Source organism: Neobacillus sp. S1227 (assembly GCF_055385255.1).
Genome location: NZ_AP038276.1, coordinates 3677056 through 3734191, shown reverse-complemented (window position 1 = coordinate 3734191; position 57136 = coordinate 3677056). Strand labels below are relative to the sequence as shown.

59 protein-coding genes and 1 riboswitch (1 of these 60 cut by a window edge) are annotated in these 57136 nt (G+C 41.9%); of the genes, 45 read left to right on the top strand and 14 right to left on the bottom strand.

From position 1 onward, the window contains the following. Positions 1-507 precede the first annotated feature (507 nt). The gene (locus ACZ5AE_RS18615) at positions 508-1254 is read right to left on the bottom strand and encodes a YoaK family protein (protein WP_464566092.1); all 747 of its coding nucleotides are present in this window, start codon (positions 1252-1254) and stop codon (positions 508-510) included. Positions 1255-1417: 163 nt separating this feature from the next. Here ACZ5AE_RS18615 and ACZ5AE_RS18610 point away from each other — a divergent pair, with 163 nt between their 5' ends. Beyond that, positions 1418-2479: an LLM class flavin-dependent oxidoreductase gene (locus ACZ5AE_RS18610; RefSeq protein ID WP_464566091.1), complete on the top strand. Its 1062-nt coding sequence runs from the start codon at positions 1418-1420 to the stop codon at positions 2477-2479. 46 nt (positions 2480-2525) lie between these two features. Here the strand turns inward: ACZ5AE_RS18610 and ACZ5AE_RS18605 are convergent, their stop codons facing one another. Beyond that, entirely contained in the window at positions 2526-2672 is a 147-nt protein-coding gene (locus ACZ5AE_RS18605; protein ID WP_464566090.1) for a hypothetical protein, read from the bottom strand. Positions 2673-2851: 179 nt separating this feature from the next. Here ACZ5AE_RS18605 and ACZ5AE_RS18600 point away from each other — a divergent pair, with 179 nt between their 5' ends. Beyond that, on the top strand, positions 2852-3079 hold the full coding sequence (locus ACZ5AE_RS18600; protein ID WP_464566089.1) for a hypothetical protein: 228 nt from the start codon (positions 2852-2854) through the stop codon (positions 3077-3079). Here the strand turns inward: ACZ5AE_RS18600 and ACZ5AE_RS18595 are convergent. After that, a complete protein-coding gene (locus tag ACZ5AE_RS18595; RefSeq protein ID WP_464566088.1) occupies positions 3076-3912 on the bottom strand; it encodes an RMD1 family protein in 837 nt (278 codons plus the stop codon). The two genes, ACZ5AE_RS18600 and ACZ5AE_RS18595, sit on opposite strands and share 4 nt — an antisense overlap. A 96-nt stretch (positions 3913-4008) precedes the next feature. Next, a complete protein-coding gene (locus ACZ5AE_RS18590) occupies positions 4009-5085 on the bottom strand; it encodes an ArsR/SmtB family transcription factor (RefSeq protein ID WP_464566087.1) in 1077 nt (358 codons plus the stop codon). A gap of 106 nt (positions 5086-5191) precedes the next feature. Here ACZ5AE_RS18590 and ACZ5AE_RS18585 point away from each other — a divergent pair, with 106 nt between their 5' ends. From ACZ5AE_RS18585 to ACZ5AE_RS18570, 4 genes are all read left to right on the top strand, one after another. Beyond that, positions 5192-6004: an MBL fold metallo-hydrolase gene (locus tag ACZ5AE_RS18585; RefSeq protein ID WP_464566086.1), complete on the top strand. Its 813-nt coding sequence runs from the start codon at positions 5192-5194 to the stop codon at positions 6002-6004. 149 nt (positions 6005-6153) lie between these two features. Further along, on the top strand, positions 6154-6951 hold the full coding sequence (locus ACZ5AE_RS18580) for a DUF2935 domain-containing protein (protein ID WP_464566085.1): 798 nt from the start codon (positions 6154-6156) through the stop codon (positions 6949-6951). A gap of 217 nt (positions 6952-7168) precedes the next feature. Next, the gene (locus tag ACZ5AE_RS18575; RefSeq protein ID WP_464566084.1) at positions 7169-8392 is read left to right on the top strand and encodes an MFS transporter; all 1224 of its coding nucleotides are present in this window, start codon (positions 7169-7171) and stop codon (positions 8390-8392) included. Between the two features lie 134 nt (positions 8393-8526). Continuing rightward, positions 8527-9555 (top strand): threonine aldolase family protein, encoded by a 1029-nt coding sequence (locus tag ACZ5AE_RS18570; RefSeq protein ID WP_464566083.1) that lies wholly within the window; start codon positions 8527-8529, stop codon positions 9553-9555. A 59-nt stretch (positions 9556-9614) separates the two neighbouring features. On the opposite strand, the gene ACZ5AE_RS18565 is transcribed toward ACZ5AE_RS18570, so the two are convergent. Then, positions 9615-10265, bottom strand: a complete 651-nt coding sequence (locus tag ACZ5AE_RS18565) for a cell wall hydrolase (RefSeq protein ID WP_464566082.1) — start codon at positions 10263-10265, stop codon at positions 9615-9617. Between the two features lie 143 nt (positions 10266-10408). Here ACZ5AE_RS18565 and ACZ5AE_RS18560 point away from each other — a divergent pair, with 143 nt between their 5' ends. Beyond that, the gene (locus ACZ5AE_RS18560; RefSeq protein ID WP_464573663.1) at positions 10409-10675 is read left to right on the top strand and encodes an AEC family transporter; all 267 of its coding nucleotides are present in this window, start codon (positions 10409-10411) and stop codon (positions 10673-10675) included. Positions 10676-10759: 84 nt separating this feature from the next. Beyond that, complete coding sequence (locus tag ACZ5AE_RS18555) at positions 10760-11869, top strand: FtsZ/tubulin family protein (RefSeq protein WP_464566081.1); 1110 nt, start codon at positions 10760-10762, stop codon at positions 11867-11869. A 125-nt stretch (positions 11870-11994) separates the two neighbouring features. Here ACZ5AE_RS18555 and ACZ5AE_RS18550 read toward each other — a convergent pair whose 3' ends face one another. After that, the gene (locus tag ACZ5AE_RS18550) at positions 11995-12450 is read right to left on the bottom strand and encodes a hypothetical protein (protein WP_464566080.1); all 456 of its coding nucleotides are present in this window, start codon (positions 12448-12450) and stop codon (positions 11995-11997) included. A 187-nt stretch (positions 12451-12637) separates the two neighbouring features. Here ACZ5AE_RS18550 and ACZ5AE_RS18545 point away from each other — a divergent pair, with 187 nt between their 5' ends. The 5 genes from ACZ5AE_RS18545 (at position 12638) to ACZ5AE_RS18525 (ending at position 16908) form a co-directional block, all read left to right on the top strand. Continuing rightward, a complete protein-coding gene (locus ACZ5AE_RS18545; protein WP_464566079.1) occupies positions 12638-13405 on the top strand; it encodes a spermidine synthase in 768 nt (255 codons plus the stop codon). 138 nt (positions 13406-13543) lie between these two features. Continuing rightward, entirely contained in the window at positions 13544-13699 is a 156-nt protein-coding gene (locus ACZ5AE_RS18540) for a hypothetical protein (protein WP_464566078.1), read from the top strand. Between the two features lie 289 nt (positions 13700-13988). Beyond that, a complete protein-coding gene (locus tag ACZ5AE_RS18535; RefSeq protein WP_464566077.1) occupies positions 13989-14423 on the top strand; it encodes a MarR family winged helix-turn-helix transcriptional regulator in 435 nt (144 codons plus the stop codon). 17 nt (positions 14424-14440) lie between these two features. Then, positions 14441-15088 carry a biotin/lipoyl-containing protein gene (locus tag ACZ5AE_RS18530; RefSeq protein WP_464566076.1) on the top strand — a complete coding sequence of 216 codons (648 nt, stop codon included), beginning with the start codon at positions 14441-14443 and terminating at the stop codon, positions 15086-15088. A gap of 8 nt (positions 15089-15096) precedes the next feature. After that, the gene (locus tag ACZ5AE_RS18525; RefSeq protein WP_464566075.1) at positions 15097-16908 is read left to right on the top strand and encodes a DHA2 family efflux MFS transporter permease subunit; all 1812 of its coding nucleotides are present in this window, start codon (positions 15097-15099) and stop codon (positions 16906-16908) included. A gap of 460 nt (positions 16909-17368) precedes the next feature. On the opposite strand, the gene guaC is transcribed toward ACZ5AE_RS18525, so the two are convergent. Continuing rightward, a complete protein-coding gene (gene guaC / locus ACZ5AE_RS18520; protein ID WP_464566074.1) occupies positions 17369-18352 on the bottom strand; it encodes a GMP reductase in 984 nt (327 codons plus the stop codon). Positions 18353-18884: 532 nt separating this feature from the next. Here guaC and ACZ5AE_RS18515 point away from each other — a divergent pair. Continuing rightward, positions 18885-19667 (top strand): DUF169 domain-containing protein, encoded by a 783-nt coding sequence (locus ACZ5AE_RS18515; protein WP_464566073.1) that lies wholly within the window; start codon positions 18885-18887, stop codon positions 19665-19667. Positions 19668-19965: 298 nt separating this feature from the next. Here the strand turns inward: ACZ5AE_RS18515 and ACZ5AE_RS18510 are convergent, their stop codons facing one another. From ACZ5AE_RS18510 to ACZ5AE_RS18500, 3 genes are all read right to left on the bottom strand, one after another. Then, positions 19966-20904 carry a DNA-3-methyladenine glycosylase family protein gene (locus tag ACZ5AE_RS18510; protein ID WP_464566072.1) on the bottom strand — a complete coding sequence of 313 codons (939 nt, stop codon included), beginning with the start codon at positions 20902-20904 and terminating at the stop codon, positions 19966-19968. Positions 20905-21106: 202 nt separating this feature from the next. After that, on the bottom strand, positions 21107-21301 hold the full coding sequence (locus tag ACZ5AE_RS18505; protein ID WP_464566071.1) for a YwbE family protein: 195 nt from the start codon (positions 21299-21301) through the stop codon (positions 21107-21109). After that, a complete protein-coding gene (locus ACZ5AE_RS18500) occupies positions 21301-21492 on the bottom strand; it encodes a hypothetical protein (protein WP_464566070.1) in 192 nt (63 codons plus the stop codon). Before ACZ5AE_RS18500 ends, ACZ5AE_RS18505 begins: the two co-directional genes overlap by 1 nt. Before the next feature lie 198 nt (positions 21493-21690). On the opposite strand from ACZ5AE_RS18500, the gene ACZ5AE_RS18495 reads away from it, so the two are divergent. The 3 genes from ACZ5AE_RS18495 to ACZ5AE_RS18485 all read left to right on the top strand — a co-directional run bounded on the left by ACZ5AE_RS18495 (position 21691) and on the right by ACZ5AE_RS18485 (position 25206). Continuing rightward, complete coding sequence (locus tag ACZ5AE_RS18495; protein WP_464566069.1) at positions 21691-22965, top strand: L-cysteine desulfidase family protein; 1275 nt, start codon at positions 21691-21693, stop codon at positions 22963-22965. Between the two features lie 266 nt (positions 22966-23231). Further along, positions 23232-23795, top strand: a complete 564-nt coding sequence (locus ACZ5AE_RS18490; protein WP_464566068.1) for a DUF2062 domain-containing protein — start codon at positions 23232-23234, stop codon at positions 23793-23795. A gap of 223 nt (positions 23796-24018) precedes the next feature. After that, a complete protein-coding gene (locus tag ACZ5AE_RS18485) occupies positions 24019-25206 on the top strand; it encodes a CaiB/BaiF CoA transferase family protein (RefSeq protein ID WP_464566067.1) in 1188 nt (395 codons plus the stop codon). A gap of 349 nt (positions 25207-25555) precedes the next feature. Here ACZ5AE_RS18485 and ACZ5AE_RS18480 read toward each other — a convergent pair whose 3' ends face one another. Further along, the gene (locus ACZ5AE_RS18480; RefSeq protein WP_464566066.1) at positions 25556-25864 is read right to left on the bottom strand and encodes a DUF3870 domain-containing protein; all 309 of its coding nucleotides are present in this window, start codon (positions 25862-25864) and stop codon (positions 25556-25558) included. A gap of 277 nt (positions 25865-26141) precedes the next feature. Between ACZ5AE_RS18480 and ACZ5AE_RS18475 the strand changes: the two genes are divergently transcribed. The 13 genes from ACZ5AE_RS18475 to ACZ5AE_RS18415 all read left to right on the top strand — a co-directional run bounded on the left by ACZ5AE_RS18475 (position 26142) and on the right by ACZ5AE_RS18415 (position 38571). Then, the gene (locus ACZ5AE_RS18475) at positions 26142-27788 is read left to right on the top strand and encodes a long-chain-fatty-acid--CoA ligase (RefSeq protein ID WP_464566065.1); all 1647 of its coding nucleotides are present in this window, start codon (positions 26142-26144) and stop codon (positions 27786-27788) included. 11 nt (positions 27789-27799) lie between these two features. Continuing rightward, positions 27800-29023 carry an ABC transporter substrate-binding protein gene (locus ACZ5AE_RS18470; protein WP_464566064.1) on the top strand — a complete coding sequence of 408 codons (1224 nt, stop codon included), beginning with the start codon at positions 27800-27802 and terminating at the stop codon, positions 29021-29023. A gap of 237 nt (positions 29024-29260) precedes the next feature. Beyond that, entirely contained in the window at positions 29261-30031 is a 771-nt protein-coding gene (locus ACZ5AE_RS18465) for an IclR family transcriptional regulator (RefSeq protein ID WP_464566063.1), read from the top strand. A 99-nt stretch (positions 30032-30130) separates the two neighbouring features. Continuing rightward, the gene (locus ACZ5AE_RS18460) at positions 30131-30433 is read left to right on the top strand and encodes an MTH1187 family thiamine-binding protein (RefSeq protein ID WP_464566062.1); all 303 of its coding nucleotides are present in this window, start codon (positions 30131-30133) and stop codon (positions 30431-30433) included. A gap of 214 nt (positions 30434-30647) precedes the next feature. After that, the gene (locus ACZ5AE_RS18455; RefSeq protein WP_464566061.1) at positions 30648-31340 is read left to right on the top strand and encodes a helix-turn-helix transcriptional regulator; all 693 of its coding nucleotides are present in this window, start codon (positions 30648-30650) and stop codon (positions 31338-31340) included. A gap of 20 nt (positions 31341-31360) precedes the next feature. Next, on the top strand, positions 31361-31999 hold the full coding sequence (gene folE, locus ACZ5AE_RS18450; protein ID WP_464566060.1) for a GTP cyclohydrolase I FolE: 639 nt from the start codon (positions 31361-31363) through the stop codon (positions 31997-31999). 13 nt (positions 32000-32012) lie between these two features. Next, the gene (locus ACZ5AE_RS18445; protein ID WP_464566059.1) at positions 32013-32219 is read left to right on the top strand and encodes a CDGSH iron-sulfur domain-containing protein; all 207 of its coding nucleotides are present in this window, start codon (positions 32013-32015) and stop codon (positions 32217-32219) included. A 166-nt stretch (positions 32220-32385) separates the two neighbouring features. After that, positions 32386-32428: riboswitch (PreQ1 riboswitch) on the top strand. Positions 32429-32478: 50 nt separating this feature from the next. Next, the gene (gene queC, locus ACZ5AE_RS18440) at positions 32479-33138 is read left to right on the top strand and encodes a 7-cyano-7-deazaguanine synthase QueC (protein ID WP_464573662.1); all 660 of its coding nucleotides are present in this window, start codon (positions 32479-32481) and stop codon (positions 33136-33138) included. A 4-nt stretch (positions 33139-33142) separates the two neighbouring features. Further along, the gene (queD, locus tag ACZ5AE_RS18435; protein ID WP_464566058.1) at positions 33143-33625 is read left to right on the top strand and encodes a 6-carboxytetrahydropterin synthase QueD; all 483 of its coding nucleotides are present in this window, start codon (positions 33143-33145) and stop codon (positions 33623-33625) included. Further along, positions 33618-34346, top strand: coding sequence for a 7-carboxy-7-deazaguanine synthase QueE (gene queE / locus ACZ5AE_RS18430; RefSeq protein WP_464566057.1), 729 nt, complete (start codon positions 33618-33620; stop codon positions 34344-34346). The genes queD and queE overlap by 8 nt, the downstream gene beginning before the upstream one ends. 344 nt (positions 34347-34690) lie before the next feature. Continuing rightward, on the top strand, positions 34691-36250 hold the full coding sequence (locus tag ACZ5AE_RS18425) for an AMP-binding protein (RefSeq protein ID WP_464566056.1): 1560 nt from the start codon (positions 34691-34693) through the stop codon (positions 36248-36250). 14 nt (positions 36251-36264) lie between these two features. Then, a complete protein-coding gene (locus ACZ5AE_RS18420; RefSeq protein WP_464566055.1) occupies positions 36265-37815 on the top strand; it encodes a class I adenylate-forming enzyme family protein in 1551 nt (516 codons plus the stop codon). 267 nt (positions 37816-38082) lie between these two features. Further along, a complete protein-coding gene (locus ACZ5AE_RS18415) occupies positions 38083-38571 on the top strand; it encodes a hypothetical protein (RefSeq protein WP_464566054.1) in 489 nt (162 codons plus the stop codon). Between the two features lie 275 nt (positions 38572-38846). Here ACZ5AE_RS18415 and ACZ5AE_RS18410 read toward each other — a convergent pair whose 3' ends face one another. Further along, complete coding sequence (locus tag ACZ5AE_RS18410; RefSeq protein ID WP_464566053.1) at positions 38847-40985, bottom strand: sigma 54-interacting transcriptional regulator; 2139 nt, start codon at positions 40983-40985, stop codon at positions 38847-38849. A gap of 235 nt (positions 40986-41220) precedes the next feature. Here ACZ5AE_RS18410 and ACZ5AE_RS18405 point away from each other — a divergent pair, with 235 nt between their 5' ends. From ACZ5AE_RS18405 to ACZ5AE_RS18350, 12 genes are all read left to right on the top strand, one after another. Further along, positions 41221-42006 (top strand): enoyl-CoA hydratase/isomerase family protein, encoded by a 786-nt coding sequence (locus ACZ5AE_RS18405; RefSeq protein WP_464566052.1) that lies wholly within the window; start codon positions 41221-41223, stop codon positions 42004-42006. A gap of 330 nt (positions 42007-42336) precedes the next feature. Then, complete coding sequence (locus ACZ5AE_RS18400) at positions 42337-43701, top strand: acyclic terpene utilization AtuA family protein (protein WP_464566051.1); 1365 nt, start codon at positions 42337-42339, stop codon at positions 43699-43701. Positions 43702-43704: 3 nt separating this feature from the next. Next, positions 43705-44049, top strand: a complete 345-nt coding sequence (locus ACZ5AE_RS18395) for an AtuA-related protein (RefSeq protein WP_464566050.1) — start codon at positions 43705-43707, stop codon at positions 44047-44049. Between the two features lie 12 nt (positions 44050-44061). Next, the gene (locus tag ACZ5AE_RS18390; RefSeq protein ID WP_464566049.1) at positions 44062-45210 is read left to right on the top strand and encodes an acyl-CoA dehydrogenase family protein; all 1149 of its coding nucleotides are present in this window, start codon (positions 44062-44064) and stop codon (positions 45208-45210) included. A gap of 238 nt (positions 45211-45448) precedes the next feature. Next, positions 45449-46636: an acyl-CoA dehydrogenase family protein gene (locus ACZ5AE_RS18385; RefSeq protein ID WP_464566048.1), complete on the top strand. Its 1188-nt coding sequence runs from the start codon at positions 45449-45451 to the stop codon at positions 46634-46636. Positions 46637-46732: 96 nt separating this feature from the next. Continuing rightward, positions 46733-48271 carry an acyl-CoA carboxylase subunit beta gene (locus ACZ5AE_RS18380; protein WP_464573661.1) on the top strand — a complete coding sequence of 513 codons (1539 nt, stop codon included), beginning with the start codon at positions 46733-46735 and terminating at the stop codon, positions 48269-48271. Positions 48272-48294: 23 nt separating this feature from the next. Beyond that, complete coding sequence (locus ACZ5AE_RS18375; protein WP_464566047.1) at positions 48295-49821, top strand: acyl-CoA synthetase; 1527 nt, start codon at positions 48295-48297, stop codon at positions 49819-49821. Positions 49822-49826: 5 nt separating this feature from the next. After that, on the top strand, positions 49827-50267 hold the full coding sequence (locus tag ACZ5AE_RS18370) for a MaoC/PaaZ C-terminal domain-containing protein (protein WP_423798553.1): 441 nt from the start codon (positions 49827-49829) through the stop codon (positions 50265-50267). A 177-nt stretch (positions 50268-50444) separates the two neighbouring features. Further along, on the top strand, positions 50445-51317 hold the full coding sequence (locus ACZ5AE_RS18365; RefSeq protein ID WP_464566046.1) for an ABC transporter permease subunit: 873 nt from the start codon (positions 50445-50447) through the stop codon (positions 51315-51317). Next, a complete protein-coding gene (locus ACZ5AE_RS18360) occupies positions 51314-52327 on the top strand; it encodes a hypothetical protein (RefSeq protein WP_464566045.1) in 1014 nt (337 codons plus the stop codon). Before ACZ5AE_RS18365 ends, ACZ5AE_RS18360 begins: the two co-directional genes overlap by 4 nt. 50 nt (positions 52328-52377) lie before the next feature. Next, on the top strand, positions 52378-53466 hold the full coding sequence (locus tag ACZ5AE_RS18355) for a threonine aldolase family protein (protein WP_464566044.1): 1089 nt from the start codon (positions 52378-52380) through the stop codon (positions 53464-53466). A gap of 79 nt (positions 53467-53545) precedes the next feature. Next, complete coding sequence (locus ACZ5AE_RS18350) at positions 53546-53767, top strand: hypothetical protein (RefSeq protein ID WP_464566043.1); 222 nt, start codon at positions 53546-53548, stop codon at positions 53765-53767. Positions 53768-53867: 100 nt separating this feature from the next. Here ACZ5AE_RS18350 and ACZ5AE_RS18345 read toward each other — a convergent pair whose 3' ends face one another. Further along, positions 53868-54527 carry a DsbA family oxidoreductase gene (locus tag ACZ5AE_RS18345; RefSeq protein WP_464573660.1) on the bottom strand — a complete coding sequence of 220 codons (660 nt, stop codon included), beginning with the start codon at positions 54525-54527 and terminating at the stop codon, positions 53868-53870. A gap of 242 nt (positions 54528-54769) precedes the next feature. Between ACZ5AE_RS18345 and ACZ5AE_RS18340 the strand changes: the two genes are divergently transcribed. From ACZ5AE_RS18340 to ACZ5AE_RS18330, 3 genes are all read left to right on the top strand, one after another. After that, positions 54770-54892 (top strand): hypothetical protein, encoded by a 123-nt coding sequence (locus ACZ5AE_RS18340; protein ID WP_464566042.1) that lies wholly within the window; start codon positions 54770-54772, stop codon positions 54890-54892. A 113-nt stretch (positions 54893-55005) separates the two neighbouring features. Continuing rightward, positions 55006-55266, top strand: a complete 261-nt coding sequence (locus ACZ5AE_RS18335; RefSeq protein ID WP_464566041.1) for a CGCGG family putative rSAM-modified RiPP protein — start codon at positions 55006-55008, stop codon at positions 55264-55266. A gap of 99 nt (positions 55267-55365) precedes the next feature. Further along, positions 55366-56460, top strand: coding sequence for a PrsW family glutamic-type intramembrane protease (locus ACZ5AE_RS18330; RefSeq protein ID WP_464566040.1), 1095 nt, complete (start codon positions 55366-55368; stop codon positions 56458-56460). Positions 56461-56712: 252 nt separating this feature from the next. Here the strand turns inward: ACZ5AE_RS18330 and speD are convergent, their stop codons facing one another. Then, a protein-coding gene (speD, locus tag ACZ5AE_RS18325; RefSeq protein WP_464566039.1) for an adenosylmethionine decarboxylase crosses the window boundary here: on the bottom strand, positions 56713-57136 show its 3' portion. Its footprint extends 887 nt past the window's final position; only the last 424 of its 1311 coding nucleotides appear in the window; its start codon lies off the right edge, out of view; its stop codon occupies positions 56713-56715.

Here is a 57136-nt window from a genome sequence, read left to right as displayed (position 1 = left end):
GAAGGAGCTATGAGGACAAAACCGCTTAAAATAAATGGAGAAGTGTCCTCATGAAAGGGTATATGATGACAAAATCGGTTAACATGTGTGGAGAAGTGTCCTCATGAAAGGGTATATGATGACAAAATCGGTTAACATGTGTGGAGAAGGTCCTCATGAAGGGTCTATGAGGACAAAACCGGTTAAAAGGTTTAGAGAAGTGTCCTCATGAAGGGTCTATGAGGACAAAACCGGTTAAAAGGTTTAGAGAAGTGTCCTCATGAAGGGTCTATGAGGACAAAACCGGTTAAAAGGTTTAGAGAAGTGTCTTCATGAAGGGTCTATGAGGACAAAACCGGTTAAAAGGTTTAGAGAAGTGTCCTCATGAAGGAGCTATGAGGACAAAACCGCTTAAAATAAATGGAGAAGTGCCCTCATGAAAGGGTTATGAGGACAAAACCAGTTAAAATGTTTGGAAAAGATTCTTCATTACGTACTTAAAATGTTTATGAAAGCCTTCATAATAAATTACCCCTTATTCAACAGCGTCCTCGGATTCGCATTTAACACCATCAACGCACAAATCAATATCCCCGACACAAACCAAATCGCTTTCGTGCCGAAAAGCTGGGTGAACAGGGTTCCAAGTAATGCTCCCACTAAAAATGAAACAATCACAACGCTGAAATCGAAAAATTGCTGGATGCCTTGTCGGTTGCGAAGCACAAATGCGGTATAGGCAGCTTCTGCCGCCGTACGCAAATTACCAGTCACCATCGCAGAATTATAGGGCCACTTAACCAAAGTCCGGAACGACGAAATTTGAACGGAGGAAACGAAAGCAATCGTTATAACCACGAACGTATTCGGCACGGCTGCTGGCAGGGCTCCGACAAACAAAAGGACGAGACTTTCTAAGAAAAGAACCGACCGCGCGGGATAAGGGAACTTCCTCGTAATAAACGGTTGTTTTAAGCTTTGAGCAACCACCACCCCAATTACAAACGCCAAAATAGGCGGTATGTGCCTCCAGCCTTGATCCCAATTTCCTTTCGAGACCTCAACACCCAATAACACGAGATTTCCGGTTTGGGAAGTCGCAAAAACACCATCCCTGCTCACAAACGTATAAGCATCCAAGAATCCGCCGATTAACGCCAGTAAGATACCCAATCCGACTGATTCAGGCGTTAAATGCGGCACTTTTGTTACACCTCGATGTATTTGCTCCCGTACAGCATAAAGCGATAGCCTCTTATTATAAGTTTTATCCATGAAGGCTCTCCCCACGAACGCTTTTCTTTATAGATTAACCATTTTTTAAGGTATTACTTATTAAAATAAGGCTTTCAGGCTATTTTCTTGGAACAAACGCAAAATAAATGATAAAAAGGAATTAGAAAATGTTGGCTTCTTAAGTCATTCAGGGGGTTTTTTAGTGGAAATAGGTATTAGCACGTTTGTAGAAACTACGCCGGATGTGCAAACCGGCGAGGTTATAAGCCATGCCCAGCGAATTAGGGAAGTGGTTGAAGAAATCGTTCTAGCAGATCAGGTTGGACTCGATGTCTTTGGTGTTGGCGAGCATCATCGCGAGGATTATGCAGCGTCTGCTCCAGCTATAATTCTTGCGGCAGCGGCATCCCAAACAAACAGAATCCGCTTGACCAGCGCGGTAACGGTTCTTTCATCTGATGACCCAGTCAGAGTATTTCAGGATTTTTCAACACTGGATTGTATCTCGAATGGACGGGCTGAAATTATGGCCGGACGCGGCTCCTTTATCGAATCGTTTCCGTTATTCGGATATGATTTAGGTGATTATAATGAGCTTTTTGATGAAAAACTAGAGCTTTTATTAAAGATCCGTGAATCGGAAAAAGTAACCTGGCGAGGAGGGCACCGTCCTGCTATCGACAATCGCGGCGTTTACCCAAGACCGGTTCAGGACCCGCTGCCAGTATGGATTGGGAGCGGCGGTACGAGCGAATCGGTGGTCCGCGCTGGTCTGCTGGGACTTCCATTAGTACTGGCAATCATCGGAGGAAGCCCATTTCATTTCGCACCGCTGGTAAAATTGTATAAACGTGCTGCCGCTCGCGCAGGTCATGATCCAGAAAAGCTTCCAGTGGCGTCACACTCGCACGGGTTTGTTGCGGAAACAACCGATATTGCGGTGGACAAGTTTTTCCCATCGACACAGTATGTTATGAATAAACTGGGACGGGAGAGAGGCTGGGGCCGTTACGACCGGTCAAGCTTCGATGCCGCCCGCAGCTTTGAAGGTGCCTTGTATGTGGGTGATCCGCAAACGGTGGCCGCCAAAATCATTCAATTAAGAAAAAATGTGGGAATTACCCGATTCATGCTGCATGTTCCTCTAGGCACCATGCCTCATGAGGATGTGTTGAAAGCGATTGAGCTATTGGGTAAGGAAGTGGCACCAATCGTTCGTAGGGAAATTGCTAAATGGGAAGCGTCTGGCGGAGGAAAAGAATAGGCCAAAAATAAGAAGGCATGCTTATGTTGGCATGCCTTTTGGTGTACTAGGAAACATCCGTTAATTCTGATAAATGAACCAATTCAATATGATGCAAGCTTCCAACTTCTTTAATTTCACAGTACCCAGAAGTGTACTGAAAAAGGATGACATACTTCTTGCCGTTATAAATTACAGGAGTGTTATTGTCCATTTCATTCCCACCTTCCGAAATCCTATTATCATTGTACAAACCTTTCTTTACTTATATATGAACCTGATTTGAAAAATATGTTATAAACATTGTGAAAAAAATCGAAAAATGGTGTTGGATTTTGACTGAATGTAGGACAAGCTAAAATTTAATACATGAATGTCAAAGGAGATTAAACCGTGAAATCATATGAGATTAACAACATGATTATTGATGATGACTTTGCAAGCGAAGAATATGTAACGGTGGATTTTATTCATCAGGATAAACAATATAGTATTACATTCAAAAAATCGGATCTAGAAGTGATGAACAGATGGGTGTATGAGGCTGGTATGTCTCTTCCGGCAGAAATACCGGAAGAGCTGATTGAATCAATCAGAGAAGATGTCAAAAATAGAATTTAAGGAATCCACCCGACAATTTGCAAAATGGTCAGGACAATTTCAAACAGGATGAGAATGACGATAATCCACTCCACGAACAGGCCGCGGATGGAGTGGCTGATGGTCGAAAAACCATCCATGATATTGTATAAGATGTCTGTTTTGCTTTTTAAGATTTTATAACGATCATTTAGTTCGAAAAATTCGATCATCCTATCATAAAAATCACTGGCCGTGCTGCTTGCCCATGTGATGTCGGGCTTATCTAGAATCATGATATAGGCCAGGGTGTTATACTCATGCCGCACAATTTTCGCTGTTGTCCGGGCGAGTTCCTTGTTGCCGATTCTCAAGTTACCTTTTTCAAGCCGATCAATCATGTTTTCAAGCTTATCATGAATCTTTCCGAGTTGCTCTTCGGTTTTTTCAAGGGCCACTGATTTAGCGAGAACCGTGGAAATTAGCTCAGGATAGAAATCCTCAAATTCCGGGACTACCACGAATTCGTCAGCGAGATCGAGGTTTTCGTTTTCTCCGATGTGCAGGCTGTAGTCGTCCGTGTATTTGTTTGTAATATTGAGGTCAACGTCTGGCTCGAAAGACCGGATAAAGCGAAATACAATGTTGAAGTCCTCATCACTTGCATGATTGATAAAGACAACACTGCCGAAGGAAAAAATCAATACCATTTGCATGTCGGAGACCTCTTGCATGAGGATAGAACGCAATACATCTCTCTTTAAGATTAAAGGTTCTTCCCAGGTGAATTTCTTCGGTATGCCGCAATGAATGGCAATTTTGTTTAAATTAATTTCGTTTGTGATGGCGAATGCTTTAAAGGTTATGGCCTCCATTGTTACCACCCTTGAGTGAATTTTCTAAGCTTATTAATGTGTATTCGTTATTTCACCATGAATTCCCTTCCTTATTTTTGAAAAACCATCGGGTAGTTAATCCATAAATTCGGTTCCTTTGATATAGTGTGCCAAACCTGATTGAATTTCACTAAAGGATTTTTCCAGCAAATGATAAAAAACATAATAGCTTTTTCGCTTGGAAGCGATTAAGCCTGCATCTTTTAAAAGTTTTATATGTTTAGAAACGGCACCTTCAGTCATTCCCATCAGTCCGGCCAATTCACTGGTCGACCGTGGTTTTTGGGATAAATATTTGACAATCTGAAGCCGGCTTAAGTCCCCTAATGCGTTGAACAGCTTTAATAAATCCTCAGGAGGAATGGGCCGGGCAGCCTCCTGCTGATTTTCCATGATAGAGTAGTTAATCCCCACTGGTTTATGGGTATTGACAAATAAATGCGGCCAGGCAAAGTAGGAAGGAGTTAACAGTAAGACATCGTCTTTCTCAAAATAAAATTCCCGTTTTGAAACTCTTCTGATCACGGCTTTCTTTTTTGTAGGATGAATATCAAGTTCCGGCGAAAGGCTTCCCAATAGCTTGAGGGGTCCTTCCTTCATAAGCAATCTGCCGCTGGAAGCAATATCCTTTAGAAAAAGTTCTTCTATTCTACTCCAGTCGTCCTTCATACAGGTATTCCAAAAATTCTCCAGCAGCGTCAAAAATCTTAGCCGTACTTGTTCCGGTTTTTCCATCAAGGCTAAGATAATTTCCTTTGATTCCGGGTAACGGCTGCAAGCTAATTGGACAAATTCTTGTTGTTGATTCATTTTTTGGGGGCCTAAGATAGTTTCTACAATCGTTTCCAAAAATGCATCGGAAGAGTCACAACTTAGTTTATTTAGATCCTCCGCAAAATCGCTGATTGTCGAATTCTCTTGTAGTCCCCAGAAAGTAACAATGGGCCGTTTATAAAAAATGCTAAATGCATCGATTTCTTGTTTTAAAGCAGGGTTCACTTTCTTCCTGGCATTTATGACCCATGGGATATGGAGCGGGTGGTGCTTGCAATCGATGAACACGTGAAGGGCGATTAGAGTTTCGTGTGCGGCTGAGTACCCAAATGATATTTGTTCGGCTGATAGATTGGAAACATCTAAAGAAAAAGACATGGTTCTCCCCCAACTGATTTACTATTTGCTCAATAAGTAGTCCTGCTGACTAGAGGCATCATATAATTCCATTATAATACAATCGGCAAAAAGGAGAGGAAATAGGATGAACGGAGAATTTTACAGCAAGCATTTTGAACTGAAAAAAGTGGGGGAAGGGGTTTATGCCGCGATTGCAAAGGAAGGCAGCGGTGCGGTTGGAAACGCCGGTTTCGTAGATTTGGGGGATCAGACGATTGTGTTTGATACATTTAATACGCCGCAGGCAGCAGAAGATTTGAAAAGGGCAGCGGAAATGGAAACAGCCCGTCCGGTTACCTGGGTTGTGAACAGCCATTTCCATGGGGACCATATACGCGGCAATCAGGTGTTTAAATACAGTACAATTATTTCCAGTCAAATCACATATGAGAAAATGCGGGACATTCATCCTGCACGAATCGAGCAGCAGAAACGGGGCATCAAGGAACTTACCCATTATATTCAAACTTTAAAAGAACAATTGGGACAAAATCATAATAGGGAACTAGAGAACAAAATCAGCTTTTTAACGGAAGTGGAAGCGTCCTTGCTCTCGCTAGAGTTGACACTACCCCAGCAAATATTTAATGACGAAAAAGTTTTAATCGGAACCAAAAGAAGCGCAAAACTATTTACTCTAGGCGGCGGACATTCCTTCTGCGATGCCATGCTCCTAATACCGGAAGAAAAGGTCCTATTTATGGGTGACTTACTATTTGTCAAAACCCCGCCAACATACTTTGAAGAATCAAACCCTAAGCAATGGATGAAAATTCTAGAAATTGTAGAAAACCTTGATTTTACAATAGCCGTACCAGGCCACGGCCCAGTTGGAACAAAAAACGATGTGCGAAGCATGAAAACAATGCACGAGGACGGCTCTAGTGTTTCAAAATGAATGTTAGAACGGGGAAATCAACTTCTTCAAATATTATGGGGTCTGTCCATAAACCTAAGGATGGTTATAGAGCGGCAGTGTTCCTTCATAAAATAATAATGGTGTTTGAATAATTTTATAATTGTAGATTGTTTAAGGGGGAGCTCAACATGAATAACACCTTTGTTAAGACTGCCAGCTTTGAGCATTCTTTCTGGCTGCAAATACTTGGGGACCATTCGCGGTTTATTTATGAGGCACTAGCACCTGTTCAAAAGGAGGAGATTGAAAGAGCTGTAAATTTCATTCGGATATTCGATAATCTTTTGAGTCAGGTAAAAACGACTGATCCAAAGCAAATGGCAGTCCAAGCAGAACCAGAGGTAATGAAACTTCGGGAATTTAAATTAGACATGTTAAGTAAACACCTGATTGGTAAAATCAAAATCCACCTTTCCCCAACTTTCCTCAACCATATGGTCAATGAATTAGAAGAATATGTACGGATTTTAAAGCACTTGAAAGCTGGGCAGGTCCCTCCAGTCTACCATGAAGTGCATCATCATCTTGTTTGGTTATTGGATGCGGCCGGCCATTCGGATGCCATTTCCTCTAATTTGGACGGTGTGGAAAAAAGTTTAAGAGAGAAAAGTGATAGATTTACGAAGGATTTTGAGGCATTTTATTTAAAGGCAGTTGAAATGGCAGGTTACTTAAGGACCAACCTGGCCGCTTTTCCGGCTTTGGCAAAATTTAATACGGATGCTGCCTTGGAAATCAAGCTTTTTCAAAGTTTTTTAAAGGAAATCGAAGAACTGGAGTTAAGCAAACAGGCGTTAGGAACATTTGCCCCATTAATGGCGGACCATATGTGGCGGGAGGAATGCTATTATCTTACCAAACTGGCGGAATCAGCTAATTTGGAAATGCCAAATTGTGACCCCGCGAAGCCGAGGCTTCAGGATTAAAATAATGCGTGACAGCCCACTATAATTATGTTACTATAAGAAAAAATAAATTTCCTTTAATATGGTCCAGAGAGGCCAAAAAGGGTTGTACGGAAACACTCATATATCTTTTTTGTATATGAAACCCTTTTGTCTCTTTGTCGACGGAAGGGTTTTTATTTTTGTGAAAGTATCTTTTAATCAGGGTCCAGAGAGGCTCGAAAGGAGAATGACAGCAGTGAATTATCAGAAAAAAACAGTCGTAGCATCAGTTGCAGGTTTAACGTTAGAAGGAATGGACATCATGTTTATTTCCTTCGCCATGTCCATGATTATTGCTCATTTCCACATTGATATGGCAACAGGAGGGCTCATTTCTTCGATTACCAACTTGGGTATGTTAGTTGGGGGAACAATTTTTGGAATTTTGGCAGATAAGTTTGGCAGAGTAAAAGTTTTTACTTATACGATTATATTGTTTGCAATCGGAACAGCGTTAACTGGTTTGGCAACAAATATTGAGCAAGTCTATATCTTTCGCTTTATCGCAGGTCTAGGGGCAGGCGGAGAATATGGAATTGGTATGGCACTGGTTGCAGAAGCATGGCCGAAGAACAAGCAGGGGCGCGCTTCCTCCTATGTAAGTGTTGGGGCACAATATGGAGTCATTCTGGCAGCACTATTAAGTGCAGTAATTCTTCCTTCCTGGGGTTGGAGAGGATTGTTCTTCGTCGGAATTATCCCAGTAATCTTTGCCTTTATGGTTCGTAAAAACTTGGACGAGTCGCCGGAATGGGTGGCCGCTCAAAAAGAGAAGAAGTTGGTTAAAAAGCAAGGGAATTTAAAGCAATTGTTTGCGACTCGCAGAACGGCCTTTACGACAGTAGCTTTGGCCATCATGGCAACCGTTCAAATTGCCGGCTATAATGGTTTAATGATCTGGCTGCCATCGATGCTTCAAAAATCACAAGGATTGACGGTGTCAGGTTCCGCATTATGGACCATCAGCACCGCGGTTGGAATGATTGTCGGGATGCTAACGTTTGGACAATTTATCGACCGATTAGGAATGAAACGCACATACGGAATCTTCTTGCTAGCCTCAGCAGTAGCAGTATTTTTATACTCGTTTGCAGCAGGAAGTGCCGGTGTCTTAATCGGCGGTGCCGTCGTCGGATTCTTCGCAAATGGGATGTTTGCCGGTTATGGTGCTTTGATCAGCCACTACTATCCTGTTGAAGTACGCAGTACCGCTACCAACACGATTTTCAACTTTGGCCGGGCGCTTGGCGGATTATCGCCAATTTTAGTAGGGTTTATCCTGCAGCACGCGAACGTAACGGTTGCCATGGGATATCTTGCAGTACTTTACTGCGTATCATTTATTGCGATGCTTAGCTTGAAAAAGGGAAAGGCAGAGCAAACACAAGAACGATATGTTCCAACTGCAAAGGCAGTGTAATTTTTATAAAAGCCATTACCGGTGGATTGGATCACGGTAATGGCTTTTTTGTGTCAAAATAGAGGATTTTAAAAAAAAAAGAATGGTACAATGTAAAAATAATAGCCATTTTGAAAAACTGGAGGCAAACACAAATGTACAGCTTTAAAAACGACTACAGTGAAGGGGCGCACCCTAGAATTTTAAATGCTTTAGTAGAATCGAATCTTGTTCAGGAAGATGGGTATGGAGAAGACCGCTATACCCGGAAAGCCGTTGAATTGATAAAGGAAAAAATCGGGAGGACGGATGTAGATATTCACTTATTGGCAGGTGGTACCCAGACCAATCTGACTGCTATATCCGCTTTCTTAAGACCGCATGAAGCAGCGATGGCCGCAAGTTCCGGACATATTCTAGGGCATGAGACAGGTGCTATCGAAGCCACTGGCCATAAAATCATATCGATTGAAACAAAGGACGGCAAACTAAATCCATCACATCTTCAAGCAGTACTTAACGGACACCCGGATGAGCATATGGTGAAGCCGAAGCTTGTTTATATCTCCAATTCCACTGAAATTGGCACGATTTATAAAAAGAGTGAACTGGCCGCATTAAAAGATTTTTGTGATGAAAATAATCTGATTTTATTTATGGACGGTGCGAGACTAGGGTCGGCATTGTGTTCCTCGGAGAATGATCTTCATTTAAGTGATCTTTCTGCATTGGTGGACGCTTTTTACATCGGTGGTACGAAGAACGGAGCACTGATTGGGGAGGCGTTAGTGATTTGCCGTGACTCGCTGAAGGAGGATTTCCGCTATCATATAAAGCAAAAAGGCGGGCTTCTTGCGAAAGGAAGACTCCTTGGCATTCAGTTCCATGAACTGTTTCGAGACAACCTATTTTTTGACTTGGCAGGGCATGCGAATAAGCTGGCGGAATTGCTAGTTGCTGAAATAAAGAATTTGAATGTTTCTTTTTTGACCGAGTCCCCATCTAACCAAATTTTTCCGATTCTCCCGAATGCGGCAATTACAGAACTGGAAAAGAAGTATGGGTTTCATATTTGGGAAAAGGTTGATTCCGACCACTCTGCTATCCGGCTGGTTACCTCTTGGGCGACAAAAGAGGAAAAGGTTTTGGAGTTTATTCAGGACCTGAAAAAGGTAATTGGATAAATTGATTTAATCAAACAAAGGATCGGGCAAAGGGAAATCTGCCCGGTTCTCCTATCAAACTATCTTTTAAACACATGGTCCCCAATCGCAGCAGTTGTCATCTTTGTATCAAGCCAGCGGCTTGTTGAAATTTCCGGATTATAGAAGAATAATGAATCTCCTACTAGTTCCCTTTTCTCGTTCAATGCTTCATGCACAGCTTTAATAGAATCCTCATCAGCGGGTTTATTAATGGCCCCATTGCGGACAGGCTGGAATTGCCCCTTTTGATAAACAACCTCTCTTATCGAGTTTGGGAATGCCGAACTCGCAACACGATTTAAAACAACGCAGGCAACAGCCACTTTTCCTTCGTAAGGCTCAATCTCTGCCTCGGCCCTGACCAATCTTGCCAACAAATCAAGTTCTTGTTCTGAATATCCCTGATTCTGTTCAATTGCTAACGCGGCAGATGCCGCCGCCGCTCTAACAGCAACGGTCCTCGCTGCCGTCAATTCAGCCTCAGAATTACTAGTATGTATAGTTTGTCCGACATAAATCAAATCGAGGTTTTGAACCTGAGGGTTCCGATTCGCTAAATCTTGTAAAGTCATATGATGTTCTCTTGCAATTTTAGTCATCGTATCCCCGGTCTTAACGGTATAAGCAAAAACAGGTGAAGAAAATATGAGTGATATCACCATTGTTAATGCCGCTATTAATTTTTTCATCTAATATTCCCCTCCTAGTTGATGGCACGTAATCTCTTAGTGTCTATTTCTATGAATCGAAAAAAGTGAATAGTATTACAGTTTGATTTCATAGAAATAACAATTGTGTTATGCTGAAAAAATATCCAGGAGCCCGCTAGCCCATTGTTTGGATTGTCATCTGCAGGCTTATTATTTCACCAATAGTTGGGTTTTTAGTTATCACGGTTCTAGGTCTTAAAGGGATTACCGCACAGGCGTTATTCATTGCCAGCTCTTTTCCAACCTCGAGAAATAGTTCGCAGCTTGCACTCGAATACAACAATTATCCGGAGTATGCTTCCCAAGCGGTTCTGTTAACGACCATCATCAGCGTTTTACCGTTGCCATTGTCGTTTACCTATCGAAGATCCTTTTTACGGATTAAATAACTTATTAGACAAGCCAATTTTTCAATGGATAAGTCTAAATCTGCAAAAACTGAATATTTTCATAATAGATAAGGAGGCGATAAGGTGAAATCAATCGGCATCTTGGGGGTAGGTCAAGCAGGAGGAAATATCGCTGAAATAGCATCAACGATGGGCTTTCAGAGCGCCCTAATCAACACAAATCAACGAGATGGGGCCGTTAACACGAAAGTGGAAAAGAAGTATTTTGTACCTGGATACAATGGCGCGGGGCAGGACCGCTCAGTAGGTTTACAGGCCGTTCATCAACACCACAGGGAAATGGTTGAATTTGTTAAAAAGTCCTTTAAAAACATTCGGTTGTTATTGGTTGCATTCTCGACGGACGGAGGTTCCGGATCGGGGATGAGTCCGCTGTTAATTGATATTTTATTAGACCAGCTGACGGGGATGAATATTGGGGCGATTGCGGTTGTACCTGAGCGGAATGTGCTGGCGGGGAATCGGATCAATGCGTCTGAATGCATTGAACAACTTTCCAAAATTGAAGGCATTTCTTCTGTATTTTTAGTGGATAACGATCAAATGCGTAGAGTAAATCCACAATCAAGCAAGCAGCAGATTTATCTTCAGTCAAACCTTCAGGTTATGCAGGCCATCAGCCATGTCCTGGAAGTAACCCAAAAGAGTTCATTTTACGGCAATTTTGATGAAACCGATTTGATGAATATCCTCAATACAAGAGGAGTAACGTTGATTTCGTCTGCACCTGTTACTGATGCGAAAACGACGCAAGAAGTGGCCGAATGCATTCAACGCTCTTGGGCAAGCTCCATCTTTTGCCCTGTTGATACAGTTGGGGTCATTCGGGCAGGACTTATATATGAAGGGCCGGAGACAGTCACGAAACTCATTAATGCACCTGCTATTTTTGAGGGGATCGGGGAGCCTTTAGAACTATTTGAGGGAACCTATATAACGGAAGGGGATCCGACGATTACGACGATTTTGGCAGGGCTGTCTTTCCCAAGGCGCCGCCTGCAATCCTTGGAGGAATCACTGGAGAAAAACAAAGAACGCCTGCAATATCTTGTCAAGAAAGAACATGCAGAGAGATACGAATCCTCCGTTTCCTGGGCTTCAAATCTGAAAGCAAAACCACCTGAACGAAAGTCTTCGGGTGTAACCTCCAAGTTGTCAAAGTATCAGAAATAAGGTAGTAAAAAAGGCATCCACTTTGGGGTGTCTTTTTTACGGAGAAATTCTTGGCAGAGCTTTAACAGAAAGAATAATTTAATGAAAAAAAGCGGTGAGGCCTTTGCTTTCACCGCATGAATGCGTTACTTTTTATTTTGATTTTTTCGTTTTATTTGTTTGTATAATCCTGAAGTATTATTAGAGATATTGTCCAACTTTTGAGCCATAGAAGCCAGTGATTCGTTTTGTTGTTTAAGTTCTAAAACCACGTTGGCCATATTCTCCAAATTAGTATTTAGAGAGGATAGCATTTCATTTGCTTTTTGTAATTCTATTACCATATTAGCGAAATCCTCCTGGCTAGAGGCTGCTGTTTCTGTATTTCCTTGTTTTACAGGTGCAAAAGATGATGGAAGTTTAAGATTACTAAGTCCAGCAACAGAACTTAAAAGAGATTCGTTTTTTAGAAGAGTGGCTGCCATCTGCATCAGAGAATTCATATCAAGTTGATTTCCTAAACTTCCCTTTAAATTCTTTAGCACCTGCTCACTTACATTAATACCACCGTTATTATTATTTTCCACTACATTTTCATCCATATTATTACCCCTTTATCATTTATTAAAATCAAAAATTTACTTTATCATATGTTTTTTTGCAAAAATGAAGTGTGTGAATAACCCTATAAAAGGAGTTTTCTATTTTGTTAGTTTTTATGCAATCTATTCATTCCGCAATAAGTACAAATGAATAATCTATAGTAAACATGCTTATGGAGGAGTATAGATGGATTTTTTAAATAAAAAAAATGATTTGGGTTTATTTCTTCCATTTTACGGGTCAACATTAGTTTATAAGGTTTCTAGCAGTTATCAAAATATTTACGTTATGGAGCGAAGTGAATACGAAGGAATGCGTGGGAAATTCCGGATGCTTCAGTTTTCATCCAATGTGAGTCAAGGAATCATGAATTTGGAGCAACCGAATGACTTAGTTGTTTCATACATTCGACTCACAGTAGATCTTATTGATTTCTTTGTCCCTGATTTTAAAAAAGGATTTATTATTGGACATGGAATTGGCACCCTAAGTTCTTATTATTCAAATAAGGATATGGTAACGGCGGAATTGGATCCGGTGGTTGTTGAGGTATCCATGAAGTATTTTGGACATTCGGGTCAAAATGTAGAAATTGGCGATGGACAAGTTCTTCTAAATATTCAAGAGGCTCATTCTCAGGATATCATTTTTATAGATGCATTCAACAATGATGAAGTACCAACCCATCTAGCAACGGAAGAGTTCTTTGCTTTGACTGAGGAAAAGCTGTCCGACAAAGGGATTTTAATCATGAACTATATCGGAAAAATAAAACATGATAAATTCTTGGATACATTATATTTAACGATTTCCAAAATCTATCCTTGTGTGAAAGTGTTTGTGCAAAATCCAAAGAAAATATCGAACCAGAACATATTATTCGTTGCAAGTCGGAAAATTCTGGAGGACTATACTCCACGAGAAGCCGTACCAATTCAGATTTCGGGTAATTAGCGATGTTAGATTGATATATGAGAATAATAAAATATGCTTTTTTACTATTACCAATCTAATCCTTTCCGCATAGCTTGTCTAATATAAGGAGGGTCAAATCTTCCTTATGTAAAAAAGAGAGAAAGGGGGGGATTATCCATGGCAGTAACATTGCCTGCTTGTCCAACACTTGGTGATATTGTTGTTGGACTTGTATTGGTTGTAGCATTTTTACTGGGAAGCTTACTTGGTGCTCGTCCAGAAACACTAGCTGCTGTATCAGATGCCATTGCACAAGCCTTTACTTGCGCATAAGGCAGTAAGTTGACAATCTAAGGAAGGACCTTTTTTGGCCAAGCCCAAGGAGGTCCTTTTTGGGTTGTAATTATTTATAACTAGGAAGTAAAATTGTGACAAGAATTCTCAATGTACGTACTTGATTAGTTTTGAATAAAAGTGTGTAGCAATTTAGAGATTAGTAAATTATTAAATTTTTCTTAAACAAATTGACAGAAAGGGGGATCGTGTGTAAATATTAATTACGCTAAATATTTCGCATACGAAATATTCGTATAGTAACTAATAGCTAAAAAGGAGGAGGGACATGAAGACTGCCTATAACAGTGAGATTCTGAATTCATTTTCAGATATAAGCAAGCTTCTCTTTAAAGTTTCGAAAAAAGATGCTGATAAGAATGGATTAACCGTTGTTCAGCTGAAGGCCTTGTATAAAATTTCCCAGCGTCCAAACCTTGGGTTAGTGGAACTGGCAGAAATCCTGAAATTAACGAACAGTACCGTTAGCGGGGTAGTGGACCGGCTTGTGCAAAGCGGTTTTGTTGAACGCCGCAATCCGCCCCATGACCGCAGGTCCATTACAATTCATCTGACGGAAAAAGGAGAAGAGAAATTGGAGCAAGCGATATTGAATGAATCAGAGCTTGTCCAAAAGCTTAACAAGATTAAGCAATTGCCAGAAGAGGATATACAGCATTTATTGCGGATTCACATGCAAATCCAGGCTATTTTAAGTGAATAAAGGAGGACTTAATATTTATGAACGCTAAACGTATGATTTTAATAAATGTCATACTACTGATTATTTTAGTAGGTGGAGGCTTTGCAGGTTATTATTACTTTAATCAATCAGTAAACTATTTATCCACTGATAACGCCCAAATTGCTGGACAGCAGGTAAGCGTTGCAGCGCCAGCAACTGGAACATTAACAAAATGGACTGGAAAAACAGGCGATACATTTGCAAAGGATGACACGATGGGCACAGTGCAAATGGTAACTGAAAAAGGTGCAGTGGATGTCGACATCAAAGCTCCTGCTGACGGCACCATTGTCCAAACAAATGCTGTCGAAAATACAATGGTAGCAGCCGGCACACCGCTTGCTGTCAGCTACGACCTTGACCATCTATGGGTAACAGCCAATGTCAAAGAAACCGATTTGAATGATGTGAAAGTGGGCCAGGATGTTGATATTTATGTTGATGCGTTTCCAAACATCACGCTAAATGGCAAGGTTGAAGAAATTGGCTTAGCAACAGCCGGGACTTTCTCACTTTTACCGAAAAACAATGCTTCAGGAAACTATACAAAAGAAACGCAGGTCGTTCCTGTCAAAATTTCGCTTGATCATTATGGAGAAAGATTAGTTCCTGGTATGAATGTGACAGTGCGAATTCATAAGTAGGTGATGACATGTCCATATACCTTACAGGTTATATTCTAATATCGGTCCTTCTATTATTATTTGTTAATGTAATGCTGAGAAAACAAAGAGAATCTAAAAAACAGGAACTGCAGGCGGCAAAGGAAAACCAGCCTGAACAGGAATATAGCACTGCTTTAGTGAAGGAAGAAGAAGAGCTGCCAAAAGAAGCTGAACAATCTGAACAGAAGTCCCTAACTGAAGCGGTTGAAAAGACGGAAGAAAAAGAACAACAAGTAAGAAAAAGAAAGCCAGCCGTCAATTCCTCTACGGCAGAGCAATTTGAAGGAAAACGAGGTAAAGTAGTCGCAGCCATGATGCTTGGTGCGTTTGTGGCAATCTTGAATCAAACGTTATTGAATGTGGCGATTCCGCATATCATGAATGATTTAGGCATCTCCGCTAGCACAGTTCAATGGCTTTCAACAGGGTATATGTTAACAAACGGTATCATTATTCCTATCACCGCGTTTTTAACGGCAAGGCTAGGGACAAGGAAATTATTTATATTTGCCGTATTATCCTTTACCTTAGGGTCCGTGATCTGCTCGATTTCACCGACCTTCTCACTGTTAATGTTGGGAAGGATTGTCCAGGCAGCGGGAGCCGGCATCATTATGCCGCTATTGATGACGGTATTTCTGACCATTTACCCGCCAAACCAGCGTGGAGCGGCGATGGGCTTGATGGGTGTCGCCATGCTGTTTGCACCGGCAATCGGTCCAACCTTGTCAGGATGGCTGATTGGTCATTATGATTGGCGTGTATTATTTGATATTGTCATTCCATTTGGTATTTTGTCCATAATCCTGGCGTATGTTTGGATGGTAGATGTTACCGAGGTAACGAAGCCAAAATTTGATACTCCTGGATTTATTTTATCCACGCTTGGTTTAGGGTTTTTACTTTACGGCTTTAGTGAAGCGGGGAATAATGGCTGGGAAAGTGCTAAGGTTGTGGTTACACTAGCCGTTGGTGTGATTGGTTTAATCGCCTTTATCTGGCGGGAATTGACCACAGACCAGCCGATGCTCGAATTGCGGGTGTTTAAATACGATATCTTTGCTTTGACCACGATTATCGGAATGATCATTAATATGGCAATGTTTGCTGCGATGATTTTACTGCCAATTTATCTGCAAAATATTCGCGGCTTTACTGCTCTAGATTCAGGATTGATGATGCTCCCAGGAGCCATTATCATGGCGGTAATGATGCCGATTTCCGGAAAGCTCTTTGATAAAATGGGTGCCCGATGGCTGGCCGTTTTTGGTTTAACCATAACGGTCGTTACGACATGGCAATTTACGAAACTCACAATGTCTACATCATTTGGCTATATTATGATGCTTTATGTTATGCGAATGTTTGGGATGTCTTTCTTAGCAATGACAGTTCAGACAGAAGGAATGAATCAGCTGCCATTACGGCTTGCGGGGCATGGAACATCCGCTTCCAACACAGCAAGAACTGTTGCTGGAAGTCTCGGTACAGCCTTCCTTGTTACTGTGATGACAACGAGAAGTGAATTTCATTCTGCAAATTTCGCGAATGTTATTACAAGTGCTAACCCATACCTAGCCGCGAAATTATCTGGTCTGGGTCAGGGACTTGCCGCCATGGCGGGGATTCCTGTTCAACAAGGGAAGATGTTGGCAACCTATTCTATCTATGGTGATGCTATGAAGGAAGCTACAATTAGCGGTATCAATGACGCTTTTGTTGTTGCGACAGGAATAGCGGCAATAGCTCTGGTGCTGGCATTCTTTATTAAAAGAGCACGACCTGGTGCTGAAAAATAGTAATTTAATCAAAAAAATGCTTGCCGGAAAGGCAGGCATTTTTTTGTTACACCTACACAAGTACCTACGGACAGAACTTACTGAGAAAGAAGAGAAACTGTCCGCAGAGCGGGTTGCTACGGACAAAATTAACTGAGATAGAAGAGAAACTGTCCGCAGAGCAGGTTCCAACGGACAAAACTGCCAGAGAAAGAAGGAAAACTGTCCATAGAGCAGGTTCCAACGGACAAAACTGCAGAGAAAGAAGGAAAACTGTCCATAGAGCAGGTTTCTACGGACAAAACTGCCAGAGAAAGTAGGAAAACTGTCCGCAGAGCAGGTTCCAACGGACAAAACATACTGAGAAAGAAGGAAAACTGTCCGCAGAGCACATTCAATAAATGAGATGCCTCAAATGTGAGACATCTTCTGATCCTATCAAATAGGTGCTACTAAGAGATTCACTTTGAGGCCCAATGGATTAATAAACCTTATCTCCATTAAAAATAGAATTCTTCACGACAACATAATCAACAGTACGGATATCCTTCAGTTTGTTTCCCCCTGCATAGGAGATAGAGGACTGAAGATCCTGCTCCATCTCAATTAATGTGTCGATTAATTTTCCTTTATGTTCAACGTACATTTTTTTGCCTTCGACATTTTTTCGTTCGCCTTTTTGGAATTCAGAAGCAGAACCGAAATATTCCTTATAGCACTTTCCATCCTTTTCAAATGTTTCACCAGGAGATTCTTCGTGACCCGCGAATAATGAACCAATCATCACCATGGATGCTCCGAAACGGACAGATTTCGCGATGTCACCATGTGTGCGGATACCGCCGTCCGCTATAATCGGCTTGCTAGCGGCTTTTGCGCACCATCTTAGGGCAGCCAGCTGCCAGCCTCCAGTACCGAATCCGGTCTTAATTTTCGTAATACATACTTTTCCTGGTCCAATACCGACCTTAGTTGCATCGGCACCAGCATGCTCCAACTCTCTTACGGCTTCAGGTGTTCCAACGTTACCGGCGATGACAAAGCTGCCAGGAATCAGTTTTTTAATATGCTTGATCATGTCAATAACGGCATTGGAATGACCATGAGCGATATCGATGGTAATAAATTCAGGTGTCAAGTTTTCATCGGCAAGCTGTTGGACAAATTCATATTCTCCTTCTTTTACACCTACGCTGATGGATGCGATTAGGCCGCGTGCTTGCATATCTTTCACAAAGTCAAGACGCGTTTCCGGCTGGAAACGGTGCATGATATAGAAGTAACCGTTTTCGGCTAAGAAAATAGCAATTTTTTCATCGATGATTGTCTGCATGTTTGCAGGGACGACCGGTAATTTAAATTTATGACCGCCAAATTCGACACTTGTGTCACACTCTGAACGGCTCTTTACGATTGACTTTGCGGGAATTAGTTGAATATCTTCGTAATCAAATACTGTATCCATGAAATTACACTCCTAAACACGAATATTATATAAAGTTTATGTTTTTATCGTTCGTACATTTGATAATTTACAGCATTTTTATCCAAATGTCAAAACATTTTCATTTTTATTTTTTCTAAATTAATGTAACACAATGGACCGATTTTCATTCTAGAGGAGCAATCTCGACAATTTTTTTAGAAAGAAAAAACAAGCAGGCTAACAGTGTGTGGGGAAGACTCCAGTATTTTTCATTACGTGTAACTATATACACTTCTATTAAAATCAAATATTTTACGAAGGTAGAATTAATATGGTGGAATGAACCAAAATATTCAACTAATTCAGAACCGCTGCTGCAGAAAGTGATCACGTCTTGGCAATTTCAACTATGTATATTAGCTGTTCTATACGCATATAGTTCACCATCCATCAAAGTAATATTTTTATAATATCAGCTTCCTAGCTTAATAGTAGTAGGGTATTATGTGTATTCAGAAAATTCACGACGCGGTATTAGGAAAATAATAATCAAGAGAAATGAGGTAATCAAATGGAGAATCCAGAGAAAACGTATGATTGGAAAACAATAGTCGACAGGTTAAATCAGTACCTCAAAATTAAAACCATTCCAATCGGGATGAAAATGTTTGAAAAGAAGGAGGATATGGAAGCCATTCCTAAGATCCGTCGGCCAAAAAGTATCCACACAACCGACCAATTTGTTGCCCATGCATCAAGACTGGGTTGGACAGTAGGCATCACTGCCGAAGACCTAGTCGGGGCTCAATGCCAGGTGGTTTTAGGATTACATCCTCGCGATGAGGAGTGGCTTTCCGGAGAGCAAATGGCGGGTGTTTGGTTTGAAAATCAGCAGGATTCAGCTAAACACCAGCAGGAAATGACGGTCGTCCCCCATGGAAAATATGAAGCGATGGCCGTTTCGCCACTTGTTTCGAATCGTATCCCTAACCCCGATATTTGTCTGATCTATGGGACTCCAGGGCAAATGATTCTTTTTATTAACGGCCTGCAGTGGAGAAACTTTGAAAAATTTGAATGGAGTGTCGTTGGGGAATCTTCTTGTGCTGATTCGTGGGGGCGTGCCCTTGCTACAAGAAAACCAAGCCTATCTATTCCTTGTTTTGCTGAACGAAGGTTTGGCGGTGTGTTGGACGATGAATTGCTGATGGCCTTGGCGCCGGAAGATTTGTTAAAAGCTTTAGACGGATTAGAGGCTTTAAGCAAAAATGGAATGCGCTATCCGATTCCACAGTATGGGATTCAAATGGATGTGCAGGCAGGACTTGAAGTTACTTATGGGAAGAGAAAATAACTAAATAAATGTTAACAAGCAGTACTGTCGCCTACAAAAGTAAGATCATTACAGGTCGGAAATACTATGGACAAATGGATTAGGGGATTACGAAGCTAGAATGTTAGGACGTGAAGATCCGAAGTAATAGAGAAATTGAAAAAGATTCAGTTGGACTAATTTTTGAAATTACTGTTTATATCGTCTTAAAGCACACAAGTTTAAGGAACTCGTGTGCTTTTGTCGTCTATAAAATTGGAGGGTACCTGGCTCTTTTTTGACTAGATTTCTAATAATTAATAGTCGTATCCAATTCCTTTTAATAGAGGACACGCCATAAATAAAACGTCGCATAGCCTTGCCAATTGGCCCATCTTTGAGATAGCTTTAATAGTTCTTCCTTTGCAGGCTTTTTCTCGGAACGAGTAAGATGCTTTATGGCGTTATGCAAGCCGACATCATCAATCGGGAATGCCGAGGTATATCGTAAGCAGCGCATCATGATGTAATTTGCTGTCCATGGACCAATCCCGCGAATCTTGATGAGGCTTTTTTCAACCTCTTTAAGGTTTTCCATTTGCAATAATTTTTCCTTAGATAGTTCTCCGCGTGTGATTAATCTGGCAATGCCAATAATATATTCACTCTTTTTCAAGGTCATTTTAATATCGGCTAAATCTGTAGGTGTTAGTTGGGCGATTTGTTCGGAGGATGGAAACAACCAATAATTCTTGCCATTCCACTCAATTGAATCGCCAAACTTTTCAACAAATTGTCTTTTTAAAGTATAGGCGAATGCAAGATTAATCTGCTGCCCTAAGACTCCCCAGCAGAGCGCTTCAAATAGATCGGGAACGCCAATTACGCGTAGGCCGTAGAATTTTTGAACGGGGTATTTAAGCAGAGGGTCTAATTTGGCCATTTCATAAAATGGCTTCAAATCACGATCCAGATCAAACCATTCACGAATGTACGAGAAAACTGCAGTACATTCCGCTTGATTACTAGGTCTAGAGTCTTTCAAAAACTGAACGATCATCTGATTCCGGTCATTTACATGAATTTGTACTAAAGCTCGTGTTTCTCCAACGGCAACCGCCCTTGTGATGATGCCGTTTTCGACTTCAAACATACATTCATTCTTGTTCCGCTCCAAATAGCCAAGATTCGCTTTTAGATTAAAGTCATCCGGCAGCTTTATGATAATGTTACCATTAACTTCATGCCAGCTATTATTTGTGTGTTGACTATCTATCAATTTCATTCCCCCGGTTTCTAGTATGTGTTGTTGAAAAAAAATGGTTCGTTGACCGGCTATCTAGGTGGACTAGAGATGAAGATGCAGTTGCTTGAACTCGAGCGACATTGTTTACCCCAACAATGATGATGGTTACCACTGGGAAGTTTGTAATTGATATAAAAAAGCACACAGGTTAAATTGTGTGCTTTTTTGCGAGAAATTAGTTGTGAATCTCCTGAACTCGTCCAATCTGCCCATCTGTCAGTCTAACCTTAATGCCGTGGGGATGGTTAGGGGATTTGGTCAGAATATCTTGGACGATTCCTCTTGTCAGTCTGCCCGTTTTTTGGTCCTTTTTTAAAACAATATCAACGGTAATCCCAGGAATAATATCTTTCCGATTCTGTCCGTTCATTAAGAGCCCATTTTTCTGCGGGTATTGCTTGGTTTCTTGGTTTGCTGGCTTTTCATTTTTTTCGTTTGCAGGCTGCCATTCTCTTTTGCTTTAGCTGCGGCTTGGTTTTTTTTGTTTTGCAGCTGCTGTTTGGCAAGCTCCTGAAGGCTTACCTTCTTTTTTTCAGTTTCCGGTTGGTGGTTCTCAGACATCAAATCTATCTCCTTTATGTAAATGGTGGTTAATTGAGTATAATCTATTTTTGCCTGGAAAGAAAGTACATATCATCGGTCTTGGTGTAAATAATTTGTTTTAAATTGGAGGCACGAAATGGTTGGAAAATACATTCCAAAAAACACCTCGGAAATTATGATATGATACAAATATCTAATCTAACTAGGGGGAACAACATGAAGAAGCATAAAATTTTAGCAGTTTTAGAAAAAGAATTAGTCGTTGCTCTTGGATGCACAGAGCCAGTTGCGATTGCCTTGGCTGCTGCCACTGCAAAGAGGCATGTGGAAGGACAAATTCGTGCAATTCGTGTTGAAGCGAGCGGAAATATCATAAAAAATGCGAAATCAGTTGGGATTCCAGGAATGTCTGCGAAAGGGCTGGAATTCGCTGCCGCTCTTGGAGCCGCTGCCGGCGACCCGGATAAAAACTTGGAAGTATTGGACGGACTCACGAGAGAAGATGAGCAGGCAGGGTTAGAATTAATAGAAGATGGCAAGGTAACAGCCGGCCAGTCGGATTCACCAAAAAGGCTCTATATTGAAGTGACGATTGAAACAGACCAACACAACTCTAAAGTCGTTATTTCTGATAATCATAGCAACATCACCTTAATAGAAGTGGACGGAAAAGCTGTTTACATGGGCGGATGTGAAAATATCGGACTGCATACAGAGGAAGAGGACCTCGAAGCCCTAACCATTGATGAAATATATGATTGGGTATTAAGGGCAGATCTTCAGGATCTCTCGCTCGTCAGAAGAAGCATTGAATTAAATCGCATGATTGGATTAGAAGGGCTTTCTGGAAATTATGGGCTGAATGTCGGTAAGACGATAAAAGAAAATGTGAAAAAAGGCATTTTATCCGATGATTTGGCCACAGCTGCGATGTCGCTGGCAGCTGCTGGTTCGGATGCGAGAATGGCAGGTTCCACACTGCCGGTAATGGCGAATACGGGAAGCGGCAATCAAGGCATTGCCGTTACCCTTCCGGTTGTCGCCGCTGCAGAAAAGCTTCAGGTTTCCGAAGAAAAGATGATTCGGGCCGTTGCCCTTAGCCATTTGATTACTATTCATATCAAATCTAAATTTGGCCGTCTTTCTGCCCTATGCGGTGTTACCGCCGCGGGGATGGGAGCAAGTGGTGCCATTGTATATTTGCTGGATGGCGGTGTTCACCAAGTGAAAGCGGCGATTCAAAATACGATTGGCAATGTTTCCGGAATGATTTGTGACGGTGCGAAAGCGGGCTGTGCGATGAAAGTCTCTACTTGTTCAAATGTTGCCGTCCAATCGGCCCTTTTAGCCTTGAACCATCAAGAGATTCAGTCAACCGACGGTTTTATCCACGATGATGTCGAAAAAAGTATTGAAAGTTTTTGCAAGCTTGGAAATGAAGGAACCAGACAGACAGATGAGCTTATTTTAAAATTAATGCTAGAAAAATAATTACAAGAAATTGGAAAAAGGCCGGCGGTATTGAGACGGCTTTTTTTGATACTGGAAAATGCCGGAATAACAAGCTTCCAGAATGATTTCGAAAAAACGCGAACCGTGCCAACATAAGTATTTTTATCTAGTTTTATACTCGAAATTGTAATATACTATAATTGTAAACGTTTAAAAGACCTCTTTATGTTTTAACTATCAATGGAATTCATATTGACAGGAAATACTAATTTTAGACGGAATTCGTTCAACCGGGGGTCAAAAGCATGAATACAAAACAACGAAGGTATAATATGTTTCAACGTCTTGGACGTGCATTTAAATTAAACTTCATGAAACTGCTTCGTTCTCCCGGAGGAGCCAAAAAGGTTGCCTTGGGATTCGCGATTGGTTTCGGTTTAGAAATGTTGGTTATTTCAACGGCTTCATTAATATATATATTGTTTATTCCAGCTGTCCGAATAGCAAAAGGCTCGCTTCCGGCTTCTATCATTGGAAACGTCATCGGAAAATTAACATTACTTCCAGTAATCCTGCTTCCGTTTGCCGGAAAGCTTGGGAAATTATTTTTTCCTATCAGGATTAGAGTCGGGCACCACAATCCCTTTTCTTTTCAAAAACTAATGCACGGTGATTTCACAGTGTTGGTCGGATTTCTCCACGGCAGTATTCATACCTTGATTGGAATGACTATTTTCGGGATTGTTCTAGGCTTGATTTCTTACTTTATCATTCATTATTTTTACGAAAAAGAACTTGCGAATCGTAAAAAGAGAAGACGTCAAAAACATGAAATTCGCTTAAATAGCATTAACAAAAACTATATTTAAGCAAATTTCCGCTTGAATAATTCTGAAAATTCTTGTAAAATAAATGCAACTTCATCCTATCCTGCCTGTCAGAGGAAGGTAATGGAGATGTGTTTAAATCATTGACTGATAAGTTCCAGTACCAGCCTTAGCCGGCTGCTAACATGGATCGTAAGCCAGTCCATACCACATTTAAAGTGTGTTTGGGCTGGCTTTTTTGATTTTTTAACAGGTGGTGGCGTATTTGAGTGGAGCACTAGCAGGTGTAAAAGTATTAGATTTAACAAGGGTTCTGGCTGGACCAAATTGTACGATGATTTTGGCAGACCTGGGTGCAGATGTCATTAAGGTAGAGGCACCAGGCGGCAGTGATGAAACGAGGTTCTGGGGGCCGCCGTTTCAAAACGGGGTGAGCGCGTATTATTTATGTGCCAATCGGAACAAGCGCAGCATCACGGTCAACCTGAAGTCAGAGGAGGGCCGAGAAATTATTCGTAAGTTAGCTAAGGAAGCGGATGTCCTCATTCACAATTTTAAAACAGGCTCGATGGAAAAATGGGGTCTCGGTTACGATTCTCTGGAAAAGATAAACCCCCGGCTCGTTTTTTGCTCCATTACCGGATTCGGAGAAACTGGGCCAAATAGCCATTTGCCCGGATACGACTATATCATTCAAGGTATGAGCGGCCTAATGAGCATTACCGGCAACGAAGAAAGCGGCCCGCTTAAAATTGGCGTTGCCATGGTCGATATTTTAACAGGTTTATATTCGGCAATTTCTATTGAAGCCGCTTTGTTTGAGCGGGAAAAATCGGGCCGTGGTCAAAAAATTGATATGTCGCTGATGGATACGGCGGTAAGCTCGCTTGCCAATGTCGCCAGCAATTATTTGATTTCAGGTAAGGTGCCTCGGAGACTTGGAAATGACCATCCGAATGTCGTGCCTTATTCGACATTTTCCGCCTCTGATGGTGAATTGATCATTGCGGTCGGAAATAACCGGCAGTTTGCATTGCTTTGCGAGGTAATTGGGCTAAGCGAACTGGCGGTGGATGAGAGGTTCCGTACCAATGAGGCAAGAGTGGAAAATCGTCAGGAGCTTACGAGAATCTTAAATAGCCAACTCCAATTAAAGCAGGTCAGCGACTGGATGGAGCTTTTTTCTGCCAACAATATTCCATGCGGTCCCATCAACACAATAGATCAAGTATTTGACGACCCGCAAGTTGCGGCCCGGAATATGGTCGTTCAAGTAAACCATCCTGAGGCAGGGTTGGTGAAGCTCGTCGGCTCTCCTATAAAACTTTCAAGAACCGAGACAAGGGTCGAGCGTCATCCGCCGATGGCTGGGGAGCATACGGACGAGGTATTGCAGGAAGCTGGTTTTACTTTAGATGAGATAAGCCGTCTTAAAGCTGATAGCATTATTTGAAAAAATGACCTGGTGCGGAAACGTTTGAGAGTGAAAGGTTACAGTATAAAAAGCTTGATTTGTTTAAATAGAAGGGGCAGATTGGATTTTTCAATCCGCTCCTTCTATTTATGTTTGGTTGGATAGAAAATAAGGTCATGAGGACAAGACAATCAAAAATAGTGATAGAGTGCTTATGAGAACAAAATATGTGAAAAACCAAAAGTAAGAGTCCCCATAGGATGGCACATAAGGACATAAATGTGAAAACCGTATATAAGCGCCCTCATGGTGGTGTCATGTTGACAAAATCTTCGCAAAACCTTTGAAAGTGTCTCCTACGAGCTATACAAAGGTTACCTCAATAAAATCAATGATTCATAGTCTCGTATTGCTTATATAAATCTTTCAATGCAGCAATCAGGGCGTGATTGGCTTTTCCTAAATATCCATTCTTTAATTCTTCTAACGGCTTCTCAATCCCGTGGCGTAAACTATACCCCTTCAATAGTCTGGTGATATAATCACGTCCATGTTCTGTGGCCAGCGTACAAGAGGCATCCACAATCACTCCATAAATCTTATCAATCTCAGTCGTCATTGTCAGCGTTTCATATATGCTTCGGGCTGCCATCCCGGTTGGGAGCTTGGCGTGACCGGCTATAAAGTATGTATTCATTTTTATATCTCCAATCGGTTTTATTTTAAGAATAATACAAAAAAATAGAAATTATCCAGTAAGACAAAAGACTTAATAATAGTCAGAATATTATATATTTTCAAATATTTAGTTGACACTCATTAATAAGTATCTTAAAATTAATTTGTATTATCGAATATAGGTTTAAGTTCCGATATTCGGAAAAGTGAGGATTCAGTCCTTATTATAAAATGACTTCCTTACTTTTGAAAACGCTTGCTGTTATGTGATTTTAAAAAGGAGGAATACTTGTGAGATGACAAAAAAACGCTGGTTACAATATTACCCAAAAGAGGCTGATCCGCATCTTAGAATTGATGAAATGACGTTGCCGGGCCTTTTAAAAAATGCAGTTGAACGTTTCGATTCAGATATATCCCTTGAATATTATGAAAATAGGTGGAGTTATCGCGATGTTCAACAAATTGCCGAAAAACTAGCAGGATGCCTCTATCAGCTTGGTTTCCGAAAGGGAGACCGACTTTCCATCATGATGCCAAATTGTCCTCAATATATTTTTTCATTCTTCGCTGTCGTCCGATTGGGAGGCATCGTTGTTCAAACCAACCCCATGTATGTTGAAAGAGAATTGGAATATCAATTAAATGACACCAATGCTGAATTTATGATTTGTGCCGATTTGGTCTATGAACGTGTCAAAAGAGTCCAATCTAAAATCTCTCTTAAAAAAATCATAGTCGTATCATCGAAAGAAAAATCTGAGGTTCAACTTGACCAGGAAGATGTGTATTTTGATGACTTCCTTCATACCTTCCGAAATGTGGCTCCGTTTATCCAAATAGAACCAGCCGAGGATGTTGCAGTCCTGCAATATACCGGAGGAACAACAGGTGTTTCTAAAGGTGTAATGCTTACACATCAAAACTTTATCAACCAAATCGAACAAATCAATGAATTTATTTTTAAGCGGTTTGAAAAACTTAAAGATTTAAATAAGGTAGTCATTAGTTTCCTGCCGCTATTTCATATTTTTGGACTAGCCAATGTAACATTAACAGGATTCCGGTTCGGCTATAAGCAAATTATCCTTCCCCGATTCGACACAGAAACTGTTCTCGATTTAATTAAGACCGACCCGCCACTCTTCTTCTTTGGTGTTCCAACGATGTATAATGCCATTTTAAATTTCCCAAATGTAGAAACTTATGGAATTGATAAGATTAAAGCTTTTTTCTGTGGCGGTTCTCCTATGCCCTTGGAAAAATATCTAGATTTTAAAAAATTGATGAACGAGGAGGCTATTCTTTCGGATGGCTACGGGTTATCGGAAGCAACCTCCGGCGTAACCAATCAGCCTTATACAAGAATCAAAGTAGGCAGTGTTGGCGTTCCATTGCCCCGAACAAAAGCCAAAATTGTTATCGAAACGGATAACGGGTTTGAAGAAGTGCCAATAGGAACAAGAGGCGAACTCTTGATCAATGGTCCACAGGTCATGAAAGGCTACTGGAACAAACTTGAAGAAACGAATGATGCATTAAAGGATGGCTGGCTTCATACAGGCGATATAGGCTATATGGATCAGGATGGATATATTTACATCGTCGATCGAAAAAAAGATTTGATCATAGCAAGTGGTTTCAATATCTATCCGCGTGAGATTGAGGAAGTCATCTACCAAATGGCAGGAATTAAGGAAGTGATGGTAATTGGGGTTCCAGATGACTATCGTGGCGAAACAGTAAAAGCCTTCATTGCCTTAAAGGACAACCTAGACGTGACAAAACAAGACATTCTAACCTTTTGCCGTGCGAACTTAGCTGCTTATAAAGTCCCGGAAATCATTGAATTTAGGGATGAACTTCCTAAATCAAGTGTTGGAAAACTATTAAAAAGGGAACTTAGAGACCAAGAATCGTCAAAAATTCAAGTTAAAAAATAGGAGGGATTAAAGTGAAGTCGGTTAAGAGATTAAGTCTACTTGCTGTGTTGCTGCTGGTACTTGGAAGTTTAGCTGGTTGTATGAGTCAATCAACTGGGGGTGAAAAGGGTAGTCAGAAAGTCGTAAAAACGGAGAAAGTGGATACGGCTGAAGGGGAAGAAGTGGTATCTATTGGTTATAGTGGTCCTTTAAGCGGCCCTGCATCACAGTATGGTTTAAACGTAATTAATGGACTTAAGATGGCAGCTGATGAGATAAACGAAACCGGATTTCAGGTGAATGGGAAGACCTACAAGATTAAAATTGTTTCAATGGATGACAAATATCTGCCAAATGAAACAGGTGTGAACGCCCAAAGGATTGCGACCGAAAATAAGCCTGTTGCCATTTGGATTCCGCACAGCGGAGGCGTTTTTGCTACACAACTTTTTAATGAAAAAGAAAACTTTATTATAATGGCTCAAACTAGTGAACCAAGGATGTATGAAAAGGGAAATAAATTAATGATTGGAATCTCTCCACAATACAACATTTGGCCTAAAACGTTCAGCAAGTACATAATGGAGAACTATGGGAAGAAAATGGCATTACTCCCAACAAATTCCCAATATGGTAAAGACTGGCTTAATGTGATCGAACCTGTATGGGAGGAAATGGGGGGAGAATTCGTATATAAAGATCAAATTGATTTTGCAAAGGAAACTGATTACTATACAGTCATGACAAACGCATTAGCTAAAAAACCAGATGTCTTATTTGTAGGGGGACCTTCTGAACCAACGGCGTTGGTAGTAAAGCAGGCACAACAGTTAGGATACAAGGGTGCCTATATGATTATGGACCAAGCCAAAATGGAAGAAATGTCTGGTGTTTTGGGTGGCTTCGATCATCTGAATGGTGCAATTGGTGTACTCCCTGTTGAACAGATAAAAAGTAAAGCCAGTGAATTATTCGTAAAAAATTATAAGGCTAAGTTTAATTCAAATTATGCTACGGCCGATTCGTCACTAAGTTATCAAGGTCTCTACGTATTAGTAGAAGCGATGAAAGCAGCAAAAACAGTAGATGATCGAAAAGCGATTATGGCAGCTGTAAATAAAGGAATACCGAACGTCCCTGAAGAAAAATCAGTGATTCCTTTAAAAGAAATGAATGATGTAGGTAGTTTGCAATGGGATATTAGCGCGGCTTTTGTTGAAAATGGGAAGGTGAACTCTATTTCACTTGAAAAATAAAATTTCCTTGAAGGACCAGTGATTACTTTTGAGAGAAATATAGGTTGGAAGGGAAGGTCTATCTAGATCTTCCCTTTCTTACTTCATGTGAAACTAAAAGAGAAGGGGGAAAGGCTCTGAATCTAATTGTTATTTTCTGAAAAATTATATTTTAGTACTATAATGACAGATGAAGCTCCTTTATAATAAAATCATGTTAAGAATGAATTGAACGCATTTCCAAGGGGTGTGTGGTTGATGGATAATACAAATAAAGGATCTTTGGTTGCGGAAAGAACTCTAAAAGCATTAATGTTATTTTCTAAGAAAAAATATCTCTCGGTGGCAGAGATAGCAGCTTATTTGGAAATTAGTTTAACAGCTGCTTATAGGCTTGTGGACACTTTACAAGCAACAGGGTTTATTAAGCGTGATCATTCAAAAGAGTACACCCTGCACGCACCAAACATTTTAAGATTATATAGTATGGTAGAGCAAGACATAAGAAAGGCCGCACGCCCTATTATTCAAGATTTAGCAATGAAATTTAATGAATCTGTTTATCTAAGTATTGTCCATAGTGACAAATACTATTCTTATATAGAAAAAGAAGATAGTCCTTCGCAAGTAAAATGGAGCGAAAATATAGGGTACGTGCATCCTCTGCCTACAGGGACGGCAGGAAAAACGCATCTAGCTTATTTAATGAAGGATTTAAATGAATCAGAAAGAGAAGAATTTATTTTACAGTTGGAATTAAAGCCATATACCAAAAACAGTATAGTTTCCATTGAGGAGTTAAAAAAATCATTAGAGAAAATATTAGATGAAGGATATTGCTATACTAATAGCGAACATTTGTCTGGGGTAGTAGGTATTTCTGTTCCAGTTTATAATTTTCAAAAAATAAGTGTTGTTGCTGTATTAAGTGTAATAATGCCTGAATCGCATTTTGTTGAAAGTGATTTAGAGAAATATGTGATTCCCTTAAAGGACGGGGCAGATGAGATCGGCAAATCAATACCCTAAATAGGCAACAATGTGCTATGGTTTTGAACTTTTAGTTTTTGTGCAGCACCTTTCCATATGATATTCTTTTAACATATTTTGAAACTAGGAGGATAAGTCATGGCCATTATTGATATTACCGTTATCCCTGTAGGGACAGGCACAACAAGTGTCAGCGAGTATGTTGCGGAAATACATAAAGTTCTGGAGCGATATGAGGACAGAGTGAAGTTTCAGCTGACTCCAATGAGCACGTTGATAGAGGGAGATTTAAAATTACTCCTGGAAATTGTTCAAGAAATACATGAGGTTCCGTTCAAAAAGGGACTGCAAAGAGTCTGTACGAATCTCCGAATTGACGACCGCCGTGACAAGGAACATTCGATGGAGCGGAAGTTGCAGTCAGTCCAGACAAAACTATAAGCCATTTATTTAAAAAAATGGTGCAGTTTTGAAACATTTAAATAATAAATCATAAAACATTCCTCAATTGAAAGAGGGGTGTTTTTTTATTGAATCATGTACCACAGGTAAACTTTTAGGAGAATAACTTAATCAATTTTTTCAATAAAAAACTTGAACTATTATTAGGGTGCGTGAATATAAATTTAAAAAAGGAATAAAGAGGGGAGGGAAAATGTTGAGTTTTCAGGCAGAACACTTATCCGAACCCAGGAGGAGAATTATCCATGTCATAAAAAGTAATGGAGCATCATCGATGAGTGAGATTGCATTATTACTGGATATTTCCGGTGAGGGAGTAAGGCAGCATCTTTTGCAATTAGAAAAGGATGGCTGGATTAGCCGCTTTGCTGAAAAAAGCAATGGAATTGGCCGCCCGCATATACGCTATTGTTTGACCACGGCTGGGGAGCATCTGTTTGAAAAAAATTACGATCACTTAACAATAGAAGTTTTGGATACCATGGTCAATAACTTGGGAGAAAACGCACTGAAACAAGTACTGTCCGCCATGATTGAAGAAAGAGTTCGTGAATGGGAACCGAAAATGTCTGGGCTAAGCACAATCGATCGATTACAAGTCCTCAAGGATTTTTATATTAAAAACGACCTTTATATGGATGTTGAAAGTAAGGACACAGATTATTACCTAATTGAGCGGAATTGTCCATTTCATAATGTTGCATTACGGCGGCCAGTTCTTTGCAGTGTTACTGTTTCTGTTCTGACTCATTTGTTGGGATGTAAGGTAGCAAGAGAGCAGCGTCTTCAAAATGGGGATGGCTGTTGTTCCTTTCATGTACAAATAAATGAGCCTGTCGATGGAAATTTACCCCGGATCATCATAGAGGATGAAGAGTCCAATTAAAACAAAAGGAATGGTGTAAAATGACCCGTGATCAATTCCTTATTTTATGCAGGAAATTTCCAAAGATTTTTAATCCATTGTCACTTGAGGCGAATGAAAGCTATGTGGAGGTCAATAAGATTACGGATGCAATAGGAAAATTAATTAAGATATGTGGTGATGATCCCGACCGAGATGGATTGCAAGACACCCCATTAAGAGTCCTAAAGGCATTTCTGGAATATACAGAAGGGTATCATGAGGACCCAAAACTACATTTGGAAAAGACATTTGATATTGATCATAAAGGGTTGATATTAACGAAGGACATTGAGTTTTATTCCATTTGTGAACATCATTTCTCTCCCTTTTTTGGGGTGGCCCATGTAGGCTATCTTCCGAATGAAAAAATTACAGGTTTGTCCAAGATCGGCAGGATGGTTGACGGGTATGCTAAAAGATTCCAAGTGCAAGAGAGACTGACAAATCAGATCGCAACAGCAATGGAGGAAGTTTTGGAACCGAGAGGAACGATGGTGGTCATCGAAGCGAAGCATATGTGCATGTGCAGCAGGGGAACGAAGAAATCTGATTCGTTCACTACAACCACCAGCTTCCGAGGGATATTTGAAAATCGCGCTGATTTACGTGCCGAGTTTTTTTCATTAATTAAAAGTTAGGAGAATGATAGGTATGGATAATCAAATTAACATCTCAGATAATGGCCCATTGGTCGTAACGGGTGATTTCCAGTTAACCGATTCAGAAGGAAATGAATTTTCGAAAAAAGGGAAATTTTATCTTTGCCGCTGCGGTTTGTCCAATAAGAAGCCATTTTGTGATGGTTCTCATAAGAAAGGCGGATTTGAAAGCAGTCCTAGAGCAACTGATACCAAATAATATATTAAATTAAAGAATAGGCGCCTTCATGATTGGCGTCTTTTTGATGCCAGGAAGTTAATTATTAATGTTTAAAAAAATGTGGAAATGTCGTCAAGCAGATTGAAAAAATAAAAAATTGGTTTATAATCATATAGTTGAATAAAAAATAGAAAATCCGCACCCAGCGGTAGAGGTTCTAGCTACCCTCTTTAAAAAACTAAGGAAAACAGGACTGCTTTCTTAGTAGTCCTGTTTTTCTATTTAAAGGAGAATTATGATGAAGAAAGATAAGGCAGTTGTAGTTTTTAGCGGCGGACAGGATAGCACAACCTGTTTGTTTTGGGCTTTGGAGCGATTTGAAGAAGTAGTGGCAATTACTTTTAACTACAATCAGAGGCACAAGCTTGAAATCGAGTGCGCCCAAAATATCGCGAATGAACTAGGAATAGAGCATCATATTTTAGATATGTCATTGTTAAACCAACTGGCACCAAACGCCTTGACGCGTAAGGACATCGAGGTGAAGGAAGGAGAAAATGGTGAATTGCCTTCCACTTTTGTACCAGGACGGAACCTTTTATTCATCTCTTTTGCTGGAGTATTGGCAAGCCAGGTTGGAGCAAAGCACATTGTTACTGGTGTCTGCGAAACGGATTTTAGCGGTTATCCTGATTGCCGAGATGTTTTTATAAAATCGTTAAATGTCACATTAAATCTATCGATGGACAAGGAATTTGTGATTCATACGCCATTAATGTGGCTAAATAAGGCCGAAACCTGGCAGTTGGCGGATGATCTGAACGCGTTGGATTTCGTAAGGGAAAAGACATTAACCTGCTATAACGGGATCATTGCCGATGGCTGCGGGGAATGTCCTGCTTGTGTATTGAGAAAAAGAGGCCTTGACCAATATTTGAGTACACGAAAGGAGTTTTAAATCCATGTATGGTTTTCGCATCGTAGATAAACTCCAAAAAATTGATGAAGATATCAAACGAAGTCAATTAAAATATCATACCAAAAGAGTGCTGGTCAGTAAGGAATTTACCTTTGATGCTGCCCACCATTTGCATTGCTATGAAGGCAAATGCAAAAACCTCCATGGCCATACGTATAAAGTCATTTTTGGAATCAGCGGTTTTGTTGATGACCGTGGCTTGATGATTGATTTCGGGGACATTAAAGACATTTGGAAAAATGAAATTGAGGTGTATCTCGACCATCGCTATCTAAACGAAACCCTTCCACCAATGAATACCACGGCTGAAAACATGGTGGTTTGGATTTACGAGAAAATGGCTGAAGCATTAATAAATGAGGAAAGACAAGAACAGTATAGCGGGGCAAGAGTAGAATTTGTCCGGTTGTTTGAAACACCGACAAGCTATGCGGAAGCAAGACGGGAGTGGATGGAAGTTGAGTAAAATACCTGTTATGGAAATTTTCGGACCCACCATCCAAGGCGAAGGGATGGTTATCGGCCAGAAGACGATGTTTGTAAGAACTGCCGGCTGTGACTATTCCTGCAGTTGGTGCGACTCCGCCTTTACCTGGGATGGAACCGGTAAAAATGATATTCGAATGATGGAAGCGGAAGAAATCTGGGAAGAACTGAAAAGAATCGGCGGCAAGCGTTTCTCCTTCGTCACGATCTCAGGCGGGAATCCTGCGTTATTGAAAAATCTTGATGAATTTATCAAAATTCTAAAAAATAATCAAATTAAAATTGGCCTGGAAACCCAAGGGAGCAGGTGGCAGGATTGGTTTTTTGAGATTGATGAATTAACCATTTCACCCAAACCCCCAAGCTCAATAATGGAGACGGATTTTGAAAAATTAGATGAAATCATTGGGAAACTTGAACAAAATAATGCTGCTCAACAATTCAGCTTAAAGATTGTGGTATTTGATGATCTTGATTATAAATACGCCAGAGATGTTCATTTCCGTTACCCGGAAGTTCCCTTTTTTGTTCAGGTTGGGAATGATAACCTGTCAACGATGGATAATCAAGAACTGCTGCTGCATCTAATGAATAAATATGAAAGACTGATAGATAAAGTCATGCAGGACTCTGAGATGAATAACGTAAAGGTTCTTCCCCAATTGCATACTTTTTTGTGGGGAAATAAAAGAGGAGTTTAGGTGAAAAAACAGGCGATGTCCATGGCGGCATCGCTTTTTTATGTTTTTTGGCATCACGATCCAACTGTTTATAAAACTATACAACTGTGTTTTTTTTATAACATTTGTTTAAGGAGAAACTTTTTAAATAAGGCGCAAGCAAGTATATCCCCTATTTGACATAACTGGTACAATTCTTGCATTTCTTAAAAGTAGGTATTGATGCCCATGGATAAGGAGGATTCTAAAAATGTAAGTTTAATAAAATAAAACCGTTCTAATCGGAATGAAGATTTTTGAACGCAAGTAAAAAATGGAAGCGATTTCAATGATTAAGGAGTACTTGAAGAGATGGAGGGAAGCTCATGAGTGAAATCACTATCTTAAATCGGGTGGCCATCGGCGATATTGTGCGCAGGACGGCAGCTAAAAATCCAGCCAAAACGGCCATCATTTCAGGGGATAAAAGGATTTCCTATCAAGAGTTTAATGAAGATTGCAACCGCTTTGCCCACTACCTGTTGGACCATGGGTTAGAAAAAGGAGATTCAGTTGCCACTATATGCGGAAACAGTTGGCAGTTTCTGGTTGCCATTTTTGGAATCGCAAAGGCCGGTTTGGTTTGGGTGCCGATTAATCCAGGAGTATCCTTTAACGAAAAGTCTTATATTCTTGCGGAGGTCCACGCAAAAGTCCTCATCTGTGACGAGGTATTTTTACAAGACAAAAAAGAAGAATTTTCAAGCATGTGCCCGGAATTGCTCATTATTGGAAAGGTTGCCACTGAAGCTGAAAAATTTGAGCAAGCCTTAAATTCGAACCATATCGAAGAACCGGAAGTTGAGATTGAGGACCGTGATCTGGCCCAAATCATGTTTACAAGCGGAACGACTGGGTCACCGAAAGGAGTCCTCATTAACCATCAAGCGGTGTTTATTGCCAGTCTGGCCAATATTATCGAAGCAGGCATGGCGAAAGACGATATTGCGACCATGATGATGCCGGTGTTCCATTGTGCACAGCACACGCTTGTCTCATCCTTTTTCCACTTAGGTGCAACAGTTGTGGTAATCCAAGGCTTCGAACCGGATTCCTTTATGAAAACAGTCGAGAAGGAAAAGATCACCTGGATGTTTGGCCTGCCGATGATGTACCGGGCATTTCTCTACCATCCTTCTTTTAAAAAATATAACCTATCCAGCCTGCGCTATTGCCTCTACGCAATGGCACCAATGGACCGCAATACGCTGGAAAAAGGAATCAATGAACTGGGCTGTGAGTTTGCATTAGGGTCGGGGCAGACTGAAATGTATCCGGCTACCTGTGTGTTTAAACCTGAGGACCAGCTGCGAAAATCAGGCCCATATTGGGGAACAGCATCCTTGATTACGGACATTGCTATAATGGATGACAATGGAAACCAACTAGGAAAAAATGAAGTGGGTGAAATTGTTCACCGCGGTCCGAATGTTATGGCCGGCTATCTCAATAATTCGGAAGAAACAAAGCGCTCCCGGCAATTCGGTTGGCACCATACCGGAGATTTAGGCTATTTTGATGAGGATGGGCTGTTGGTTTTTGTGGACAGGAAAAAGGACATGATCAAGACAGGCGGGGAAAATGTAGCATCTATTCAGGTAGAACAAGCGCTATTGTCTTATCCCAAAGTATTAAATGCGGTTGCCGTAGGTCTGCCGCATGAACGCTGGATTGAGGCTGTAACGGCGTTTGTCGTGTTAAAGCCGGGGGAGGAAGCGACGAAAGAGGAAATCATTAAACATTGCAAAGAACATCTAGGCACCTTCCAAGTCCCAAAAGAGGTGTTAATAGTAACTGAGCTTCCTCAGACAACGACCGGAAAAATCCAGAAGAATGTATTGCGGGAGCAGTTTAAAAATTTATATTCTAATAATCCAGTAGTTTAAAAGGGGGGATGTTTTTGCAGGACTGGATTGTTCATAAAGTATTGGCGAATGCCGTTAATAGGTTCCCGGATCAGCCATTTTTAATTTATGAAGATCAACGGATTAGTTATAAGGAACTGGATGACGTCACCGATGTATTGGCGTCGGCCCTCCTCCGGGAGGGATTTGAAAGAGGCGACAATATTGCTATTTTGGCGTTAAACCAACTGGAATGGCTGTATACGTATTTCGCGGCTGCCAAAATCGGTGTCGGCGTGGTGGCCCTGAATGTCCGTTACCGAGATTCAGAGCTGGAGTATATGCTGAACAATTCAAAAGCAAAGGGGATCGTTTCCGTTTCTAGCCATCAAGGCTTTAATTTTGGCCAATTTTTCGAGAAATTTCAGGATAAGGTTCCGACAGTAGAAAAATATATTTTCATAGGATATGGGTTTGAAGGAAGTATATCCTTTGAAGAGTTGTTGGCTCGGCCGCTTGACCGGGGCAGGCTTGAGGCCGCAAAGCGAGCGGTGTTGGAGGAGGATACTGCCGTTGTCATCTATACATCCGGCACCACCGGTAAGCCAAAGGGGACGATGATCACCAACCGCAGTATCCTGGCATCGGCTAAAGCCCAGGCAGATCATTTGTCGCTTGGGGCGGGGGATTGCACAGTGGGGAGTTTACCGTTGAACCATGTCGGAGGCATTACTTGTGCGGTTCATGCCTTATTAGTAAGCTTTGGTAGTATTGTCCTAGTACCTGAGTTTATTCCGGAAAAGGTCCTGCAAGTCATACATCATGTCAAGCCAACCGTCTTTGGCGGTGTGCCGACTATGTATCACATGCTATTAAACCATAAACATATTAATCAATATGACCTTAGTTCCGTTAAGGTCTGCATAGCCGGTGGATCCAATGTCGACCCGACCCAGTGTGAAATGATCGAAACGAACTTTCCAAACGCCAAAATCATCAATTTATATGGATTAAGTGAAACATCTGGTGCCTGCATCATGACTAGGTTAACTGACTCCCTTGAAAAAGTGCAGCAAAGTATCGGCGTTCCAATCGGCGATTTTACCTTGAAGATTGTCGATGCGGAACAAAAGGAACTTGCGAGCGGCGAAGTCGGAGAAGTAGTGGTAAAGGGCGACTGCCGGGCGAAGGGATATTTTGAATTGGAAGAAGAAACGGGGTTAGCATTTTCAGAGGATGGCTGGCTTTATACCGGAGATATGGGCTATTTAGATCATGAAGGGTATGTCATATTAAAAGGGAGAAAAAAGGAAATGTACATTCAAGGCGGCTATAATGTCTACCCTGTCGAGGTGGAAAATATCCTGATGTCGCATCCGAAAATTTCCTATGCCGCCGGAATTGGTGTACCTGATTCATTTCTTGGCGAAGTGGGCCGTTATTACATTATCCCAAAAGGGGGAGCGGCAATCTCCGAAGAAGAAGTAATGTCATTTTGTCAGCAGCATTTAGCAGATTATAAGGTGCCGAGACAGGTTGTGTTTGTCAGCCATCTGCCGCAGACACCAGCAGGGAAAATCCAAAAATCTGCATTGAAGGAGCAATAAATGAAACTGCAACTATAGGTTGCCAGGGTTCAAGATGGGGCTGCTATGTGCAGCTCTTTTTTTATGTTGAAAGTCCTTGGTCAAATTTCCTGTCGCTCATTTTTCAACAGGGGTAGACTCGCTAATGTGGACTATTAAGAAAAACGAATCTAGTCGAACCACATGTCAAGTTGAAAAATAATAAATTTATGTATATTTGGGTTATTTTGGATAAATTATATATTTATGGGGTTTTAACTGTGAAATAACAATTTGAGGGGGAGCTCAATGGTTAAGCATAAAACGAAGGTCGCATTCTCTTTAGCCACATTAATTATTCCTTGGCTGACCGTTCCCTTTATGGGGAAACGAAGTTTTTTTAGGTTTTTACCTGTAGCAAGTTTTGTCAATTTATTTTTAAGCGTATTCAATCTAATTTGTTATAGGAAAAAATGGTGGATCACTAAAAACCCGATATCTCCTGGTCCTATTGATTTCACATATATATTGGGTCCTTATTTTGTAGCAACCCTTTGGATTTTTAAATTAACATTCGGGAATTTCCCCAAGTACTTACTTACAAATATGGTATTGGATGTCATTAATGCTTTTCCATTACCTTACATTGGGAAAAAGCTTGGGATTGTCAAATTCATAAAGATGAAACATACTGCTTGGTATTTTATTTGTGTATCCTTAGCAATCATTATTTATGGCGTTCAGTACGTTGTGGAACAATCAATTAGAAAGGCAGCAGATAATATTAAAAATACATAATTATCATTAAAATGTGGAATTGTCGAGCAATGAAAAAGGTACCTTCTATATTACAAGAAGCTACCTTTTTCATTTCCCATTGTAATGATGCCCATATGGTTGTTGATATATTTTGTGGGACTATAAAGTGATTCGCCGATAGAACTTGAAAATTCGCCGATAGAAGTCCAAGATTCGCTGTTAAACACCTATAATTCACTGATACAACCTCAAAATTCGCTGATAGAGTGTAAAGATACACTGTAAAAGGAATTGGTTGAAGACGAAAACAGCCCCTAGGTAAAGCGAAATTCCAATTCCTCAATAATCTGATACTTTTTCATCTTCTGATAAAGTGTAGTCCTGCTTATACCTAGTAATTCCGCAGCTTTTGTACGGTTTCCTCGGCATTTTCTTAAAGCTTGCAGGATTACTTCTTTTTCCGTCCGGCTGATGGATTGCTTTCGGTCAATAGGAAACTGGGAATCGCTTGGTTTAGATACTGGTGAGAGTTCTGGCTCTTGAGTCAGTAATTTCAATTCTTGTGGAAGATGCTCGATTTCAATCCATTCCGAACAACTGTAATGGAAAGCCCTCTCCAAGACATTTTCCAATTGCCTGATATTCCCCGGCCAGCGGTAATTCTTCAAAATACTTGCCACTTCCGGAGAGACACCGATGATGTTCCTTTTCGTTTTAAAGTTGATTTTATTGATAAAATGGCGGCACAATAACGGGATGTCATCGAGTCGTTCTCTTAATGGCGGGATATGTAAAGGGATTACATGAATCCTGTAGTAGAGATCCTCTCTGAATTTTCCCTGTTTTACAAGTTCCGCTAAGTCCTTGTTAGTGGCAGAAATAATCCGGACATTTACTTTAGTGGTTTTGGTGGCGCCGATTCTTTCAAATTCTTGTTCCTGCAGGACCCGCAACAGCTTTACTTGCAGGGAAACAGGCATTTCGCCAATTTCATCGAGAAACAGGGTTCCATAATTAGCTAGTTCGAACTTGCCAGGCTTTCCTCCTTTTTTGGCTCCGGTAAAAGCGCCATCCGCATAGCCAAAGAATTCAGATTCCAGCAATTCCTCTGGGATGGCCCCGCAATTCACTTTAATAAAGGCACCTTTACAGCCTGACACACGGTGAATTCCTTCAGCGATCAATTCTTTACCGGTCCCGCTTTCTCCGGTAATTAACACATTGGATAAAGATTTCGCCGCAATCACCGCATCCTGTTTAAATTTTTCCATTTGTGAATTTTGTGAAATGACGTGGGCAAATGGGTCCGTGTCTTTGGAAATACGGGATAATTCTCCGCGGTAAAAAGAAATCTCACTTTCTAATTTTTCCATATGAAAAAGCAGGTCTCGCCAAGCTTCCAGCTGCCGAAAAATGATTTTAAAAATGGCGCCCAGTTTTTGGCCATCCTGGTAGATGGGCATTTGCGCGACAATGCATTTCCGATTGTTGATTTCTATGAGTTTTCCCTCAATTTTTTTATCCATTTTCAAGCTGAGTTCAGAGGGAAGCTGGGGTGCTATTTTTGAAATCGGGGTCCCGAGAAGCTGTTCCTGCTGGTCAAGGGAAAACAGATCCTGAAACCCTTGATTGGCCATCGTGATCATCCCGTGCTTGTCTGTGACAGCCACCCCGTCATAAGCAAGCTCAAGGGCGCTATCGAGAATCCTCTTAAGCTGATTGGTCGTTTCCAATTCAGCGGCAATGATTTCATAGGAGGTGACATCTCGCAAGACCACCATGGCGCCGGTAATTCTGTTAAGTTCTCTGATAGGAATAAAGGAAGCGATTACTGTGAGGTCTTTAAAACTGAAACGTTTTGCCTGTTGAATTTGGCCCGTTTTCATGGTCTCAATTAACCCTTTCCGGAAATCGGGGAGAAACAGGTCAATGGGAGCATTCAGCAGCGTTTTGCCGTTCAATTGCAGCAGGTCTAAAACGGTGTGGTTAAATGTTGTGATTCTTAGATTGGAGTCTACGGAAATCACTGCTTCCTGCAGGTTTTCAACCAATGATTTCATGCGGTTCAGGGTATCCTCCAAGGCTGTCATGTTTGAGTATACCAAATCTAGCTTCGACATTATACCAAATACATTTTGCTGCTGGTCGAGGACGACTGCCTGACTGACATTGCCTTTTATCATAATTTCTCTTGCATCAAGCAAAGTCTGGTCTTTTTGAATCGTGACAACATTTTGTTTTATGAGTAGCCGAATGGATGAATCTAGAGGTGTGTTTTCAAGCAACGCCCGATAAATCGCATTTTTATGTAGAATTCCAAGCAATTTCCTGTCTTCGGTGGTTACACAGCCGATGTCCACCCGATGGGATAAAAACGCAGAAATGGCTTCGCGAATCGTGCTTTCAAGGGATAACCGCACAAAATCGACGGTTGTAAAGCTGCTTACTTTCAATCGACAGAGACACCTCCATATTAGTCTGAAAATTAATACTCTTCACACATCTATAATTATAGCGCTTACATTTAAATAAAACAATTGCTGCAGTGTACGCTTCTTTTAACAACTGTTCGTTTTTGTGCACAAGGTGTATATTTTTGCTAGGGAAATAGGTGATGTTTGGCTAAAAAGAGGTTGGCACGTTTTTTGCAACATCTATATTGACACTCCTATATAAGAGGTGAATGACATGGCCTATGAAACTATCCTTTTTGAAGAAATTGAAAACGTTGCCAAAATAACATTGAATTTACCGGAAATGAGAAATCCACTGACGCAGGTCTCAACAAGAGAGATTACTTTGGCGATTAGGGAGGCGGACCAGAATCCGGATATCCGCGCGATTATCCTGACTGGTGCCGGTACGGCATTTTCGGCTGGCGGTAACCTGAATGAGTTTAAAAAGAATTTCGAGAAAACAGCACCTGAGCTTTATTTTGAAGGGCGAGAAAGTACGGAATTATTCAAGCTGGGTACTGAAGTAACGACCCCGTTGATTGCAAGCGTCAATGGACCGGCATTGGGCGGTGGAACTGGATTAGTCGCGATGTGCCACCTTGCCATTGCTTCAACCGAAGCAAAGCTGGGTTTAACCGAACTGCGATTAGGGCTGGTGCCGTTTGTGATTATGCCTTGGGTCCGGCGGGCGGTCGGCGACAGGAAGATGATGGAACTGATGCTGACTGCGGAGATTTTTACGGCGGAGCAGGCCAAGGAGTTAAACCTTGTCCACCGCGTCGTAGAACCGGCTGAGCTTGAGGCGGAAACGATGAAGCTGGCAAAGCAGGTGGCGAGTTTCAGTCCGCTCGCGGTCAAGCTCAGTTTGGATGCTTTTTTTACAACCGAGCAAATGGATTTGCTGAAATCGTTTGATTATTTGACAACGCTTAGGCTTGTGTCGTTAATGAGTGAGGATTTAAAGGAAGGGGCATCCGCTTTTCTGGAAAAAAGACGGCCGAATTGGGCGGGGAAATAGGAGGAATTTTTGAATCGTTGATAGAAAAAGGGGATTCGCCAATAGAATGGTGGGAATCGCCAATTGAATCGTGAAATCCGCCAATAGAACGATGGGAATCGCCAATAGAATCGTGAAATTCGCCAATAGAACCAAGGGGATTCGCATTGAATGGTGAGAATCGGCAATGGAAAGAAGGGAATCGCCGATAGAATGTGAGAACCGCCGATAGTGCGCTAAGATTCGCTGATTGAAGGGTGAAATTCGCCGATAGCACCCCGAAATACGCCGATAAAGTGCAATTAACATCAAATAAAGCTGATCACCGACTAATGAGAGGAGGAGTACGTCATGAAAACGGTACGAATTGGGGCTGCCCAAGGCTTTTATGGTGACAGTATTGAAGCAGCCGTCGCAACTGCTGCAAAAGGGGATGTTCAATATCTCTGTTTCGATGCACTGGCCGAGCTGACGATGGCAATTCTCGTCAAAGATAAACGAAAAAATGAACAGGCAGGCTTCACCAAGGATTTACCGCTGCAAATGAAGGCGCTGCTGCCATTTGTAAAGGAAAAGGGCATTAGGCTGTTAACGAATGGAGGCGGCATCAACCCGCTTGGTGCCCAACAGGAAATCCTACGGGTGGCAAGGGAAATGGGGATGAGCGGTTTAAAAGTCGCGGTCGTGACCGGCGACAATGTATTGGACCGAGTCCCGGAGTTTATAGAAAAGGGTTATACCCTAAATCATCTTGAGACCGGTGAAAATATCGAGGCGGTTAAAGACAGGCTGGAGTTCGCCAACGCCTATATCGGTGCCAAGCCAATTGTGGAGGCACTGAAGGCCGGCGCAGATATCGTAGTCACCGGCCGGACGACTGATACAGCCCAGTTTTTGGCGCCGTTAATTTATGAATATGACTGGAAAGAAGACGAGTGGGATAAGCTGGCCAGCGGTATTTTTATGGGACATTTGCTTGAGTGCTCGGCGCAATCGACCGGCGGGAATTTTAGCGGCAATTGGCAGGATATCGAAAGCTTTGACCGGATGGGCTATCCGATTGCCGAGGTATCGGAAAATGGTGATTTTATTATCAGTAAAGTCGAAGATCAGGGCGGATTGGTCACGGTTGATACGGTGAAGGAGCAGATGCTCTATGAAATTCATGATCCATCTGCATACATTACCCCGGATGTTATCGTGGATTTAACCGGCGTTCATTTGGAAAATAGCGGTTCGAATCAGGTGGCGGTAACCGGGGTGAGAGGAAAACCGCGGACAGATACCTTAAAAGTCGTCATTGGCTATGAAAATGGCTATGCCGCGCAAGTAGTGGTTGGCTTCGCTTGGCCAGATGCCCTGCAAAAAGCAAAAAAGGTAGATGAAATCATTCGGATGCAGCTGGAAAGGTACCGGTGGAACTATGAGGAGGTTCGTACTGATTATTTAGGATACAACTCCTTAAGCGGTCCTCTCGCTTTTGAACCTGAGCAGGAATTAAATGAGGTGTACCTAAGGATGGCGGTCAAAGCCAAAACAAAGCAGGAGGCGGCTCGGTTTAGCAGGCTTTTCCCGCCGCTGGCGTTGAACGGTCCTCCATCGATGAGCGGTTTCACGGGCAACTCTTCACCACGGGCGTTACTCGGGATGTGGTCGACGCTGATTCCACGGAATGAGGTTGAAAATCTTGTGAAAGTTGATGTGCAGGAGGTGTAAACAATGGCCATCGTCAAGCTAAAAGAGATTGCACAAACTCGTTCCGGGGATAAAGGCAATATGGTGAATATCGGTGTATTCGCCCCGAACCCGGCCATCTATCAAATTTTTTTAGAAAAATTAACTGCCACACGTGTGAAGGAGCATTTTACAGGACTTGTTAAGGGAGAAGTGGCACGCTACGAACTGCCCAACATTCTTGCGCTTAACTTTGTTTGCAAGGAGGCATTAGAGGGCGGAGGTTCTGCCTCATTAAGGCTGGATAATCTCGGCAAGTGCTTTGGTGCGAATATGATGCGGCTCGAATTAGAAGTGGATGATTCCTTATTAGCAGAACTAAGAAAATGAGGTGAACAAGTTATGCCATATGAACCATATTTTACGGAAGAACATGACCAGCTTCGAAAAATGATTCGTAAATTTGTAGAAAATGAGATTGCGCCGTATGTGGATGAATGGGAGGAACAGGGGGAATTTCCTCGCTCCGTCTTCACGAGAATGGGGGAACTGGGGCTTCTTGGCTTGCATTATCCTGAAGAGGTTGGCGGTCAAGGCGGGGATTATTTTTCCGGAATTGTCCTGGCGGAGGAAATGAATAAATGCGGCTGCGGCGGTGTTCCGATGGCAATAGCCGTCCAAACCGATATGGCTACGCCGCCAATTTATAAGTTTGGAACTAAGGATCAGCATGAACGTTTCCTCAAACCTGCCCTCAGAGGTGAGAAAATAGCAGCAATTGGGATTACTGAACCGAACAACGGCTCGGATGTTATGGGGATCAAAACGCGGGCAAGAAGAGAAGGAGACGAATGGGTTATAAATGGGACGAAAACTTTTATAACCAATGGGACTCGCGCGGATTTTATTACTTTGGTCACGAGAACGTCTGATGATCCGGGTCCCAAGGGAATAACGTTGTTCCTTGTAGAGACGAATCGTCCAGGATTCTCTGTCGGGAAAAAGCTGGATAAGGTGGGGATGCGTTCCTCTGATACAGCAGAGCTGATTTTCGATAATGTCCGCGTTCCTCATGAAAACCTGCTGGGGGAAGAGGGGAAGGGCTTTTATCAAATCATGTGGCAGCTTCAGGGCGAGCGCATGGTTGGTGCAGCTGGCGCTATCGGCGGTGCCGAACATGCCTATGAGTTGGCGCTGAACTATGCCAAAACAAGAATTGCCTTCAACCAGCCGATCAGCAATTTCCAAGTCATTGCCCATCTGCTTGCCGAAATGAAAACGCAAATTGAGGCATGTAAGGAATTGACCTACGCCACCGCCTATCGGTTCTCGAAGGGGGAGGTTCCGTCGAAAGAAATCTCGATGACGAAATTGGCAGCCGCGCAAATGTCGCATTGGGTCGCGGACCGCGCGCTGCAAATCTTTGGAGGAAACGGCTATATGGCGGAATATCCGATTGAACGTGCCTGGAGAGACAGCAGGCTGCCGAGAATTGGCGGCGGTACGGATGAAATTATGAAGGAGATTATTGCGAAGCAGTTGGGGATATAAACAAGGTGACTTTAGAGGGTTTGGGTCGGCTGATTGAAGAAATATAACCTAATTTTTTAGAGGGAAACCGGTCAGAAGTTAACATTTGGCAATAACGATTAATATTTCGCGGATATTCGTAGAGTTTCGGGGATAAGTCTCCGAAAATGGCGGATACATTTACAAATTTGGCGGATAAGTCAAATTCAGCGGATACCAATGATAGAACCAGGCTAAAAGAAGGAAATGGAGGGGTATAATGGGTCACTGGATTTTTACGGATGAACATGACATGTTTCGAAAAACGGTTCGCTCCTTTGTGGAAAAAGAAATAATCCCAAATGTTGAACAGTGGGAAAAAGAGGGAGAGACACCCAAAAGCTTATACGAACGGATGGGGGAGTTGGGCTTTCTCGGGATTAAGTTTCCGGAGGAGTACGGCGGAAGCGGTCTCGATGAGATCATGGAAGCTGTGTTTACCGAAGAGCTTGCAAAATGCAGCGCTGGCGGTGTTGGAGCAGCCATCGGCTCTCATACGACCATCGCGATGACCAATATTTGGCGTTACGGAAATCACGAGCAAAAGCTAAAGTATCTGGTACCGGGAATTAAAGGGGAGGCTATCTCAGCGCTGGCAGTAACCGAACCGGGCGGCGGGTCAGATGTGGCCGCGATCAAAACGACAGCCAAAAAAGACGGTGACTTCTACGTATTGAATGGTTCGAAGACCTTCATTACGAATGGCGTAAATGCCGATTATGTGATTGTTGCCGCGAGGACAAAGGAAGGCCCGCAGCATCGAAATATAAGTTTATTTATTGTTGAGACCAATTCTGATGGTTATTCGGTTGGAAAAAGGCTGAAAAAATTAGGCTGGCGCTCTTCGGATACCGGGGAATTATTTTTCGATAATGTCATCGTGCCAAAGGAAAACTTGATAGGCGAGGAGAATGAAGGCTTCCTTTATATTATGAAAAATTTTCAGTATGAGCGGCTGATTCTAGCATTAGGCTGCATTGGCGCTGCTGAGAAGGCGCTCGAGCTAACGGTCCAATACAGCAAGGAAAGAATCCAATTCAACAAGCCATTGTCAGAGTTTCAGGTGCTGCGCCACAAGATGGTCGACATGGCTGTCGATATCGAAAAAGCAAGAAACCTTACTTACCGGGCTCTTTACTTGTACAGTCAAGGGAAAAACTGTGTCACGGAAGCGACAATGGCAAAAGCGGTTGCCAGCGAAATGGTGAATCGTGTTTGTGACCAAGCGGTGCAAATTCATGGCGGCAATGGCTATATGATGGAATACCCGATTCAGCGTTTGTGGCGTGATGCAAGGATTCAAACGATTGGCGGCGGCACGACACAAATCATGAATGAAATACTTGCTAAGCAGTTGGGAATCCTGACAACCGTGGAGACCCCGACAGATAAGGCCTCCAAATCTTAAAAACTTTCAAATGAAACCTGACCTCAAGCTTGAAAGCAAAAAAACTTTCAAATGAAACCTGACCTCAAGCTTGAAAGCAAAAAAACTAGCAAAGGAGTGCTGACCTTGGAACGTGAACGAAAAATCCTCGCGGAACGTGAACGCATTTATCAGGGCGGACCTGACCACGACAAAATAAAGAAGATAGGAAAACTGTTTGTCCGAGATCGGCTTAGGCTCTATTTTGACGATGAGCAGCCCTATTATGAAACCGGACTGTTTGCCAACGCCACAAAGGAAAAACTGCCTGCGGACGGGGTAGTAACAGGCACCGGAAAAATCAATGACCGGCTTGTATTTTTCATGGCCAGCGACTATACCGTTAAGGCTGGCTCAATCGGCAAATTTCATGGCGAGAAAATCTTGCGGATTCAAGAGGCAGCGATTCGCGGCAGACGGCCGATTGTCTACATGATTGATTCGTCCGGCGGGAGGATTGACGAAGCCGGCGGTTACCATGTGGAGAAATATTCCGGAGGGAAGATTTGGTATAACCACAGCATGCTGTCCGGGCGCGTCCCGCAGATTGCCGTGCTTTATGGTCCATGTTTTGCAGGGACCGCCTATATGCCGGTCTTTTCTGACTTTGTCATCATGGTCGATAAAATTTCCGGCATGGCGATTGCCTCTCCAAGGATGGTGCAAATGGCAACAGGGCAGCAGGTGGATATTGAAGAACTGGGCGGCGCAACGATGCACACGACCAAAAGCGGGTCTGCCGACTTTATCGCAAAATCCGAAGAGGAAGCAGCCGTCCTTGTAAAAAAACTATTAAGCTACCTTCCTGATCATTTTGACGGAAAGCTCCCGGAATTTCCGGTTAAGGAACCAACGCGAAACCCTGCTGAAATTGACAATATCATTCCTGCTGAGCCAAACCGCGCCTATGATGTCCGGAAACTAATCGAATCTATTGTTGACGGCGACAGCTTCCTTGAAGTTAAAGCCAATTATGCGAAGGAGCTGGTGACCGGCTTTGCCCGCTTGAACGGGAAAACGGTTGGAATTGTTGCTAATCAGCCGCTTCACAAGGGCGGAGCAATTTTTCCCGAGTCGTCGGATAAAGGCGCTAAATTTGTCTGGACATGTGATGCCTACAACATTCCGCTGCTTTATTTATGTGATACACCTGGGTTCATGGTCGGCACAAAGGTGGAGCAGGAGGGGATTCTTCGCAAAGGCCGGAACTTTATTTTCGCAAGCTCAACGGCCAATGTTCCAAAAATGTGTGTAATTGTCCGGAAGGCTTATGGCGCGGGGATTTATGCAATGGCAGGTCCGGCCTATGAACCGGATACGACGATTGCCCTGCCGTCCGCGGAAATTGCCATCATGGGTCCTGAAGCAGCAGTCAACGCCGTTTATTATAACAAGATCAAAGCCGTGTCCGATCCTGAAGAAAGGGCATCCTTGGTGCAAAAACTGCGCGAGGAATACCGAGCAAGCTACGACATTATTAAGCTATCAGGCGAGTTGGTCGTAGACGATTTGGTTGTCCCAAGCGAATTGCGCCAGGAACTGGTCCGCCGTTATGAAACATTCGAAAACAAGGATTTCCCGCTTCCGGCGAAAAAGCATTCAACCATTTTAAGTTAGCAAAAGATTAGGGGTGTTGGGATATGGTTCAGGGAATCGGAAATTGGCTTGTGAAACATTGTAAGGTTCGTCCGGATAGACTGGCGCTTGTCTATAATGAAAAGAGGTTTACGTACTTAGAATTCAATGAACGGGTCAACCGGCTGGCTAATGCCCTTCTTTCCTTAGGGGTTAGGAAGGGTGACCGGGTCGATGCCCTGCTTCTTAACACAAATGAAATGCTCGAAGCCGTGTTTGCCTGCGCAAAAATTGGCGCCATCTTTGTGCCCATCAACTTCCGTTTAAGTGCTGAAGAAGTCCATTATATTGTCAATGATTCAAGAGCCTATCATTTTATCTATGACAGCCGGATGAGGCCGCTGGCGGACCAGCTGCGGACAATGGAATCCTGTTTGCTCGAATACATTCACGTAGGGAACCAGCCGCATGAAGAAGATCTGCTCTATGAAAATTTACTAGAGAATGCTTCGCCTGAAGAGCCGGGCTTTGAGATCGGGCTCGATAATATCCATTTAATGATGTACACATCCGGTACAACCGGCAGGCCAAAGGGTGCGATGTTAAGCCATGGTAATACCCAATGGAATGCCATTAACTTTATTCACAACACCCCTGTTGATTATACTGATACGACGCTTGCCGCGGCGCCGCTGTTCCATATTGGCGGGATGAGCGTATTTACATTGCCGCTAATCTATAAGGGCGGAGCAAACATTTTGGTTGATGGTTTTGACCCGGTGAGAATTTTACAGAAAATCAACGATGAACAGGTAACGACCTTATTCCTAGTCCCGGCAATGTGGCAGGCGTTAATGAGTGTACCAAATTTTGAGGCCTATGATATTTCATCGCTCCAATTCGCCGTATCCGGAGGGGCGCCTTGCCCAATTACGGTGATTGAATTTTTCCAAAAACGGGGAATTCCGTTTTACGAGGGCTTTGGCCTGACGGAAACGGCTCCGTTTGTCAGCATTCTGGATAAAGAGAATACTATCCGCAAAAATGGCTCAGTTGGGAAAGAACCAATGCACACCACTGTCCGCATAGTCGACCCGCTTGACCGTGATGTGCGGCCTGGTGAAGTAGGAGAGTTAATTGTGAACGGGCCAAATGTGATGGTGGGATATTGGAACAAACCGGAAGAAACGAAAGAGGCGATTCGAAACGGCTGGTTCTACACAGGCGACTTGGCCAAATTTGATGAGGACGGGTTTATTTATATTGTCGACCGCAAGAAGGACATGATTATTACTGGCGGGGAGAATGTCTATCCGATTGAAATCGAACAGGTCCTGTACCGGCATCCAAATATACGCGAGGCCGCGATTATCGGCTTCCCGGATGAAAAATGGGGTGAATCGATTAAAGCGGTCGTAGCCTTAAAGGATCACGGCCAAACGTTAACAGTCGAAGACTTGGAACAATTCCTGACTGGAAAAATTGCCAGGTTTAAAATGCCAAAGCAGCTAGAAATTGTCGAGGCGCTGCCACGCAATGCGACCGGGAAAATTTTAAAGACTGTCCTAAGGCAAAACAATTCGAAAGGGTGATATAGGTGTACGATAAATACTTTGATCATTTTGAGATAGGTGAAAAGTGGGAGTCAAGAGGGAGGACAATTACGGAAACAGATCTTGTCATGTTTTCTGCCCTGACCGGAGACTATTATCCGCTTCATACGGATATTGAATATGCAAAAAATACAATTTTTAAGCAAAGAATTGCTCATGGAATGCTGGTTCTGTCATTTGCGGTCGGGTTAACAAAGATGGATCCAAAAATCGTGGTGGCAAACTACGGGATTGATAAATTGCGCTTTATCCAGCCTGTCTTTATTCACGATACCATCCATGTCGAACTTGAAGTCATCGATCTCCAGGATAAAGGAAATGGTACCGGTGTCGTTACTGTCAAGCAGTCGGTTGTCAAACAAACGGGCGAGCCATGCATTGTCGGTATTTCGAAGGCCTTGATTAATAAAAGGCAGCCTGCCTAGATATCCAAAAAGAATCTGAACAACGTGCTGGGAATCGAAATTCCTGGCCTTTTTTGTATTTTTTTAATAAATTTCCAATATTTTGTAAACTAAATTGCTCCTAATTACGTCTAATTACTTTGGAGCATATTTTTACTGAAAACGCGGGCATGTTCAGCCCAACCTAGAGGTGATGGAATGAAAAGATTGATAGTGTGGCCGATTCGGCTGGCTTTGATGGTTTCCGGGTTTCTTTTTGTCTTTAATCTGCCATCGTTAATCGGCATTGGTAATACCTTAACGTTACACCCGGAAGCTTTTTGGAAATATGTGAAAGAGAATATTCTGCAATTAATTCGGTTTGGGAATACAAGTTACATAGACTTATTTCAAGAACAAAATCTGCCGGAAAGTTATGCTTATACCATGTTGATATTCACTAATTCGCTGGCAGTTGTTATCATATTTGGACTGCTGGCTGCCTTGTTTGTCCATATGATGCCGAAGAAAATCGGTGGATATATAAAGCGCGGAATTAACTTCTTTGAAGGCGTTCCTGACTTAATGGTTATTTTTATCATTCAGTTCTTTGTTATTACGCTGTATAGAGAAACGGGTTTGAAGTTTTTGCAGCTTTACGGAGTATTTGGTGCAAGGCCTTATGTGGTCCCTGTTGTCACGGTTTCTTTTCTTCCAGCGATGCTGTTTGCTCAGTTTCTCATTAAGGTGCTGGAGGAAGAAAAGGTAAGGGATTATGTTCAATATAGCAGAGCAAAAGGACTTAGTTCATTAAGAATTTTAATTGTACATATGCTTCGTAACACTTTCCCGTTATTTATCTTGCAATTAAGGACAAGTATTTGGGTTATTCTCTCTAATATATTTTTAATTGAATTCATGTTTACGCTGCCGGGGTTAACAGGAATCCTTCAATTGATTGCCATGAGGGGCGGCAGTTTCCTTGGACTGGTGATTTGTCTGCTGTTATTTATTTTGCCGATATTAGTGATAGAATTGTTCAGCTTATTTGCCATCAAAGCTGTGAACCGGAAGGAGAGCGCAAGCATATGAAAGGTTACCGAAATACCACCATCGGATCAGCTGTTTTGCTTCTTCTGCTCATCGCAAGCTTACTATACCCGTTGTATGGACCAGCCGACTTTGGTAAAAATGGCCTAATTTTAAATGAAGCGGGGAAGGTGATCGGCCGTGCCCCATTTCCGCCTTCAGCCGAGCATATATTTGGAACAGACCGGAATGGCCAGGATTTGTTATGGGTTTTGCTATATGCGGCAAAGTTCACCTTAATTACAGCCATTGGGGTAGCTTTCCTCAGAGTGCTCATCGGAGGCCTTTTAGGCGTCTTTATTTCACTTTGGGCCCCGTGGTTAAAAAAATTTGTAAATGATTTTTTTATTGTTTTTCGATTTGTCCCTGCTACTTTTCTAGGGATTGTCTTGATGCTGCCGGTAATGGCCCATGTTGAACGGCCGATTTCTACGATCGTTACCTATCAAATTATGATGCTCATATTGCTAGGAATTCCATCGGTGTTGGTTTTTACGACTGACGTGATTGATGAGTTAAAAACTAAGTCGTTTATCACTACTTCCTTGTTAATGGGAGCCGGGAGGTTTTATATTTTAAAAAGGCATTTATTTCCTTATTTTCGCTCCTACGGCATTCTATTCACGGTTCAACAACTATTAACTACATTACAGGTAACCATGCATTTAGGGATATTCGGTCTTTTTCTAGGAGGCCAAACGATTGGCGGAATCGTAGGCTATGATGATCCGCCGCCGAAACCTGCTTCCATGTCCAATGAGTGGGCTGGCCTAATTGGACAAAGTTTATATGATTTTATCCAGTTTCCCTGGACCATTTCGTTCACTATTTTAGGGTTTTTCTTGGTCATCCAGATTGTCAATATGATCAAAAAAGAATTGGAAGAAAATATCGCTGGAATATCGCATGTGAAGCGAAAGAAGACACCTGTTCAAACGTCTTCTCGTTCTGCAAGTAACCTTGGACCTGAGCAGTTTATTTTTGTCAAAGAAAAAAAGAGTTTGGGTTCTTAGATAAATGTATAATGAAATAGGGTTATTAGTATTAAAAAGGAGCAGGAAATATGAATAAATTGCAGGATGCATATAAGGAAACTCAATTTCAAGTGAACGGCCACGGCCCTAGAAAAATCCAAGTTTTGAAGGAAGCCTTTGAAAACCTTGATGGTCAGCTTGAAAGTGAAATGTATGGAAAGGGAAAATTGATTGAGGACTTTCAGGAAAAAATGGCTTCTATATTGGGCAAGGAGGCGGCGGTTTTTTTTCCAAGTGGGACGATGGCCCAGCAAATCGCGATGCGAATTTGGTGTGATGAAAAAGGATTGACAAAGGTTGCCTACCATCCGTTGTGCCATTTAGAGGTGCATGAAGAAGATGGCTTAAAGGAACTGCATCAGATTGAATCAGTTTTGTTAGCCGATAAAACTAGAGTTATCGAATTCGAAGATGTTGCAGGTATGAAGGAAGAGGTCGCCTGCTTGTTACTGGAATTGCCGCAGCGGGAAATTGGCGGGCAGCTGCCGGATTATCAATCACTTGAGGCGATTTCCGCTTATTGTAAGGAAAAAGGGATCATGCTTCATTTAGATGGGGCACGGCTGTTTGAAATTCTACCTTACTATGAAAAAACTGCTGAGGAAATTTGCAGCTTGTTCGACAGTGTCTATATTTCTTTTTACAAAGGAATAGGCGGAATTGCCGGTGCGGTTTTGGCAGGTGACAGTGATTTTATTGAGAAATCCAAGGTATGGAAACGACGCCATGGCGGCGATCTAATCAGTCTTTATCCGTATTATCTGAGTGCCGATTATTATTATGAAAAGCGGATTGGCAAAATGAAGCAGTATTATGAGGAAGCCAAAGAGCTTGCTGGATTATATAATCAGTGTTATGGTGTTACCACTAAACCAGAAGTGCCTGTTTCGAACATGTTTCATGTCCATTTCGATGCTTCGAAAGAAGAAATGGAGCAGATTTTAACTGAAATCTGTCTGGAATCTGGGATTGGGTTATCTGGCCATGTAAGAGAAGTGACGGAGTCGACCAGTTATTTTGAAGTAAATGTTGGGGATTTGTACGAGATACTTCCACACGAAAAATTAATGGCCGCGTTTAAATTATTGGATGATAAGATGAGGAAAAAATTGATGTAGTGTGTGATTACTAGTAAAAGGTAACTGAATAATAAAACCTTTCTAACATATCCTAAATTTGATTTAGGAGGTGATGGGAATGGCGAATCGACAAAATGACAATAGAATTGCACAAGGCATCAAAAACACGGCAGGGGCCGCTTTTGAATCGGTACATAATGCTTTAGAAGCAACCGAAAATGCAGCGATGAAAACAGTTGACGCCGCAAGTAACGCTGTCAACAATAATACAGAAAACAGGTCTGCTCAAAAAGATGGGTTCCGTTATGATTACAATGATGCTTCGGATTTTAATGAATGAAATCATCGCTTGCATTAACTGAATGTTAGAAAAAACTAAGGTCCGAAACCAATTTGGCTTCGGACCTTTAATATTTCAGAGGCACATATGGCTACCTAATCTATTTTTTTGGAATTTCGCAGCCGTTCTCGTCGCAGCTTGGACCGCCGTCCTGGTCACCTAAATTCGTAATGTCTGATTCCTCTGCTTTAATCTGATTCAAAGCTTGGATAAATGTTTCGGTCGGCTGAGCACCAGTTAGCGAGTATTTTTTGTTGAATATGAAAAATGGTATGCTGCGGATACCGTATTGGGCGGCGAGCCCTTCGTCTTCGCGGACTTCCCCACTCATGTCAGTGCCTGACAGCATTTCTTTTACTGCCTCGCCGTTTAAGCCAACCTCTTCAGCCAGCTGTACAAGTGTGGCATGATCCCCAATATGCTTGCCTTCCGTAAAATAAGCACGTAAGAGGCGGTCGGTCATTTTATGCATGAGGCCCTGTTTGTTGGCAAACATAACCAATCGGTGTGCATCAAATGTGTTGGTCAGAATTTGTGCATCTTGATTAAACTCCAGTCCAACCTCGGCAGCCATTTTTTCTAGATTTCGACTATTGGCTTTTGCCTGCTCTATACTCATGCCATATTTTTTCGATAAAGCTTCGTAAATATTGTAGTCTACATCCCGTTTCATCGTTGGATCGAGTTCAAAGCTGCGATAAACGACCTCGACAGGAAAATTTACTTTCTGAATAGCGTCCTCCAGACGCTTTTTGCCAATATAGCAAAATGGTCAAGCGAAGTCAGTCCACATTTCAATTAACATGGGTATACCTCCAAGTTTACATATTGTATTAAAACTATATCAGTTTGCAAATAAGGAAGCAAAAATACCGCTTATGAACAAGTGCATCTGTATACCTAAATAGCATAGCCTTCAAGAAACAACGCAAAATATAAGGGAAGTGCCAGATTGGCATTATTTTTAGTATGACTATATGAAACGTAAAGGATGATGAAAAAATGTCTAAAAAGAAGAACAAGCAAAAACAAAATAATCCTGCAATGCCGAAAACCGATGTAGAATTTGCCCAAACCGGACTTGAAAAGGTAGCATTACAGGCTTTAGAAAAAACAAAAAAATAACTTAAAAAGGGGCGCTGCAAGAAAGCCGCCCTTTTTAAATTGATTTTATGCGTGATGAAAATCACCTCTTGCCGGAGACGTTCATTTTAAAATAAAAGCAAGAGGTGATGTAAATGGAAAAGAATTGGTCAATCTCATTAGAGCATGAGGATTATGAACATGATAAGGAATTGGTTATTGCGGATGCCATTGATGCTGTTAAGCAGACAGCAAAGGGGTTTTATGTGAATGTCGTCACGCCTGCCGGCTTTGGAAACCCTGATGAATATTTAACAAAGGAGCTGTTTTCCAGGTTCGGTGCGGAAATTGATGTGAAGTTTATCGACCAGTGCGGCTGCGGAGGTTATGTGTTGCGGGTTTGGAAAAGAGTTTAGATAAATAATTCTCATTATAATTTTGTATGCAGTTAACGGGCATAGTAAAAACATGTTAAACATCCAATTTCAGTCATTTTATCAAGAGGGGGATGCTAATTGAATTGCCCGGACTGCGTTTATTCGAATCCGGAGGGGGTAAGATACTGCCTCAACTGCGGAAAAAACTTTAAACTGGGTGGGAATACGGACCCGGATCCAGACAGTTTATTTTACGAGTTTGCCTCTTACGTGGATGCAATGCCGAAGCAGCTGCGTTCGGTAGAACCAAAATTTCAAAACATTTTTTCAAGGGTGTTCCGAAAGCATAGTACACTGGAGGCGGACAGGCTGTTCATCGTTGGTACAGCCATTACAACGCCGAAGATAGAAGAAGTAAAGGAAACTTGGCCAAAGCCTTGGCTTTTTGCAAGAGTATTTTTGATTGGACTGCTTGCATTCTTAGGCATGCATATAGGCGTCACCGTGTTCCATAATTTTAACTTTTTACCGGGTCTCATCATTATTGGTGCTTTTGCAGTTCCTATTACGACGCTGATGTTTTTTTGGGAAATGAATGCTCCGCAAAATATCGCTTTTTACCGGGTCGTTTATGTGGTCTTGATTGGCGGCATTCTCTCGATGCTGGTTGCACTGTTGTTTTTTAATCTTGTAAAAAACAATATCAACCCCATCACCATTGGTATTGTGGAGGAAGTGGCGAAAGTGATGACTGTGATTTGGTTCGTTCGAAACCACAAATACAGGTACATGCTAAATGGGCTTTTGGTTGGGGCAGCAGTGGGAGCAGGCTTTGCAGCGTTTGAAACAGCGGGCTATGCACTAAGAAGCCTGTTAACAGGAGGGAGTTTCGAACACCTTTATTCGACTATACTCTGGCGCAGCGTTTTAGCTCCCGGCGGACATGTGGCCTGGGCTGCATTGACAGGTGGCGCTTTCTGTAAAGCACAAGGGGATCAAAAATTTGAACTTTCACTTTTGGTTAAGCCGTACTTTTTATTTGTTTTCCTTCTAGTTGTAGCGATGCACGCATTGTGGGATACACCGATTAAAGGCATGTCCCCATTCGGACATATTTTTCTTATGGTTTCTTCATGGGTTGTCGTTTTCTTAATGATTCGCAGGGGCCTAAAAGAAATTGCTAATAAAAAATGGCGAATTGCGTATGAACCGACACAGCCAACAGAGCCTTAAGAAATGATTGATTGAGGCATATTTTACGAGTAGTGTCTTGTTGGAATGGTATAGGAAAGGCCATATTTTACCCGAGTAATTTGAAATATTGAGGGACGGTAAAAATAAGGTGTGATTTTACCCGTCTTGTGCCTAATATAGAGGGAACGGTAAAAAACAGACTCGGTATTTACCTATTCCTTTCAACAAATAAAAGTATGAAATAAAAAATGCGATTGCAGATGAGGTCAATCGCATTTTTTATTCCCAGTGTTAAATATTACCGATTTCTTGCTGATAAAATTCATGCAACTTAAGATTATTTTTGGTGTTAATAATCAAGCCTGTATTGGGAGACTGGAACTTTGGGGGCAGGTGAAACAATGGCTCCGTGTTTGTTGCAATAGCTTCATGTGGAACCGAAATTTGAGGCCATTTTTTCATGAAATTGCCGCGACCCGCCAAGTGAAACCCCCACATTCCAAAAGATGGAACCACTGAATAAAATGCTTCTGTGTTGAAGCCAGCAGCCTGTAATGTTTTTGCGATGCTCCAATAGACGCGGGGCGTATCCTCTGGGGAGGTTGACTGGCATGCGATGATGCCATCAGTGTTTAAGTGCCGCCCGACTTGTTCAAAAAGTTCTTTTGTATATAATAAGCTGGTTTCAGTATCAACTGGGTCTGGAAAATCAATG

What these genes read in the sequence shown, in the direction of transcription:
- ACZ5AE_RS18355 (WP_464566044.1), top strand. Translation starts at nt 52,378, where the DNA reads ATGAATAAATTGCAGGATGCATATAAGGAAACTCAATTTCAAGTGAAC.
- guaC (WP_464566074.1), bottom strand. Translation starts at nt 18,352, where the DNA reads ATGGATACAGTATTTGATTACGAAGATATTCAACTAATTCCCGCAAAG.
- ACZ5AE_RS18525 (WP_464566075.1), top strand. Translation starts at nt 15,097, where the DNA reads ATGTCCATATACCTTACAGGTTATATTCTAATATCGGTCCTTCTATTA.
- ACZ5AE_RS18490 (WP_464566068.1), top strand. Translation starts at nt 23,232, where the DNA reads ATGAATACAAAACAACGAAGGTATAATATGTTTCAACGTCTTGGACGT.
- ACZ5AE_RS18585 (WP_464566086.1), top strand. Translation starts at nt 5,192, where the DNA reads ATGAACGGAGAATTTTACAGCAAGCATTTTGAACTGAAAAAAGTGGGG.
- ACZ5AE_RS18335 (WP_464566041.1), top strand. Translation starts at nt 55,006, where the DNA reads ATGGAAAAGAATTGGTCAATCTCATTAGAGCATGAGGATTATGAACAT.
- ACZ5AE_RS18495 (WP_464566069.1), top strand. Translation starts at nt 21,691, where the DNA reads ATGAAGAAGCATAAAATTTTAGCAGTTTTAGAAAAAGAATTAGTCGTT.
- queD (WP_464566058.1), top strand. Translation starts at nt 33,143, where the DNA reads ATGTATGGTTTTCGCATCGTAGATAAACTCCAAAAAATTGATGAAGAT.
- ACZ5AE_RS18590 (WP_464566087.1), bottom strand. Translation starts at nt 5,085, where the DNA reads ATGTCTTTTTCTTTAGATGTTTCCAATCTATCAGCCGAACAAATATCA.
- ACZ5AE_RS18390 (WP_464566049.1), top strand. Translation starts at nt 44,062, where the DNA reads ATGCCATATGAACCATATTTTACGGAAGAACATGACCAGCTTCGAAAA.
- ACZ5AE_RS18535 (WP_464566077.1), top strand. Translation starts at nt 13,989, where the DNA reads ATGAAGACTGCCTATAACAGTGAGATTCTGAATTCATTTTCAGATATA.
- ACZ5AE_RS18340 (WP_464566042.1), top strand. Translation starts at nt 54,770, where the DNA reads ATGTCTAAAAAGAAGAACAAGCAAAAACAAAATAATCCTGCAATGCCG.
- ACZ5AE_RS18365 (WP_464566046.1), top strand. Translation starts at nt 50,445, where the DNA reads ATGAAAAGATTGATAGTGTGGCCGATTCGGCTGGCTTTGATGGTTTCC.
- ACZ5AE_RS18540 (WP_464566078.1), top strand. Translation starts at nt 13,544, where the DNA reads ATGGCAGTAACATTGCCTGCTTGTCCAACACTTGGTGATATTGTTGTT.
- ACZ5AE_RS18580 (WP_464566085.1), top strand. Translation starts at nt 6,154, where the DNA reads ATGAATAACACCTTTGTTAAGACTGCCAGCTTTGAGCATTCTTTCTGG.
- ACZ5AE_RS18350 (WP_464566043.1), top strand. Translation starts at nt 53,546, where the DNA reads ATGGCGAATCGACAAAATGACAATAGAATTGCACAAGGCATCAAAAAC.
- ACZ5AE_RS18460 (WP_464566062.1), top strand. Translation starts at nt 30,131, where the DNA reads ATGGCCATTATTGATATTACCGTTATCCCTGTAGGGACAGGCACAACA.
- ACZ5AE_RS18385 (WP_464566048.1), top strand. Translation starts at nt 45,449, where the DNA reads ATGGGTCACTGGATTTTTACGGATGAACATGACATGTTTCGAAAAACG.
- folE (WP_464566060.1), top strand. Translation starts at nt 31,361, where the DNA reads ATGACCCGTGATCAATTCCTTATTTTATGCAGGAAATTTCCAAAGATT.
- ACZ5AE_RS18565 (WP_464566082.1), bottom strand. Translation starts at nt 10,265, where the DNA reads ATGAAAAAATTAATAGCGGCATTAACAATGGTGATATCACTCATATTT.
- ACZ5AE_RS18615 (WP_464566092.1), bottom strand. Translation starts at nt 1,254, where the DNA reads ATGGATAAAACTTATAATAAGAGGCTATCGCTTTATGCTGTACGGGAG.
- ACZ5AE_RS18545 (WP_464566079.1), top strand. Translation starts at nt 12,638, where the DNA reads ATGGATTTTTTAAATAAAAAAAATGATTTGGGTTTATTTCTTCCATTT.
- ACZ5AE_RS18480 (WP_464566066.1), bottom strand. Translation starts at nt 25,864, where the DNA reads ATGAATACATACTTTATAGCCGGTCACGCCAAGCTCCCAACCGGGATG.
- ACZ5AE_RS18515 (WP_464566073.1), top strand. Translation starts at nt 18,885, where the DNA reads ATGGAGAATCCAGAGAAAACGTATGATTGGAAAACAATAGTCGACAGG.
- ACZ5AE_RS18605 (WP_464566090.1), bottom strand. Translation starts at nt 2,672, where the DNA reads ATGGACAATAACACTCCTGTAATTTATAACGGCAAGAAGTATGTCATC.
- ACZ5AE_RS18360 (WP_464566045.1), top strand. Translation starts at nt 51,314, where the DNA reads ATGAAAGGTTACCGAAATACCACCATCGGATCAGCTGTTTTGCTTCTT.
- queC (WP_464573662.1), top strand. Translation starts at nt 32,479, where the DNA reads ATGAAGAAAGATAAGGCAGTTGTAGTTTTTAGCGGCGGACAGGATAGC.
- ACZ5AE_RS18405 (WP_464566052.1), top strand. Translation starts at nt 41,221, where the DNA reads ATGGCCTATGAAACTATCCTTTTTGAAGAAATTGAAAACGTTGCCAAA.
- ACZ5AE_RS18425 (WP_464566056.1), top strand. Translation starts at nt 34,691, where the DNA reads ATGAGTGAAATCACTATCTTAAATCGGGTGGCCATCGGCGATATTGTG.
- ACZ5AE_RS18500 (WP_464566070.1), bottom strand. Translation starts at nt 21,492, where the DNA reads ATGTCTGAGAACCACCAACCGGAAACTGAAAAAAAGAAGGTAAGCCTT.
- ACZ5AE_RS18475 (WP_464566065.1), top strand. Translation starts at nt 26,142, where the DNA reads ATGACAAAAAAACGCTGGTTACAATATTACCCAAAAGAGGCTGATCCG.
- ACZ5AE_RS18505 (WP_464566071.1), bottom strand. Translation starts at nt 21,301, where the DNA reads ATGAACGGACAGAATCGGAAAGATATTATTCCTGGGATTACCGTTGAT.
- ACZ5AE_RS18415 (WP_464566054.1), top strand. Translation starts at nt 38,083, where the DNA reads ATGGTTAAGCATAAAACGAAGGTCGCATTCTCTTTAGCCACATTAATT.
- ACZ5AE_RS18530 (WP_464566076.1), top strand. Translation starts at nt 14,441, where the DNA reads ATGAACGCTAAACGTATGATTTTAATAAATGTCATACTACTGATTATT.
- ACZ5AE_RS18375 (WP_464566047.1), top strand. Translation starts at nt 48,295, where the DNA reads ATGGTTCAGGGAATCGGAAATTGGCTTGTGAAACATTGTAAGGTTCGT.
- ACZ5AE_RS18395 (WP_464566050.1), top strand. Translation starts at nt 43,705, where the DNA reads ATGGCCATCGTCAAGCTAAAAGAGATTGCACAAACTCGTTCCGGGGAT.
- ACZ5AE_RS18455 (WP_464566061.1), top strand. Translation starts at nt 30,648, where the DNA reads ATGTTGAGTTTTCAGGCAGAACACTTATCCGAACCCAGGAGGAGAATT.
- ACZ5AE_RS18550 (WP_464566080.1), bottom strand. Translation starts at nt 12,450, where the DNA reads ATGGATGAAAATGTAGTGGAAAATAATAATAACGGTGGTATTAATGTA.
- ACZ5AE_RS18570 (WP_464566083.1), top strand. Translation starts at nt 8,527, where the DNA reads ATGTACAGCTTTAAAAACGACTACAGTGAAGGGGCGCACCCTAGAATT.
- ACZ5AE_RS18445 (WP_464566059.1), top strand. Translation starts at nt 32,013, where the DNA reads ATGGATAATCAAATTAACATCTCAGATAATGGCCCATTGGTCGTAACG.
- ACZ5AE_RS18465 (WP_464566063.1), top strand. Translation starts at nt 29,261, where the DNA reads ATGGATAATACAAATAAAGGATCTTTGGTTGCGGAAAGAACTCTAAAA.
- ACZ5AE_RS18595 (WP_464566088.1), bottom strand. Translation starts at nt 3,912, where the DNA reads ATGGAGGCCATAACCTTTAAAGCATTCGCCATCACAAACGAAATTAAT.
- ACZ5AE_RS18400 (WP_464566051.1), top strand. Translation starts at nt 42,337, where the DNA reads ATGAAAACGGTACGAATTGGGGCTGCCCAAGGCTTTTATGGTGACAGT.